The 54,880-nt window shown below is 64.6% G+C and carries 56 protein-coding genes, 1 tRNA gene and 1 pseudogene (2 of these 58 running past the window's edge); 30 read left to right on the top strand and 28 right to left on the bottom strand.

Features of this window, described 5'->3' with window-relative positions:
* Positions 1-929, top strand: partial view of a PAS domain S-box protein gene (locus RFN28_RS10940; protein WP_320287351.1) — the 3' portion only. 1,015 nt of this gene lie to the left of the window's left edge; only the last 929 of its 1,944 coding nucleotides appear in the window; the start codon falls outside the window, past its left edge; it ends in the stop codon at positions 927-929.
* Positions 930-1,007: 78 nt separating this feature from the next.
* Here the strand turns inward: RFN28_RS10940 and RFN28_RS10935 are convergent, their stop codons facing one another.
* The 7 genes from RFN28_RS10935 to RFN28_RS10905 all read right to left on the bottom strand — a co-directional run bounded on the left by RFN28_RS10935 (position 1,008) and on the right by RFN28_RS10905 (position 6,474).
* Positions 1,008-1,886: a 3-hydroxybutyryl-CoA dehydrogenase gene (locus RFN28_RS10935; RefSeq protein ID WP_320287350.1), complete on the bottom strand. Its 879-nt coding sequence runs from the start codon at positions 1,884-1,886 to the stop codon at positions 1,008-1,010.
* 206 nt (positions 1,887-2,092) lie between these two features.
* The gene (locus tag RFN28_RS10930; RefSeq protein ID WP_320287349.1) at positions 2,093-3,022 is read right to left on the bottom strand and encodes an electron transfer flavoprotein subunit alpha/FixB family protein; all 930 of its coding nucleotides are present in this window, start codon (positions 3,020-3,022) and stop codon (positions 2,093-2,095) included.
* A gap of 24 nt (positions 3,023-3,046) precedes the next feature.
* On the bottom strand, positions 3,047-3,796 hold the full coding sequence (locus RFN28_RS10925) for an electron transfer flavoprotein subunit beta/FixA family protein (protein WP_320287348.1): 750 nt from the start codon (positions 3,794-3,796) through the stop codon (positions 3,047-3,049).
* A 161-nt stretch (positions 3,797-3,957) separates the two neighbouring features.
* The gene (locus RFN28_RS10920) at positions 3,958-4,767 is read right to left on the bottom strand and encodes a rhomboid family intramembrane serine protease (protein WP_320287347.1); all 810 of its coding nucleotides are present in this window, start codon (positions 4,765-4,767) and stop codon (positions 3,958-3,960) included.
* A gap of 25 nt (positions 4,768-4,792) precedes the next feature.
* A complete protein-coding gene (locus RFN28_RS10915; protein ID WP_320287346.1) occupies positions 4,793-5,374 on the bottom strand; it encodes a cob(I)yrinic acid a,c-diamide adenosyltransferase in 582 nt (193 codons plus the stop codon).
* A gap of 17 nt (positions 5,375-5,391) precedes the next feature.
* Entirely contained in the window at positions 5,392-5,583 is a 192-nt protein-coding gene (locus RFN28_RS10910; RefSeq protein ID WP_320287345.1) for a twin transmembrane helix small protein, read from the bottom strand.
* Positions 5,584-5,607: 24 nt separating this feature from the next.
* Positions 5,608-6,474 (bottom strand): SDR family oxidoreductase, encoded by an 867-nt coding sequence (locus tag RFN28_RS10905; protein WP_320287344.1) that lies wholly within the window; start codon positions 6,472-6,474, stop codon positions 5,608-5,610.
* Between the two features lie 59 nt (positions 6,475-6,533).
* On the opposite strand from RFN28_RS10905, the gene RFN28_RS10900 reads away from it, so the two are divergent.
* Positions 6,534-7,385 carry a YihY/virulence factor BrkB family protein gene (locus RFN28_RS10900; protein ID WP_320287343.1) on the top strand — a complete coding sequence of 284 codons (852 nt, stop codon included), beginning with the start codon at positions 6,534-6,536 and terminating at the stop codon, positions 7,383-7,385.
* Here RFN28_RS10900 and RFN28_RS10895 read toward each other — a convergent pair.
* Complete coding sequence (locus RFN28_RS10895) at positions 7,355-8,257, bottom strand: DMT family transporter (protein ID WP_320287342.1); 903 nt, start codon at positions 8,255-8,257, stop codon at positions 7,355-7,357. The genes RFN28_RS10900 and RFN28_RS10895 overlap by 31 nt on opposite strands.
* A 160-nt stretch (positions 8,258-8,417) precedes the next feature.
* On the opposite strand from RFN28_RS10895, the gene RFN28_RS10890 reads away from it, so the two are divergent.
* Entirely contained in the window at positions 8,418-8,705 is a 288-nt protein-coding gene (locus RFN28_RS10890) for a hypothetical protein (protein ID WP_320287341.1), read from the top strand.
* On the opposite strand, the gene gluQRS is transcribed toward RFN28_RS10890, so the two are convergent.
* Complete coding sequence (gene gluQRS / locus RFN28_RS10885) at positions 8,706-9,581, bottom strand: tRNA glutamyl-Q(34) synthetase GluQRS (protein ID WP_320287340.1); 876 nt, start codon at positions 9,579-9,581, stop codon at positions 8,706-8,708. It abuts the gene before it with no gap.
* A gap of 112 nt (positions 9,582-9,693) precedes the next feature.
* Between gluQRS and RFN28_RS10880 the strand changes: the two genes are divergently transcribed.
* Positions 9,694-10,353 (top strand): DNA-3-methyladenine glycosylase family protein, encoded by a 660-nt coding sequence (locus RFN28_RS10880; RefSeq protein ID WP_320287339.1) that lies wholly within the window; start codon positions 9,694-9,696, stop codon positions 10,351-10,353.
* A 111-nt stretch (positions 10,354-10,464) separates the two neighbouring features.
* Positions 10,465-11,022, top strand: coding sequence for an HNH endonuclease (locus RFN28_RS10875; protein WP_320287338.1), 558 nt, complete (start codon positions 10,465-10,467; stop codon positions 11,020-11,022).
* Between the two features lie 165 nt (positions 11,023-11,187).
* Here RFN28_RS10875 and RFN28_RS10870 read toward each other — a convergent pair whose 3' ends face one another.
* On the bottom strand, positions 11,188-11,706 hold the full coding sequence (locus RFN28_RS10870; RefSeq protein ID WP_320287337.1) for a disulfide bond formation protein B: 519 nt from the start codon (positions 11,704-11,706) through the stop codon (positions 11,188-11,190).
* Between the two features lie 25 nt (positions 11,707-11,731).
* On the bottom strand, positions 11,732-12,322 hold the full coding sequence (locus RFN28_RS10865; RefSeq protein WP_320287336.1) for a YqaA family protein: 591 nt from the start codon (positions 12,320-12,322) through the stop codon (positions 11,732-11,734).
* 276 nt (positions 12,323-12,598) lie between these two features.
* On the opposite strand from RFN28_RS10865, the gene RFN28_RS10860 reads away from it, so the two are divergent.
* The 3 genes and pseudogenes from RFN28_RS10860 to RFN28_RS10850 all read left to right on the top strand — a co-directional run bounded on the left by RFN28_RS10860 (position 12,599) and on the right by RFN28_RS10850 (position 13,846).
* Positions 12,599-12,683: transfer RNA gene (locus RFN28_RS10860), tRNA-Leu, on the top strand.
* A gap of 133 nt (positions 12,684-12,816) precedes the next feature.
* Positions 12,817-13,287 (top strand): nucleoside deaminase, encoded by a 471-nt coding sequence (locus tag RFN28_RS10855; protein ID WP_320287439.1) that lies wholly within the window; start codon positions 12,817-12,819, stop codon positions 13,285-13,287.
* Between the two features lie 165 nt (positions 13,288-13,452).
* Positions 13,453-13,846 (top strand): annotated as a pseudogene (locus tag RFN28_RS10850) (GFA family protein).
* 67 nt (positions 13,847-13,913) lie between these two features.
* Here the strand turns inward: RFN28_RS10850 and RFN28_RS10845 are convergent.
* Entirely contained in the window at positions 13,914-15,431 is a 1,518-nt protein-coding gene (locus RFN28_RS10845) for a winged helix-turn-helix domain-containing tetratricopeptide repeat protein (protein WP_320287335.1), read from the bottom strand.
* A 108-nt stretch (positions 15,432-15,539) separates the two neighbouring features.
* On the opposite strand from RFN28_RS10845, the gene RFN28_RS10840 reads away from it, so the two are divergent.
* Complete coding sequence (locus RFN28_RS10840) at positions 15,540-15,800, top strand: DUF1127 domain-containing protein (protein WP_430677753.1); 261 nt, start codon at positions 15,540-15,542, stop codon at positions 15,798-15,800.
* Between the two features lie 60 nt (positions 15,801-15,860).
* On the opposite strand, the gene RFN28_RS10835 is transcribed toward RFN28_RS10840, so the two are convergent.
* The 5 genes from RFN28_RS10835 to RFN28_RS10815 all read right to left on the bottom strand — a co-directional run bounded on the left by RFN28_RS10835 (position 15,861) and on the right by RFN28_RS10815 (position 20,647).
* Positions 15,861-17,021, bottom strand: coding sequence for a YncE family protein (locus RFN28_RS10835; RefSeq protein ID WP_320287334.1), 1,161 nt, complete (start codon positions 17,019-17,021; stop codon positions 15,861-15,863).
* 71 nt (positions 17,022-17,092) lie between these two features.
* On the bottom strand, positions 17,093-18,373 hold the full coding sequence (locus RFN28_RS10830) for a GNAT family N-acetyltransferase (protein WP_320287333.1): 1,281 nt from the start codon (positions 18,371-18,373) through the stop codon (positions 17,093-17,095).
* The gene (locus RFN28_RS10825; RefSeq protein WP_320287332.1) at positions 18,373-19,776 is read right to left on the bottom strand and encodes a lipopolysaccharide biosynthesis protein; all 1,404 of its coding nucleotides are present in this window, start codon (positions 19,774-19,776) and stop codon (positions 18,373-18,375) included. The genes RFN28_RS10830 and RFN28_RS10825 overlap by 1 nt, the downstream gene beginning before the upstream one ends.
* A 324-nt stretch (positions 19,777-20,100) precedes the next feature.
* Entirely contained in the window at positions 20,101-20,358 is a 258-nt protein-coding gene (locus tag RFN28_RS10820; RefSeq protein ID WP_320287331.1) for a hypothetical protein, read from the bottom strand.
* A 16-nt stretch (positions 20,359-20,374) separates the two neighbouring features.
* Positions 20,375-20,647: a DUF4242 domain-containing protein gene (locus tag RFN28_RS10815; protein ID WP_320287330.1), complete on the bottom strand. Its 273-nt coding sequence runs from the start codon at positions 20,645-20,647 to the stop codon at positions 20,375-20,377.
* Positions 20,648-20,891: 244 nt separating this feature from the next.
* Between RFN28_RS10815 and RFN28_RS10810 the strand changes: the two genes are divergently transcribed.
* On the top strand, positions 20,892-23,477 hold the full coding sequence (locus RFN28_RS10810; RefSeq protein WP_320287437.1) for a helix-turn-helix transcriptional regulator: 2,586 nt from the start codon (positions 20,892-20,894) through the stop codon (positions 23,475-23,477).
* A gap of 101 nt (positions 23,478-23,578) precedes the next feature.
* On the opposite strand, the gene secA is transcribed toward RFN28_RS10810, so the two are convergent.
* On the bottom strand, positions 23,579-26,311 hold the full coding sequence (gene secA / locus RFN28_RS10805; RefSeq protein WP_320287329.1) for a preprotein translocase subunit SecA: 2,733 nt from the start codon (positions 26,309-26,311) through the stop codon (positions 23,579-23,581).
* Between the two features lie 262 nt (positions 26,312-26,573).
* On the opposite strand from secA, the gene RFN28_RS10800 reads away from it, so the two are divergent.
* A complete protein-coding gene (locus RFN28_RS10800; protein WP_320287328.1) occupies positions 26,574-27,488 on the top strand; it encodes a peptidylprolyl isomerase in 915 nt (304 codons plus the stop codon).
* Between the two features lie 152 nt (positions 27,489-27,640).
* On the opposite strand, the gene RFN28_RS10795 is transcribed toward RFN28_RS10800, so the two are convergent.
* The 3 genes from RFN28_RS10795 to RFN28_RS10785 all read right to left on the bottom strand — a co-directional run bounded on the left by RFN28_RS10795 (position 27,641) and on the right by RFN28_RS10785 (position 28,953).
* Positions 27,641-27,958, bottom strand: coding sequence for a helix-turn-helix domain-containing transcriptional regulator (locus RFN28_RS10795; protein WP_320287436.1), 318 nt, complete (start codon positions 27,956-27,958; stop codon positions 27,641-27,643).
* On the bottom strand, positions 27,912-28,256 hold the full coding sequence (locus RFN28_RS10790) for a type II toxin-antitoxin system RelE/ParE family toxin (protein WP_320287327.1): 345 nt from the start codon (positions 28,254-28,256) through the stop codon (positions 27,912-27,914). The genes RFN28_RS10795 and RFN28_RS10790 overlap by 47 nt, the downstream gene beginning before the upstream one ends.
* Positions 28,257-28,320: 64 nt before the next feature.
* A complete protein-coding gene (locus RFN28_RS10785) occupies positions 28,321-28,953 on the bottom strand; it encodes a TetR/AcrR family transcriptional regulator (protein WP_320287326.1) in 633 nt (210 codons plus the stop codon).
* 187 nt (positions 28,954-29,140) lie between these two features.
* On the opposite strand from RFN28_RS10785, the gene argJ reads away from it, so the two are divergent.
* From argJ to RFN28_RS10770, 3 genes are read left to right on the top strand one after another with little or no spacing between them, the layout of a single operon-like run.
* Entirely contained in the window at positions 29,141-30,382 is a 1,242-nt protein-coding gene (gene argJ / locus RFN28_RS10780; protein ID WP_320287325.1) for a bifunctional glutamate N-acetyltransferase/amino-acid acetyltransferase ArgJ, read from the top strand.
* Positions 30,382-31,161, top strand: coding sequence for a GNAT family N-acetyltransferase (locus tag RFN28_RS10775; RefSeq protein WP_320287324.1), 780 nt, complete (start codon positions 30,382-30,384; stop codon positions 31,159-31,161). The genes argJ and RFN28_RS10775 overlap by 1 nt, the downstream gene beginning before the upstream one ends.
* The gene (locus RFN28_RS10770) at positions 31,158-31,577 is read left to right on the top strand and encodes a (deoxy)nucleoside triphosphate pyrophosphohydrolase (protein WP_320287323.1); all 420 of its coding nucleotides are present in this window, start codon (positions 31,158-31,160) and stop codon (positions 31,575-31,577) included. Before RFN28_RS10775 ends, RFN28_RS10770 begins: the two co-directional genes overlap by 4 nt.
* A 161-nt stretch (positions 31,578-31,738) precedes the next feature.
* On the opposite strand, the gene RFN28_RS10765 is transcribed toward RFN28_RS10770, so the two are convergent.
* Positions 31,739-31,927, bottom strand: a complete 189-nt coding sequence (locus tag RFN28_RS10765; RefSeq protein WP_320287322.1) for a hypothetical protein — start codon at positions 31,925-31,927, stop codon at positions 31,739-31,741.
* 250 nt (positions 31,928-32,177) lie between these two features.
* Here RFN28_RS10765 and RFN28_RS10760 point away from each other — a divergent pair, with 250 nt between their 5' ends.
* Together RFN28_RS10760 and RFN28_RS10755 are read left to right on the top strand one after the other, a co-directional pair.
* The gene (locus RFN28_RS10760; protein WP_320287321.1) at positions 32,178-32,495 is read left to right on the top strand and encodes a hypothetical protein; all 318 of its coding nucleotides are present in this window, start codon (positions 32,178-32,180) and stop codon (positions 32,493-32,495) included.
* 111 nt (positions 32,496-32,606) lie between these two features.
* A complete protein-coding gene (locus tag RFN28_RS10755) occupies positions 32,607-32,783 on the top strand; it encodes a Flp family type IVb pilin (protein WP_320287320.1) in 177 nt (58 codons plus the stop codon).
* Between the two features lie 29 nt (positions 32,784-32,812).
* Here the strand turns inward: RFN28_RS10755 and RFN28_RS10750 are convergent, their stop codons facing one another.
* The gene (locus RFN28_RS10750) at positions 32,813-33,685 is read right to left on the bottom strand and encodes a methyltransferase domain-containing protein (RefSeq protein WP_320287319.1); all 873 of its coding nucleotides are present in this window, start codon (positions 33,683-33,685) and stop codon (positions 32,813-32,815) included.
* 64 nt (positions 33,686-33,749) lie between these two features.
* Here RFN28_RS10750 and RFN28_RS10745 point away from each other — a divergent pair, with 64 nt between their 5' ends.
* The 4 genes from RFN28_RS10745 (at position 33,750) to RFN28_RS10730 (ending at position 36,181) form a co-directional block, all read left to right on the top strand.
* Positions 33,750-34,550: a ComF family protein gene (locus tag RFN28_RS10745; protein ID WP_320287318.1), complete on the top strand. Its 801-nt coding sequence runs from the start codon at positions 33,750-33,752 to the stop codon at positions 34,548-34,550.
* Positions 34,551-34,626: 76 nt separating this feature from the next.
* Entirely contained in the window at positions 34,627-34,890 is a 264-nt protein-coding gene (grxC, locus tag RFN28_RS10740; protein WP_320287317.1) for a glutaredoxin 3, read from the top strand.
* Between the two features lie 2 nt (positions 34,891-34,892).
* Positions 34,893-35,759, top strand: coding sequence for a carbon-nitrogen hydrolase family protein (locus RFN28_RS10735; protein WP_320287316.1), 867 nt, complete (start codon positions 34,893-34,895; stop codon positions 35,757-35,759).
* Entirely contained in the window at positions 35,756-36,181 is a 426-nt protein-coding gene (locus RFN28_RS10730) for a DUF1178 family protein (RefSeq protein WP_320287315.1), read from the top strand. Before RFN28_RS10735 ends, RFN28_RS10730 begins: the two co-directional genes overlap by 4 nt.
* Before the next feature lie 131 nt (positions 36,182-36,312).
* On the opposite strand, the gene RFN28_RS10725 is transcribed toward RFN28_RS10730, so the two are convergent.
* Entirely contained in the window at positions 36,313-36,798 is a 486-nt protein-coding gene (locus RFN28_RS10725; RefSeq protein WP_320287314.1) for a MarR family winged helix-turn-helix transcriptional regulator, read from the bottom strand.
* Between the two features lie 96 nt (positions 36,799-36,894).
* Between RFN28_RS10725 and RFN28_RS10720 the strand changes: the two genes are divergently transcribed.
* Positions 36,895-37,809, top strand: coding sequence for a DMT family transporter (locus tag RFN28_RS10720; protein ID WP_320287313.1), 915 nt, complete (start codon positions 36,895-36,897; stop codon positions 37,807-37,809).
* Between the two features lie 24 nt (positions 37,810-37,833).
* On the opposite strand, the gene ubiG is transcribed toward RFN28_RS10720, so the two are convergent.
* Both ubiG and RFN28_RS10710 read right to left on the bottom strand, forming a co-directional pair.
* Positions 37,834-38,583, bottom strand: coding sequence for a bifunctional 2-polyprenyl-6-hydroxyphenol methylase/3-demethylubiquinol 3-O-methyltransferase UbiG (gene ubiG / locus RFN28_RS10715; protein WP_320287312.1), 750 nt, complete (start codon positions 38,581-38,583; stop codon positions 37,834-37,836).
* Positions 38,584-38,713: 130 nt separating this feature from the next.
* Complete coding sequence (locus RFN28_RS10710) at positions 38,714-38,953, bottom strand: hypothetical protein (RefSeq protein WP_320287311.1); 240 nt, start codon at positions 38,951-38,953, stop codon at positions 38,714-38,716.
* Between the two features lie 280 nt (positions 38,954-39,233).
* Here RFN28_RS10710 and RFN28_RS10705 point away from each other — a divergent pair, with 280 nt between their 5' ends.
* From RFN28_RS10705 to RFN28_RS10670, 8 genes are all read left to right on the top strand, one after another.
* Complete coding sequence (locus tag RFN28_RS10705; RefSeq protein ID WP_320287310.1) at positions 39,234-40,487, top strand: aspartate kinase; 1,254 nt, start codon at positions 39,234-39,236, stop codon at positions 40,485-40,487.
* Between the two features lie 83 nt (positions 40,488-40,570).
* On the top strand, positions 40,571-42,841 hold the full coding sequence (gene ptsP, locus RFN28_RS10700; protein WP_320287309.1) for a phosphoenolpyruvate--protein phosphotransferase: 2,271 nt from the start codon (positions 40,571-40,573) through the stop codon (positions 42,839-42,841).
* A 10-nt stretch (positions 42,842-42,851) separates the two neighbouring features.
* The gene (gene prfA, locus RFN28_RS10695; RefSeq protein ID WP_320287308.1) at positions 42,852-43,931 is read left to right on the top strand and encodes a peptide chain release factor 1; all 1,080 of its coding nucleotides are present in this window, start codon (positions 42,852-42,854) and stop codon (positions 43,929-43,931) included.
* Positions 43,924-44,793, top strand: a complete 870-nt coding sequence (gene prmC, locus RFN28_RS10690; protein ID WP_320287307.1) for a peptide chain release factor N(5)-glutamine methyltransferase — start codon at positions 43,924-43,926, stop codon at positions 44,791-44,793. The genes prfA and prmC overlap by 8 nt, the downstream gene beginning before the upstream one ends.
* A gap of 308 nt (positions 44,794-45,101) precedes the next feature.
* Positions 45,102-46,103, top strand: a complete 1,002-nt coding sequence (locus RFN28_RS10685; RefSeq protein WP_320287306.1) for a DUF4167 domain-containing protein — start codon at positions 45,102-45,104, stop codon at positions 46,101-46,103.
* A gap of 336 nt (positions 46,104-46,439) precedes the next feature.
* The gene (gene clpB / locus RFN28_RS10680) at positions 46,440-49,046 is read left to right on the top strand and encodes an ATP-dependent chaperone ClpB (protein WP_320287305.1); all 2,607 of its coding nucleotides are present in this window, start codon (positions 46,440-46,442) and stop codon (positions 49,044-49,046) included.
* A gap of 126 nt (positions 49,047-49,172) precedes the next feature.
* Complete coding sequence (locus RFN28_RS10675; RefSeq protein WP_320287304.1) at positions 49,173-49,535, top strand: MmcQ/YjbR family DNA-binding protein; 363 nt, start codon at positions 49,173-49,175, stop codon at positions 49,533-49,535.
* 172 nt (positions 49,536-49,707) lie between these two features.
* Entirely contained in the window at positions 49,708-51,225 is a 1,518-nt protein-coding gene (locus tag RFN28_RS10670; protein ID WP_320287303.1) for a L,D-transpeptidase family protein, read from the top strand.
* Here the strand turns inward: RFN28_RS10670 and RFN28_RS10665 are convergent.
* Positions 51,199-51,831, bottom strand: coding sequence for a TMEM175 family protein (locus RFN28_RS10665; protein WP_320287302.1), 633 nt, complete (start codon positions 51,829-51,831; stop codon positions 51,199-51,201). The two genes, RFN28_RS10670 and RFN28_RS10665, sit on opposite strands and share 27 nt — an antisense overlap.
* A gap of 166 nt (positions 51,832-51,997) precedes the next feature.
* On the opposite strand from RFN28_RS10665, the gene RFN28_RS10660 reads away from it, so the two are divergent.
* Positions 51,998-53,554: an MFS transporter gene (locus tag RFN28_RS10660; protein ID WP_320287301.1), complete on the top strand. Its 1,557-nt coding sequence runs from the start codon at positions 51,998-52,000 to the stop codon at positions 53,552-53,554.
* A 54-nt stretch (positions 53,555-53,608) separates the two neighbouring features.
* Here RFN28_RS10660 and RFN28_RS10655 read toward each other — a convergent pair whose 3' ends face one another.
* Positions 53,609-54,880, bottom strand: partial view of a M23 family metallopeptidase gene (locus RFN28_RS10655; RefSeq protein ID WP_320287435.1) — the 3' portion only. The gene runs 708 nt beyond the window's last position; 1,272 of the gene's 1,980 nt are visible here — the last part of the coding sequence; its start codon lies off the right edge, out of view; it ends in the stop codon at positions 53,609-53,611.

Genomic DNA, 54,880 nt, shown 5'->3' with positions numbered 1-54,880 from the left:
AGGAGCGTCTCAGGGTGACGCTGCAGTCGATCGGCGATGCCGTCATCTGCACTGACGCCGCCAACCGCATCACCTTCATGAACCCCATCGCCGAAAAGCTGACTGGCATCGCAGCCGCCGAGGCGCTGGGCAAGACGCTCGGTCATGTCTATTGGGCGGTCGACGAGGAAACCGGGCAGCGGATCGGCCTGACGCCTTCTTCCGCGGGCGAGCGCCTTTACAGCGACCAGAATACGCGCGCCGTTCTTGTGCGGGGCGACGACACGCGTTGCAGCATCCGCCAGGTGGTGTCGCCGATCATGAACGACCGCAATGAATTCTGCGGACTGGTCATTGTCTTCCAGGATTTCACCGATGCGCGCGCCCTGCAGCGCCAGCTCGCTTACGCAGCCGCACATGACGCTCTGACCGGGCTCGCCAACCGCTCGAGCTTCATCCGCACGATGGAAGAGCTGGTCGATCAGTGCCGTCTCAACGGCGGCGAGCACCAGTTCCTGTTCGTCGACCTCGATCATTTCAAGGCGGTCAACGACACCGGCGGCCACGCCGCGGGCGACGCGCTGCTGAAGCGTGTCGCCGATGCGATCCGCAATGTGCTCGAGCCTGACGACATCGTCGCCCGCCTCGGCGGCGACGAGTTCGCCGTCATCCTGAAGTCGGGTGCGCCGGCCAGCGGGTCGGTCGCGGCGCGTTCCGTCATCGATGCCATCCGCAACCTTGACTTCAGCTGGGATGGCCGCCCGCACTCGATCGGCGCCAGCATCGGACTCGCGCCGATCCGCGCCGGCTACGGCGAAGTGGACGAGATCATCGCCCGTGCCGACGCCGCCTGCTATGCCGCCAAGGCGGCAGGACGCGGATGTGTTTCGGCAGCACCGGACGAGGACATGATGGAAGAGACGGTGACGCCGCTTGCCGCGGCGTCCTGAGCATCAGCTGAGAAAGCTTAGGGCGGTTCAGGCGCAATTCCGGGCGGAAAACCGCTACGCACTTTTCCTGGAATTGCTCTAGCGCGTCGGTACCGGATGGTCGCCGCGATAGTCGTAGAAGCCGCGGCCGGTCTTGCGGCCGAGCCAGCCGGCCTCGACATATTTCACCAGCAGCGGGCAGGGGCGGTATTTCGAATCCGAGAGCCCCTCGTGCAGCACCTGCATGATCGAAAGGCAGGTGTCGAGGCCAATGAAATCGGCAAGCTGCAGCGGTCCCATTGGATGATTGGCGCCGAGCCGCATGGCGGTGTCGATGGCATCGACCGTGCCGACGCCTTCGTAGAGCGTATAGATCGCCTCGTTGATCATCGGCAGCAGGATGCGGTTGACAATGAAGGCCGGGAAATCCTCCGAGACGGTGATCGTCTTGTCGAGTCGATTGACGAAGGCCTTGGCCGCCTCGAAGGTCTTGTCCTCGGTGGCGATGCCGCGCACCAGCTCGACCAGCTTCATCACCGGCACCGGGTTCATGAAATGTATGCCGATGAAGCGCTCGGGCCGGTCGGTCTGCGCGGCGAGCCGGGTGATAGAGATCGACGAGGTGTTGGTCGCGAGAATCGCTTCCGGATTGAGCTGCGGGCAGAGCTGGGCGTAGATCTTGCGCTTGACCGTCTCGTCCTCGGTCGCCGCCTCGATCACGAGGTCGGCGGCGGCAAGATCGGCCATGACCGAGGCAGCGGAGATGCGCGCCATCGCTTCGTTGCGCGCCTTTTCCTCGAGCTTTCCCGAGCCGACCTGGCGGGCCATGTTGCCGCTGATGGTGGCGATGCCCTTCTCAATGCGGTCGGACGAGATGTCGTGGATCAGCACCTTGTAGCCGGCCAGCGCCGAGACATGGGCGATACCGCCCCCCATTTGACCCGCGCCGACAATGCCGATCGTCTCGATCTTGCTCATTACCCCAATCCCGTCTGGAGCATTTCCGCTTCTTCGAAGCGCGGAAGAGCTCCCATCTCTTGTTTCGCGCAATTCCGAACGCAAAACCGCTGCACACTTTTGCTGGAATTGCCTCAAGCCTGCTTTTTTGTGCAGCGCAAACTAAAAGGGCGGGGCGACTTCGTCTACCCCACCCTTTGGATTTTAATATGCCTGAGCAGAAGGCGTCAAAGCGCCTTTTGCAGCTCCGGCAGAATGACGAAGAGATCGCCGACCAGGCCGTAGTCGGCAACCTGGAAAATAGGCGCTTCCTCGTCCTTGTTGATGGCGACGATCACCTTGGAGTCTTTCATGCCGGCCAGGTGCTGGATGGCGCCGGAGATGCCGCAGGCGATGTAGAGGTCGGGAGCGACCACCTTGCCGGTCTGGCCGACCTGCCAGTCGTTGGGGGCATAGCCGGCGTCGACCGCAGCGCGCGAGGCACCGACAGCGGCTCCCAGCTTGTCTGCGACCGGCAGGATGACTTCCTGGAACTTCTCCGCCGAACCCAGCGCGCGGCCGCCGGAGATGATGATCTTGGCCGAGGTCAGCTCCGGACGGTCGGTCTCGGAGAGCTTGTTCTCGACGAAGCTGGAGAGGCCCGGATTGGCAGCGGCATTGACCGTCTCGACGGAAGCCGAGCCGCCCTCGGGCGCAGCCTGGAAGGAGGCGGTGCGCACCGTGATCACCTTCTTGGCGTCGGTCGCCTGCACGGTCTGGATGGCGTTGCCGGCATAGATCGGCCGCTTGAAGGTGTCGGGCGAGACCACCTCGATGATCTCGGACACCTGGGCAACGTCGAGGAGGGCCGCCACACGCGGCGCGACATTCTTGCCGACCGATGTGGCCGGCGCAACGATCGCATCGTAGGAGCCCGCGAGCGAAACCACGAGCGCGGCCAGCGGCTCGGCCAGACGCTCGGCAAGCTCATCGGCTTCGGCCAAAAGCACCTTGCGCACGCCCTTCAGCTTGGCGGCGGCGTCGGCGGCAGCCTTGGCGCCCTTGCCGGCCACCAGCACATCGACGTCCGAGCCGATCTGGAGGGCCGCCGACAGTGCCTTGGCGGTCTGGTCGGAAAGGGTTGCGTTGTCGTGTTCGGCGATGAGGAGAATTGCCATTTTCCTGTTCCTTTCCTGACCGCTTTAGAGCACGCCGGCTTCGTTCTTGAGCTTGTCGACCAGCTCGGCGACGCTCTTGAGCTTGACACCCGCCTTGCGGCCGCCGGGCTCCTCGGTCTTGATCACCTTGAGGCGCGGCTTGACGTCGGCGCCGTAGTCGGCCGGCGTCTTCTCGTCGAGCGGCTTCTTCTTGGCCTTCATAATGTTGGGCAGCGAGGCATAGCGCGGCTGGTTGAGGCGAAGGTCGGCGGTGACGATCGCCGGCATCTTCAGCTCCACCGTCTGCAGGCCGCCGTCGACCTCGCGCGTGACCTTAGCCTTGTCGCCGGCGAGCTCCACCTTGGAGGCGAAGGTGCCCTGCGCCCAGCCAAGAAGTGCGGCCAGCATCTGGCCGGTCTGGTTGGAGTCGTCATCGATCGCCTGCTTGCCGAGGATGACGAGGCCGGGCTTCTCGGCCTCGACCACGCCCTTCAGCACCTTGGCGACGCCGAGCGGCTCGGTCTGCTCGTCGGTCTTGACCAGGATGGCGCGGTCGGCGCCCATGGCGAGCGCGGTGCGGAGCGTCTCCTGCGCCTGCTGCGGACCGATCGACACGACGATGATCTCCTCGGCCTTGCCGGCTTCCTTGATCCGGATCGCTTCCTCGACGGCGATCTCATCGAACGGGTTCATCGCCATCTTGACGTTGGCGAGCTCGACGCCCAGTCCGTCGGCCTTGACCCGGACCTTGACGTTCGCATCCACAACCCGCTTCACGGGCACAAGGATCTTCATTTCCTGTCACCTCTCCTGAGATAGTCGGGCGCGCTATAGCAGTGTGCGCCTGGTCAGAGTTGTCGAAAGCCGACATTCCGGACGGAATATCCGTCCAGTGTGGGCGTTTCCGTAGTGGCGGCAATCCGGCGCGTCAATATGTGCGACGCACTCAAATCGGTTCAATCCTGACCGGGAGCAGCGCCTCGGCCCCATTGCGGCGTCGGCTGCGCCGAGCCGGGCGCGTTGCCGGTGGGCTCGACGGGGACGGGCATCGGCTGGACCGTCGGCGCGGGGTCCGGCTCGCCGTCGGCGCCGGCAAGCAGCGGCACGCCGCGGCTGCGCAGCACCAGCACCAGGGCAGCCCCGGCGATGATGCCGCCGATATGGCAGGCCCAGGAAATCTGATCCTCGCCGCCCGCGGCAAACATCACGATCTGGAACAGGATCCAGAGGATGAGCGGGATGAAGGCGGGGATGCGCAGGGGGATGCGGGCGAAGGCCAGCACCCAGACCTTAACCCTCGGATAGAGGATCAGGTAGGCGGTGACGACGCCGGCGATGGCGCCGGAGGCGCCGATCAGCGGCACCTGCGAATCCGAGGCCACAAGGCCCTGGAAGAGGGCGCCGGCGGCCGCGCAAGCGAGGTAGAAGATCAGGTAGCGGATGTGACCGAGCGCATCCTCGACATTGTCGCCGAACACCCACAGGAACAGCATGTTGCCGCCGAGATGGAAGATGTCGGCATGCAGGAAGGAATAGGTCAGATAGCTGAGGCTCTCGGGGATGACGACGAATTCGGGCGATAGCTCGACCTTGTCGTGGACCACCGACGGGATGAAGCCGAGACCGAGCACTGCGGCATTGGTGACGTTTTCGCCGCCGATCGTGGTCGCGAAATAAACCAGCGCGTTCACTGCGATCAGGCCGATCGTCACATATTGCAGGCGGATGTGGCGCAGCCTGTTGGTGTCATAGAGCGGGATAAACATTGGATCCTGCTGCGATCCCCGATTGTCAGCGGTTCTTGCCGGGAACCCATAGCACGTCGGCCTTTCCGTTGTCATTTACCGCTCGAGCGGCGACGAACAGGAAGTCCGAAACGCGGTTGATGTATTTCAGCGCCTCGCGGTTGACGTGCTCGGCAGGATGCTGCGCCAGCGCCACCATGATGCGCTCGGCGCGACGCGCCACCGTGCGGGCAAGATGGAGGGCGGCGGCCGCCGGCGTGCCGCCGTTCAGCACGAAGGACTTCAGCGGCTGCAGGTCCTTGTTGAGGAGATCGATATCCTTTTCGACCCGCTCGGTCTGCGCGGCGACGATGCGCAGCGGCTCGTAGTCGAGCGTCCTGCCGGCGTCAGGCACGGCGAGATCGGCGCCGAGATCGAAAAGGTCGTTCTGGATGCGCGAAAGCATGGCATCGATCACCGGGTGCTCCTTTCCGGTGTGGATGCGGGCCATGCCGATGCAGGCATTGGCTTCGTCCACTGTGCCATAGGCTTCGACGCGCAGATCGGACTTCAGTCGCCGCTCGCCGCTGCCGAGGCCGGTGGTGCCGTCGTCGCCGGTGCGGGTATAGATCTTGTTGAGCTTGACCACGCCTTACCCCCGTCCCTTTACTTGCGGGTGAGATAGACTGTCAGCAAAATCAGCACCAAAGCTATGAACTGCAGCAGCACACGCGCCTGCATCAGCTTGTTGGAGGTGATGGCGGAACCGCCGCGCATCATGTTGACGAGGCCGCGGAGCAGCACGACCACGACGGCAGCCAAGGCGACGATGGCAAGGATGTTGAAGACGGTTCCCATGGGCAGGCTCCAGTTCGGTTTCGGTCAGGCGCGCCTGGCGAGCACGCGGTAGAGCGCTGATGCCGGCAGGATGCGCTTGAGCACCACGCCGATCTTGGCCGGCACCGTTACCACATAGTGCGGGCGCGGGCGCTGTGACAGAAGCGCGTGGCGCAAGGCGGTGTGAACCACCTCCGGCCCGGGCTTCAGCCGCGACACGCTGCCGCCCGCCTGCAGCCGGGCGAGCTGCGCCTGGTAGTCGGCGCGGTGGACGGAGTTCTCGACGTCGATGTTTTTCAGGAACCAGGCCAGGCCGTTGCTGGCGATCTTCGAGGTCACCGGTCCGGGCTCGATCAGAGAGAGGTGGATACCACTGCCTTCGAGCTCCTGGCGCAGGCACAGCATCAAGCCTTCGATGGCGTGTTTGGAGGCTGAGTAAGCGCCGCGAAAGCGGACCGGGGCGAGCCCCAGGATCGAGGAGCAATGGACGAGGCGGCCGTGACCCTGGCGCCGCATGACCGGCACGATGCGCCGCGTCAGATCGTGCCAGCCGAAGAAGTTTGCTTCGAACTGCTCGCGCAGCGCCTCGACCGACAGATCCTCGACCGCGCCGGGCTGCGCGTAGGCGCCGTTGTTGAACAGCGCGCCGAGCGTGCCGCCCGTGCGCTCCAGCACCGCGTCGGCCAGCGCCGAGATGGACTCCGGTTCACGATAGTCGAGATAGAAGGCCTCGATGCTGTCGGCCTCCAGCGCGGCGATGTCGGCCGGCTTGCGCGCCGTGGCGAACACGCGCCAGCCTTCCGCCTTCAATGCCCGCGCGCAATGGGCGCCTATGCCGGAGGAAGCCCCGGTGACGATAATGGTGCGCAACTCTTTGGCTATTGGAATCGCGGTTTGACCTGGGGTTGCCATTTGCCGCAATCACTTCCCATATTCGCGGCGTCGACACAATCGATCGGAGCGCGGGGTCCTTGCTCAGGAATATCGTCGCCGTCAAGCGCGTGCTCTACGATGCGATCGGCCATTTCACTACCGACGACGGTTGGGCGATGGCCAGCCATCTGGCGATCACCTCGCTGATGGCGCTGTTTCCGTTCCTGATCTTCGCCACGACGCTGGCGAGCTTTCTCGGCGCCCGCGCCTTCGCCGACACGGCCGTGCATCTGGTCTTCGACACCTGGCCGGAGCAGATCGCCAAGCCGATCGCGCGCGAGGTGCAGAACGTGCTCACCGTGCGGCGCACCGACCTTCTGACCTATGGCGTGCTGCTGGCCGCCTACTTCGCCTCGAACGGCATCGAGGCTTTGCGCACATCGCTCAACCGCGCCTACCGGGTGACCGAGACGCGCGGCATCATTTATAGGCGGGTGCAGAGCATCATTTTCGTGCTGATCGCGACGGCCTGCTTTCTTGCCGTCAGCGTGCTCCTGGTGTTTGCGCCTCTGCTCGCGCGGCTGGCCGAGGCGCATCTGGAATGGATAAAGCCCTATATGGGCACGATCACCATATGGCGCTATGTGATCGCATCGACGGTCATCGTCATCGGCCTGTTTTCGGTGCATATCTGGCTGCCGGCCGGTAAGCGCCGCTTCGTCTCGATCCTTCCGGGCATCGTCTTCACGTTGATCGCCTGGCTCGCCGGCTCGACCATCTTCGCCGCCTATCTCGACCACTTCTCGTCCTATGTGACGACCTATGCGGGACTCGCCTCGATCATGATCGCGGTGGTGTTCCTCTACATCATCTCGGCTATCTTCATCCTCGGCGGCGAGCTCAACGCCGCGATCAGCCGCTATCTCGAGGCGCGTGCGAGAGTCGGCTGACCTCTGCCCTGACGGGCGGTCGCCAGGCCGACGCCCAACGTCGCGATCGCCATGCCGGAGATCTGCAGCAAGTTGAGCTGTTCGCCGAACAAGGCCCAGGCGATGAGGGCGGTGACCGCCGGCACCAGGTAGAACAGCGAGGCGACCTTCGACATTTCGCCATCCCTGATCATCACCATCAACAGGAAGATGGCGCCCACCGACAGCACCAGGACCAGCCAGGCCAAAGCGAAGACGAGCTCGCCATTGACGGTGATCGTGCGCGTCTCGAAGGCGAGCGATCCCAGGATCGTCACGGCGGAGCCGCCGACATATTGCCACATCGTCGCCGAGACGAGGTCGCCGCCGGAGGCGAAGCGCTTCTGCCAGATGGTTCCGGCGCTCATGCCGAGCACGGAAACCAGCGAAGCCGCCAGCGTTGCCACAGTGACGCCGCCGCCGATCGCCCCCAGCTTCGGCCAAAGCACGATGACGACGCCCAGGAGCCCGACCGCCAAACCCGCCCAATGGCGCGGCAGGATCGCCTCGCCGAGGAACTTGCCGGCAAGCACGGCCGTGATCAGCGGCTGCAGGCCGACAATCAGCGCCGAAAGCCCGGCCGGCATGCCCCGGTGGATTGCCCAGAACACCGCGCCGAGATAGACGCCGTGCATGAGGACGCCGGCCACCGCCGCGTGAAGCGCCTCTTCGCGGCTCGCCCGGCGCGAGCCCAGCAGCACGGTCAGGCCGGCGAACAGGACCGCCGCCAGCACGAAGCGGATGGCGAGGAAGGTGAATGGCTCCGCCCACGGCATGGCATAGCGCGCGCCGATGAAGCCGGTCGCCCAAAGGACGACGAAAGAGGCGGGGATGAACCGCTTGATGCTGTGCATTGTGTGGGAGGCTCTGGCTGCAGGTGAAAAGTTAATGATCGCAATTGCTCTAATGCCGTTTAATTCGGCAAGCAAAACGAAACGGTTGATCCATAAGCTCATTCGAATTCAACAAACGGTGCCAGAGGGGGCATGGCGTTAAAGCACGCCATGGACAGGCATGCTTTTGCATCTCGGTACGACCTGGCTGCTGTTCGCGGTCGTGACCATCGCAGTCTTCGGTTTCTTCTTCGGCACCGCGCTCGATGCCATCATGAAGGAAGACGGCTTCGGCTCGACCGGCAACACGCTGCTTTTCACGCTGGGTTTCTTCGTCGCGGTGATGGTCGCCAATGCGCATGGCATCACCTTCCGCGACCTCAGACTTGCAGTGGCCTGGGGTTTGAGCGGCGCCTTCGTCTTCATCAGCGTGATGGCGCTGATCAAGGCCGGACTGGCACGTTTGTAATCAAAGCCCAATCAGCTGCCTGACCTCTTGCGGCGACATGCCCGCCTGCCTGAGCGCGGCAAGACCGGTGTCCCTGAGACTCTTCGACAGCTTCCTGCCGTCCGGTCCGGGGATCAGACGGTGGTGGAAATAGCGCGGCGGCGACAGGCCGAGCAGGTCCTGCAGCAGGCGCTGCACGCCAGTTGCCGAGTAGAGGTCCTGGCCGCGCACCACATGGCTGACGCCCTGCAGTGCGTCGTCGACGACTACGGCGAGGTGGTAGCTGGTCGGGATATCGCGCCGCGCCACGATGACGTCGCCCCAGGCCTGCGGCCTCGCTTCGACCGTGCGCGTCGCCGCCATGGTCTCGTCGGTGAACTCGACCCATGACAAGCCACTTGGCGCGCGCGCCATGGCGGCGTCGACATCGAGCCGCCAGGCGAAGGGCCGGCCCTCGGCAATGCGCCACTTGCGCTCCTTCATCGGCAATGCCCGGTCCAGCGGCGGATAGAGCGGCACGCCGTCCGGGTCGAGCGGCCAGTCGCGGCCGCGTTTGCCGGTCTCGGCAATGAAGGCGCGGATCTCGCCACGGCTCATGAAGGCCGGGTAGACAAGCTCCTCGGCGATCAACCGGTCGAGCATCGCCCTGTATTCGGAAAAATGCTCGGACTGACGCCGCACCGGTTCTTCCCAGCCGAGCCCCAGCCATTTCAGGTCGCGGAAGATGCCGGCCTCGAATTCCGGCGTGCAGCGCGCGATGTCGATGTCCTCGATGCGCAGCAAGAGCCGGCCGCCGGCCCGCGCCGCCATCTCCTGGTTGAGCAGGGCCGAATAGGCATGGCCAAGATGCAGCTCGCCATTGGGGCTCGGCGCGAAACGGAATGTCAGGAGCGTCATGTCTGAGGCGGCATTCGGGTTGAAAGGCGCTTCCGCCGGTTGATAGTTTTCGAAAACTGTCTCTTAGCCATCGATCATTTGCCACTTCGCGGGCGCCCTGGGAACAAGCAACGTGCAACGCATCGCCTCGCTCGACGACATTGCGGCCGGTCTCGACGCGCTCTGCGTCATCGATCCGCGGCTGGAGAAGGTGCGCGGCATGGCGGGCGAAGTGCCGCTCAGACTCTCGGAGCCGGGTTTCGGGAGCCTCGCTTCGATTATCGTCTCGCAGCAGGTCTCGCGCGCCAGTGCCGATGCCATTTTCGCCCGGCTGACCAGGCTGGTCGATCCGCTGACGCCGAAAGGGATACTTTGCGCCGGCGAGGACATTTTTCGCGAGGCCGGCCTGTCGCGGCCGAAGCAGCGCGGGCTGATGGCGGTCGCGCAGGCCGTGGCCGACGGGCTCGATCTCGATCACCTCTGCTCGCTCGACGCCAAGGAGGCGATCGCGGCGATGACGGCGGTGCCGGGCATCGGTCCCTGGACGGCGGAGTGCTATCTGCTCTTCGCCGCAGGCCATCCGGACGTCTTCCCCGCACGCGACGTTGCGCTGCAGAGCGCGGTCGGCCACGCGCTCGGCATCGACCCGCGTCCGCCGGAAAAAACGCTGATGCGGCTGGCCGAATCATGGAGCCCGTGGCGAGGCGTCGCGTCGCGGCTTTTCTGGGCTTATTACCGCAAGTTGAAGGGCAGGGACGCGGCGCCGCCTGTCGAAATCGCCAAAAAAGCATGAAAATCATGCATTTTCGACCAAATCGAGGAATGATAATCCGCTTCACATCCCTGTCATGTCGGGCTTACAGTATCCGCGCCGTTCGGTTCTAGAACGAAGGAGGCAAACAACGTGACGGTTGCCGTATCTCCGGATGGGCTTCCCGCGCTGGTGCTGAATGCGGACTATCGCCCGCTCAGCTATTACCCCTTGTCGCTCTGGTCGTGGCAGGACGCCATCAAGGCGGTCTTCCTCGACCGGGTCAATATCGTTGCGGAATACGAGCACGCCGTCTCCTCGCCGACCTTCTCGATGAAGCTGCCGAGCGTGGTGAGCCTCAAGGCCTATGTGAAGCCGTCGCGGCATCCCGCCTTCACCCGCTTCAACGTCTTCCTGCGCGACCGCTTCCAGTGCCAGTATTGCGGCACCGCCGACGACCTCACCTTCGACCATGTCATCCCGCGCCATCGCGGCGGGGCGACGACCTGGGAGAATGTCGTGGCCGCCTGCTCGCCCTGCAATCTCAGGAAGGGCGGCATGATGCCGGCGCAGGCCAAGATGTGGCCGCTGCAGAAGCCCTATCAGCCGACTGTGCACGACCTGCATAACAATGGCCGCCTGTTCCCGCCCAACCATCTGCATGAAAGCTGGATGGACTATCTCTACTGGGATGTCGAACTGGAGCCGTAGAGTTCGACACAAATCCGCCATGCTGGCCGCCTGACGCGGCTTTCTGCGCTTCCGGTGCTCACGTACTTAAGTACGCTCCGCTCCGGTTCTCGAAAGCCGCGCCATCCGACTCAGCCTGCCGAATTTTTGCTCGAACTCTGCGCCGCGTCGCTCGATCGAATTGGCTCAGTCGCGCGAGAGCGCGCTGCGGAGGGCGACGGCCGCGAGGATGAGGCTGGCGATGGCGTTCCAGCCGGCGAGCGACAGGCCGAGGATGCGAAGCGCCGCCTTGTCGCAGGAGGGCGGCACGAACTTGTCGAGCGCGTCGAGCACGCCCTTGCCGCCGGTATCGACCGGGCCGGCGCCGGCCGTGCAGTCCGCCGGTCCCGGCCACCAGGCCCATTCGACGCCGGAGTGGTAGACGCCGAGATAGAGGCCGTAAAGCATCAAGAGGCCGCCGATCGCCAGCAGTCCGCGCGTGGCCCAGGCCGGCGCGCGCAGCATCGAGGCGATCGCCGCGACCAGCATCAGCGGCGCGCCGATGTAATAGGGGGTGCGCTGCTCCAGGCAGAGATGGCAGGGGATGTAGCCGCCGATATACTGGAAGGCGAGCGCGGAGCCGACCGTGGCCGCCATGGCGACGGCGAGGAACAGCGCTGCGCGCGTCCGCTGGCGTCCGGTATCGGGGTTCATGGTCGCTGTCATCGGTCCTGGTCCGTTCGCTTGGGCGTTATCCGTGGGCGTATCTGACGAGCATATAGAGCAAAATCAGGGCAGCGGCGCCGGCCCCGACGATCGTTCCCAGGCGCTTTTCGATGAACTCCTTGATCGACTCGCCGTAGCGGCGCAGCAGCCAGGCGAGCAGCAGGAAGCGGGCGCCGCGCGCGACGATCGCGAGCCCGATGAACAGCAGCAGGTTGACGCCGATGACGCCGGACAGGATCGTCACCACCTTGATCGGCGGCAGATGGGCGGCGCCCGAGGTGATCAGCATCAGGATGATGAAGCCGACGCCGGACGAGGTGCGCAGCGCTTCGAATTCGTCATACTTGCCGTAGAATTCGAGGATCGGCTTTGCCACCGCCTCATAGGCATAGTGGCCGATGAACCAGCCGGCGACGCCGCCAAGCACCGACGCAACAGTGGCGATCAGCGCGTAGCGATAGGCGCGGTCGGGCCTGGACAGCGCCATCGGCAGGTAAAGCACGTCGGCCGGCACCAGGAAGACGGAGCTTTCGACGAAAGCGATGAAGGCCAGCCACCATTCGGCCGATTTCCTTGCCGCCAGCGACAGAGTCCATTCGTAAAGTCCGCGAAGCATCGGCTCTCCTAATGTCGCCACAAGCGGCGCAGCGGTTTTCGGCCACCGGCTTGCACGAAACAAGGACCCAAAGCGCCGCATCTGTCGCTTTCGCCCCCGGGGCGCTTCAAAACGTTTGACTGTCTAGAAAGATTTTCCGCGCCGCACAATGCCGGTGCCTTCACGAAACCGAAAGGCGCGGTTCGGCTGTGGTTCGCGCCGGCAATCCACAACAGGCCAGTTGACGAAAACCCGTCCGCCCGTATAGTCCGCGCCCATCCAGGCCGTCCGGCCTGAGCCCCTATGGCGGAATTGGTAGACGCGCTCGACTCAAAATCGAGTTCCGCAAGGAGTGCTGGTTCGATCCCGGCTAGGGGCACCACTTCCCGCTCGATGCCAACTTCCACTGGCGCTGTGCGCTATGGACGCATGCGCCCGGCAACGCGACTTCCCCCTAGAATTAGTAATCGCTAATTTGGTATACTCAAAAAGAGGAGTGTTCGATGGGTATTGATATGACGCGCGACCGGATGATCTCTCACCTGCTCGCGGCCGATGCAGTTGCCCGCGATGCGGTAGCGCATGGCCATCATCCGTTCGGGGCGGTGCTGGTCGGCCCAGACGACGCGATCCTCATGCGCCAAGGCAATATCGACACCGTGCATCACGCCGAAACCGAACTTGCGCGGCGCGCGGCGGCAGCCTATTCGCCGGAGTTTCTCTGGACCTGCACGCTGGTCTCAACCGGTGAGCCCTGCGCGATGTGCACCGGAACGCTCTACTGGGCCAATATCGGCCGGCTGGTCTACGGCTTCGAGGAGACCAAGCTTCTCGCGCTGACTGGCGATCATCCCGAAAACCCGACGATGAGCCTGTCCTCTCGCGTTGTGCTCGGCTCCGGGCAGAAGAGGATCGAGGTTCACGGCCCCCTCCCCGAAATCGAGGACGAGCTTCTCTCCGCGCACCGTGACTTCTGGCGGCGGTAGCCCGGCGACTAAGCGCGGCGAGGTAAACGAGGATTGCTGACGGATTTCAGCGCCGCTGAGGGGCAGCAATCCTAAGATCGCCGTTTCGATTTTCGCGTCTTCATGGACGCCCGATTGGGATCGTCGTTAACATCCCGTCCGCTTGATTTGTAAAGGAGGCGCAGCATGGAGCGATTCACCGGCGGTTGCCCGTGCGGCGATGTCCGGATTGTGGCGTCGGGTCGCCCGTATCGGGTCGGCATCTGTCACTGTCTCGACTGCCGCAAGCATCATGGGGCGCTTTTTTAGCGCGTCGGCGATCTTTCCTCAGGATGCGGTGACGATCGATGGCGAAACGCGCGACTATGCCGGGCGGTTTTTCTGCCCGCGTTGTGGCTCGTCCGTTTTCGCACGCAGCGCCGACGAAATCGAAGTGCACCTGGGGTCGCTCGATGCCCCCGACCAGTTGAGGCCAACCTACGAACTCTGGACCGTCCGCCGCGAATCCTGGTTGCCGCCGTTCCCGCTTGCGCGGCGGTACGAGCGCGACCGTGATGCCACTGGCCGCTTCGAGGAGTAGGCCGCACAGCCGGACGGGCGACCGGCGGCTTTCGGACCGAGCGGCCGTCCAAGAAATGGTGGCGCCCTTACTCTGGAAGGCCGGCCTTGCGGAAGCCGTCGACGAAATGCTCGAGCATCGCCACGTCGCGAAACGGCTCCGTCGCGGCCCAAAAGGCGGTTGAGAAATGCGGGTTGCCGACGAGGAACAGCTCGACCTCCGCGCGCGCCTCGTCCAGCCGGCCGAGCTGGGCAAGGCTTGCCGCGAGGAAACGGCGCGAGCTTGTGCGGTAGGTCTCGTCCCTGCGCAGCGTCTCGACGGCGGCCTCGTAGTCGCCGGCCGCATATTGCGCCTGGCCGAGCGTCAGATAGTACCAGCTCGGCGGGAACGGATTCAGCCGGAACGCCTTGCGGATGTGCTCGAGGCCCTTGTCGACCCACCCCGCCAGGATCTCGATATCCGATAATGTCGCCCAGGTGTCGGCTTCGTTCGGGTCGAGCTCGATCGCCCTGGCGAATTCCGCATCCGCCTCATCGAAGCGGCGCTCATAGGCAAGCAGGTTGGCGAGCACCCAGCGGCAGCCGGCGTCATTGGGATCGATTGCCACGGCCTTGCGCGCCAGCTCCAAGGCGGTGCTGCGGGCAGGTTCGATCGGTTGGCCCCAATGCACCCAGCCCATCCAGTGGTTCATGGCAAGCCAGCGATAGGCCTCGGCATAGTCCGGATCGAGCGAAACCGCGCGCGTCAGCATCAGATGCGCCTCGCGCGCCATCTGCGGCGACTCGTCGAACAGCTTGCGCGCCCGCACGCAGAGATCGTAGGCCTCGAGGTTCCGGGGCCGCCTGCGCGGCGGCAGCGCGCGCAGGCGGCCGAGCAGCGCTTCCACGATCCTGGCCGTCACCTCGTCCTGGACGGCAAAGATATCTTCCAGGCTGCGGTCGAAGCGTTCCGCCCACAGATGCTCGCCACTCACCGCGTCGACCAGCTGGGCGTTGATGCGCACACGCCCCGCAGCGCGCCTTGCGCTGCCTTCTAGCAGGTAGCGCACGCCAAGCTCCCCGGCGATCGCGCGCACGTCCATCGCCTTGCCTTTGTAGGCAAAGACCGAATTGCGCGCGATGACGAACAGGCCGGAGTTCCTGGACAGATCGGTGATCAGGTCCTCGGTCAAGCCATCCGCGAAGGATTCCTGCTCGGGATCGCTGCTGAAAGCAGCGAAGGGCAGCACGGCTATCGAGGGCTTGTCGGGCAGCGGCAGAGGTTTTCGCGCCGCGCCGGCGAGCTGTTCGACGGCGCCCGTGAAGCGGTAGCCGACGCGCGGGACCGTGGCGATCCATTCGCCGCCGTCATCGGCCTGACCAATAAGCTTCCTGAGCTGGGCAATCTGGACGGTGAGGTTGCCTTCTTCGACGGCCGTGCCCGGCCAAGCCGCGTCCATCAGCTCGGCCTTGCCCAGGATTTCGCCCGGACGCCCGACGAGCGCTGCAAGCAGCTTCAGCCCACGGTAACCGACGGCAACAGGAACATCGTCGCGAAGGAGCGTACCCGCACCCGGATCAAGCACGAACGAACCAAAGACAAAGCGCGATCCCTGCATGCGGCGCATCTATAGCCAGTTTGGATGTTTTTGGAACTATTTGGGCGCGCTTAATTACGCCGCCGTTCGCATCCTGCAGAATTCAACCTCTTTCAGGTCGAGGGATCCTCAACCGCCATGGAGGTTGCCATGAACGATACCTGCACTCTTGCGTCAGCGCCGCATCCGGCAGCGCGGCCGGGAACGCCCGTGGAGCGGGCATCGCGTCGGCGTCTGGCGGCCCTGCGAAGCATCATCGCCGCCTGGCGCGAGCAAGCCCACTTCCGCTGGGAACTCAAGCGGATGTTGCGGGACAATCCGCATCTGATCGACGATATCGGCCTGACGAAACGGCAGGCCGAGGATGAGATCGCCAAGCTGCCCTTCTGGCAACGATAGGTGGATGCTGCAGAGACGCCGGATGACGGGCCAGTCACTCCGTTGCCGCACCCTGGAAGCCTACCGCATATTCCCCGTATGCCCCTGCGAATACCGCCCCGGTTGCGGCCATACCGTCAGGCCGTGCGGCTCGACGCCGACGCGGATTTTGGTCACGGCGCCGCTCGTCGTGTCGATCATATAGACCTCGCAGTCGAAGCGGCCGGACAGCCATAGCTGCTTGCCGTCGGCGCTGACATTGCCCATGTCGGGGCTGCCGCCGTCCGGGATCGGCCATTGGGCGACGACCGAGCGGGTCGCGAAATCGATCACCGTCACGCTGCCCGGACCGTCGGCGCGGCCCTGCTCCATCTTGTGCGAGCCGCGGTTCGAGACGTAGAGCCGCTTGGCGTCGCGGCTGACGACGAAGCCGTGCGCCCCAATTCCGGTCGGGATGAAGCCGATCTCCTTGAAGCTGTCGCCATCGATCAGGAAGACGCCGTCATTCATCATGTCGGCGACGTAGAAGACCTTGCCGTCGGGCGAGAGCCTTATGTCCTGCGGCATGCCCATCTTCGACAGGTCGAGATGGCCGAGCACTTTCTGGTTCTTCAGGTCAATCTTGGCCAGCCCGCCGTCGCCATATTCGCAGGTGAAGATCGCGTAGGAACTGTCGGCCGAGAAATCGGCATGGTTGATGCCGAGGCAATCTGGCGTCGGGATGATCGATTTCAGGGCGAGCGTCTGCGGATCGCGCAGGTCGAGCTGCTTCAGCGCCTCATCGACGATGATGGCGGCGCTGCCGTCCGGCATGAAATACACATTGTAGGGGTCGTCGACCGGCACCTGCTTGCCGGGCTTTCCGGTCGTCGGGTCGATCGGCGTCAGGCTGCCGTTACTGCCGGTGCCGTTGTTGGCCACCCAAAGCGTCTTCAGGTCCCAGGACGGAACGACGTGCTGCGGCTTGCTGCCGACCGGAAACCTGTCGACTTCCTTCAGCGTCGTTGTGTCGATCACCGAGACGCTGTTCGAGGACCGGTTGGGCACATAGACGCGGGACAACGCGCCTGCCGTCGCCGGGCTCATATGGCCGGCGGTGGTGCGGCTGTAGATGTTGACGGCCGGCGGCGCAGGGTCGGAGCAATCCTCGGGGCAAGTATCGGCCAAGGCTCGGGCCGGAAGCATAGCGAGCAGGAGAAGCGGCGCACAGAAGCGGGCGAAGCGGAGAACGGTTTCGATCATCGGAAATACTTTGTGGGGAAGGCCGGCCGGACCCGGCCGCCGGATGCCTTAGCCGGTGTGCAGCTCTTCATCTAGCGTCTTTTTAGCAGGCTCCGCATGCGGTTGCGCAGGATGCGCGCCATGTTGCGCGTCTCGCGGTAGAGGTGCAGCTGCGAGGCCGCCTGGCGGGCCAGCCGGTCGGCGTCCGGCGTCAGGCCGACGACCAGCGTGCCCATCGGCTTGCGCTCCATCCACAGCCGGCTCATGACCGGATGGTCGGGCACCGCGCAGGAATCGGTCATGACGATGTTGGGATCGTCGAGATGCTGCCTGGTGACCTCGATCATCAGCAGCGTGCCCGGCGAAAAGGCGGAAAGCGTCTCGTCATAGGCCGTCTTCCAGGTGTAGGCGACGCCCGCCTCGACTAAGACGACCAGGCTGGCGACGGTGCGGGCGTCGAGCCTTAGCGAGTGGATGCGGCACATGTCGTGCTCGGCCAGCCGGTGCACAGCTTCGCGGGCGAAGGCGGCGCGGTAGCGGTCGATCGCCATGGCTGTCCGTTCGCGGCCCTTCCAGCCGGCGGCCTCCAGAGTCAGGAAGCTTTCGATGGCATAGCGGATCTCGTCCGGCCCGCGCGCCACGATGTGCTCGAGCTTGGCGAGGTCGGCTAGGCGCCGCTTCAAGCGGCGGAATTCGCGATAATGGTGCGAGCGCAGCGACGCCTTGAGGTAGTCGTCGCCGTCGGCATCGCTTTCCAGCACAGGCCGCTCGGCCTTGCCGGTGGTGACCAGCGTCAGGCCGCGGCTGTCGGCAAAGGAGGTGAGCAGGCTCGCCACGGGACCGTCGAGCCTCATGTCGGGGAGCACGAACACCTTCGGCAGCTTGAGATGCGGCCTGGACAGCATCGAGAAGAAATCCTCGATGACGCCGACCGGGTCGTCGCGGTCGACCAGCGGCGTGCCGAGCGGGCCGAACGGGCTCGACCATGTGCGCATGACCGGGACGCCGAGCGGGATGGCCGGTCGCTCGACCGAGAACGGCACCAGAAGCCGTAACCGGTTGCGGAACTCGTCGCCGTCGCGGATCACGGCGAGCCGCACCTCGCGGTCCTCGAGCCGCGGCATGGCGGGCGCCAGGAAGCGCGGGTTGAAGAAGACATTGGGCTCGACGGTGCGGGCGCTGAGATAGTCGAGCTCCTCGACGAGGTCGAAGCCGGCCGAAGCCGGATAGATGGCGAGCTTGCGCTCCGGCCGGTTGTTGGCGAAAAGCTCGATATGGGCTGGGTCGGCCTCTCGAGCGAGGCCGGCAAGGCCCGACACCATAGCGCCGGCCGGGCCGCCGCTGGTCTCCTCGAGCAACGGAACGGCGGCCATCAGGCGACTTCCTTGTGTGCAGGCACGAAGATCGCCATGACGATGCCGAGCTTGCACCAGACGGTGAAGGACAGTGCGCTGGCCTCGAAGACCATGGCAAGGCTGGTGGCGATCGCCGCGCCCCAAAGGCCGAAAAGCGGGATCAGGATCACGTTGAGACCGATGTTCAAGGCTAGCGTCATGGCATAGACGGCGGCGCAGATATTCTGGTTGCCGCTCATGGTGAGCAGGCTTTCGCAGGGGCCGACGGCGCCGCGCGCGACGACGCCGAAGACAAGCAGGAAGAGCAGCGGATAGCCGGCGGTGAATTCCGGGCCGAACAACACCAGCATTGGCTCGCCGAGCGCCAGCACCAGCAGCGCCATCGCCAGCGAAGGCCAGAAGGTCCAGGAAACCGTCTCGCGGGCGAAGGCGGCGAGCCTGTCCGGCTCGCCATGGGTGAACTGCGCATAGCGCTGGGCAACGCCCGCCTTGACCGCGAAATAGACGAAATGCACCAGCGCCAGCGTCTTCACGGTGGCGAAATAGACGGCGACGTCATTGGGGTCGAGATAGGCGCCGACCATCAGCACGTCGGCATTGGTGAGCAGGAAGAAAAAACTCTCGACCAGGAAGATCGGCAGCGAGACGAGAAACCACCGGCCGAAATGCACGGTCATCGGCCCGGCCGGGATCTTTTCGTCCATGCGCGAGGTAACGGCCATCAGCTGGCCGAGCGTCGTCACATAGGTGGCGGCGATCGAGGCGAAGATGGCGGTCTTGGCGTCCGGGGCGTAATTGAAGGCGAGCATCAGCGCCATGAACATTAGGATCAGCACCGGCCGCACCAGATAGGTGGGCGAGAGCGCGAGCAGCGCCCAGGAGTTCGCGCGGGCAAGCCCTTGCAGCAGGTCGCCCAGCGCGATCATCGGCAGGCAGATGACGCCGAGGATGAAAGGGACGACGTAATAATTCTCGATCCAGCCCGAAGACAGCCAGACACCAAGCGCGCCGAGGCCGGCAATCACCGTCGAGGCGACGAGCACGAACAGCCGGCTCGCCAATACGATGCCACGCAGTTCGGCGAGCATGCCGCGCTCGCGATATTCGGGGATGAAACGGATGACCGACGTGTGGAAGCCGAGACAGGCGAGGTTGCCGACGATCACCATCGTCACCCAGACCAGCACCGAGATGCCGTATTCGAACGAGCCCATCCAGCGCGCCATCAGCACCTGGCTGACGAAGGCGATGACGGCACTGACGATGCGGATGGAAAAGGCGATCAGCGACATGCGGCCGGCTTCGCCGCGTTCGTCGGCGGTGAACAGCACGGCATCGATGCGGCCAAGCAGCGGCCGCATGCGCAGCGCCCAGCGCTGCGGCAGGAACCGCCCGGCAGTCGTTGCCGCGGAAAAGCGCACCCCGAATACTCTCCGTTTCCCGCCTCTTTCCAGCGGTCGGGTGTATTCGAAACACATTAAGAAACGGTTGGGTGAGGTGCTTCCTTCTCCCCGTCACTATACGGAGGAGAAGGAGCCGGCAGGCGGATGAGGGCGGCGTAGGCTTTGGAAAATTTTGCGCTGGAGCGCGCATATCGAACCTGCGTGAGCCAAGAGCCCTCAGCAAAAGGAGCTACCTCCTTCGGGTGCGTGGAAGACTCGATAATCTCAACCGTTGGCGCGGCCCCTCATCCGGCCCTTCGGGCCACCATCTCCCCGTATAGTGACGGGGAGAAGGGAAGGCGATCAGCGGCGATGCCACCAATATTCCCAGTATTCGCGCGGCATCTCGCGCTCATCTAGGCCGATGTCGCGTTTCAGATAGTCGTCCTGCGGAGGCAGTTGCCGTCGCCGGTTTCGCAGAGGCGAAAGCAGCACCGGCAAGACCCGCCGCACGATGCCGCGCGGTGGCAAGAGAACATCCGCCGGGGCGGATACACCTTCGCTGTCCGGCATGACATCAAGTCCGCCACCGGCAGGGACGATCTGAAGCGCATCGTTCAATCGCTCGGCGGGCCGATCAGCGATAAAAGTAGGGGTCGAGGACCCGCACCTCCGTGATCTTGTCGACCGGCAGCGAATTCTTCTGCGCGGTGCTGCGGATCGCCTCGGGCGAGGGTGCGTCGTAGATGCAGAAGCTCTTGCTCCTGTCGGGCGAGACGAAGGACTGCACCCACGTCACGCCCTTTTCGGCATTGCGTGCGATGACGCCGCCCATTGCGGTCGCACCGGCATCGTTCATCGGCACGTTGAGCCCTTCGGGAAATGTACGTTCAACCAGGTAGCGAGGCATGATTGGTTTTCCTTAGGTGACTGAATCACACTCGGTTCGAGCGCGGCCGGACTAAGACCACGCTCGCAAAATCCGCGCATCGGAGCCTTTCCCCATATTGGGCGGGACGATTCCCCATGTTGGCGGCGTTCATTGTGGAGTGGGGCACCTCAATGTGTGGAGGGTCACATTATTGCGCTCTCGCCCCGACTATCGTGGCGGCAACCCGCCACGGTGAAAAATCCGCCCTCGCGAGAGAATGACGATGCTTCTGGAACGGCAGACGCAGCTGCGGCAACTGGAGGCCCTTCTGGTGGACGCAGCACAGGGCCGCGGCCGTGTCGCGGCGCTGTCCGGCGAGGCCGGAGCCGGCAAGACCGCGCTGGTCGAGGCTTTTGTCAATCGTGCAGGGCAAGGGGTGACCCTGCTGCGAAGCGCCTGCGAGGACCTGTCGATCCCCGACCCGCTGGGGCCGCTTTATGATCTTGCCCGCGAGGCGCAATGGGAGCTGCCGCGCGCGATCGATCACTGGCAGGGGCAGAAGTTGCCGCTGTTTTCCGATGCGCTCGACGTCTTCGAGGCGAAGGGTCCAAGCCTGCTCGTCATCGAGGATCTGCATTGGGCGGACGACGCGACGCTCGATTTCGTCCGTTTTCTCGGCCGGCGCATTGCGAACTCCCACATCCTGCTTCTGATCACAGCGCGCACCGATCGCAGCGAGGGGCAAATGCGCGTGCGCCGTGCCCTCGGCGAGATCCCGGCCGGCAATATCCAACGCATCGAGGTGCCGCTGCTCAGCGAGGCGGCGGTGCTGTCGCTTGCCGAGGCAGCCGGCCGCGACGGCGACGCCATCTACCGGGCCACCGCCGGCAATGCCTTCTTCGTCACCGAACTGCTCGCCGCCGAAAGCGATACGGGGCTGCCGGCCAGCGTGCGCGACGCAGTGCTGGCGCGAGCCGAGCGGCTTTCGCCGGGTGCCCGCTCGATGCTCGACGCGGTATCCGTGTTTCCGCGTCGCGCCGATGCCTGGGCGCTCAGCGGCCTATGCGGGATTGCCGCCGCCGGCCAGCTCGCCGAATGCGTCAGCCAAGGCCTGCTCGAGGATTTCGGCGACGGCTATGCCTTCCGGCACGAGATCGCCCGTCGGGCCATCGAGATGGCGCTGACGCCGCGCCTCCGGCGCGAATACAACCAGCGTGCATTGGCCGCCTTGCAGGAAAACCCGGACGTCGCCACCGCAAGGCTAGTGCATCATGCGGTGGAGGCGCAGAACCTGGAGGCCGTGCGCGAGCTCGCCCCGCTCGCTGCGCGCGAGGCCTCGCGGGTCGGCGCGCATCACGATGCGGCGGGCCACTACGAGGTCGCCTTGCGCTATTCCGACGGCTTGCCGATGGAAAGCCAGGCGGCGCTCTATGAAGGCCATGCCTTCGAATGCCATCTCATCGGCCGTGTCGACGCAGCCATAGAATCGCAGATTGAGGCGCGCCGGCTGCGGCAGGCGCTGGGCGATAGGCTGAAGGAAGGCGACAGCCTTAGATGCCTGTCGCGCTTCGCCTATCTGATCGGCGAGCGCGAGACGGCGGACCGGTTCGGGGCACAGGCCGTCGAGCTTCTGGAAACGGCGCCCGACGGCCCCGAGCTTGCCATGGCCTATTCCAACCTGTCGCAACTGGCGATGCTGGCCGAGAGGCTTGACGACACGCTTTCGCTTGGAGCCAAGGCCATCGAGCTGGCGGAGCGGTTGAACCGGCCGGACATCCTCTGTCACGCGCTTAACAACGTCGGCGCCGCCGGGCAATGGCTCGACTTCGCCAAAGGGCGACGCGATCTCGCCCGAAGCCTCGGCATCGCCCTCGCGGAGAATTTCCAGGAACATGCGGCGCGCGCCTTCACCAACTGCGCCTGTGTCGAGATGAACAGGCTTAACCTCGACGAGGCGGACGCTTTCCTCGAACGCGGCATCGCCTATTGCGTCGAGAACGATCTGGCGACCTGGCGCGACTACATGCGCGGCGTGCAGGCGCAGCTTTTGCTGCGGCGCGGCCGGTGGAACGACGCGGCGGCGGTAGCGCATGACGTCATAGACAATGAGGTAACGACCGCGCTGGTGCGCTTCCCCTCGCTGGTAGCGCTGGCAAGGCTGCGCATCCGGCGGGGCGACCCGTCGGCCGAGCCGGTGCTGGACGAGATGAAGCGCTTCCTGGACAACAGCATGGAACTGCAGCGGCTGGCGCCTTACGCGGCGATAATGGCGGAGCGCGCGCGGCTCGGACCAGGCGACCGGGACGAGGCGCTGCGCCTGATCGATCTTGCCGAAAGCCTGTCGCCGACACGCGCGGTGTTCGGCGAGCTGGCGACCTGGCGCCAGCTTTTGTCGCCCGATAGCGATCCCGGTGAGACCAGCGGCATGGCGGAGCCGCATCGCCTCCTGCTTGCCGGCGACTGGCGGGGTGCCGCGGAATGCTGGGCTGGGATGGAGGCTCCCTTCGAGCGCGCGCTTGCGCTGCTGCAGGGCGACGAGCCTGCGCTGCGCGTGGCGCTCGACATATTCGAAGGGCTCGGCGCAAGGCCGGTGGCGCAGCATGTGCGCGGCCTGATGCGCCAGAGCGGCGTTAGCTATATCGCGAGGGGCCCAAGGCAGGCGACGCGCGCCAACCTCGCCGGCCTGACGCAGAGGCAGATGGAAGTGCTGCAACTGATCGAGCGCGGCTTCTCCAACAAGAAGATCGCCGCGCATCTCACCATCTCGCCGAAGACGGTCGATCACCATGTCTCGGCGGTGCTGGAGAAACTGGAGGCCGTCTCGCGCGGCGAGGCGACGGCGGCCGCGCGGGCGTCGGGGCTGCTGTAAGATTCTTGGCTGGGCTAGGCTATTAGCGAACGTCGGCGCCGCGCCTTATCCGGCCCTGCGGTCCACCTTCTCCCCGTTGAACGGGAAGAAGGAAAAGGGCGTCAGGCGAAGGCGCCGTGGCAGTGCTTGTATTTCTTGCCGGAGCCGCAGGGGCAGGCTTCGTTGCGGCCGACCTTGCCCCAGGTCGCTGGGTTCTTCGGGTCGCGGTTTTCCGGCGCGACGATTGCGCTCTGATCCTGGCGAACCAGGAGCGCCGTCTCGCCGCCCTGGAAGTCGTCCTCGCCGGTGGTGCCGTCGATATGGCTGCCGAACATGTTCGGGGTTTCCGGCGGCGGCGCTTCCGCCGCCTGGCGGACCAGTTCGACGCGCATCAGCTGCGCGGTGACGGCCTGGCGCAGACTGCCGAGCATGCCCTGGAACAGCTCGAAGGCCTCGCCCTTGTACTCCTGCAGCGGATCGCGCTGGGCGTAGCCGCGGAAGCCGACGACCGAGCGCAGATGGTCGAGGTTGACGATGTGCTCGCGCCACAGATGGTCGAGCGTCTGCAGCACCACGGAGCGCTCGACATAGCTCATCACGTCGGGGCCGAAGCGCTCGGCGCGCTCCTTGGCGGCGGCCTCGGCAGCGGCCGAAATGCGCTCGCGGATATCGTCCTCGGCAATGCCCTCTTCCTTCACCCACTCCTCGACCGGCAGGTCGAGATTGAGGTACTGCGCCACTTCCTCCTTCAGGCCGGCAACGTTCCACTGCTCGGCATAGGCGTTTTCGGGGATGTTCTTGGCGACGATCTCCTCGATGACCCCCTCGCGCATCTCGGTGACCGTCTCGGACAGACCTTCGCCGTCCATCAGCTCGAGGCGCTGCTCGAACACTACCTTGCGCTGGTCGTTCGAGACGTCGTCATATTTCAAAAGGTTCTTGCGGATGTCGAAGTTGCGCGCCTCGACCTTCTTCTGCGCCTTTTCCAGCGCCTTGTTGATCCAGGGATGGATGATCGCCTCGCCTTCCTTGAGGCCAAGCTTCTGCAGCATGCCGTCCATGCGCTCGGAGCCGAAGATGCGCATCAAATCGTCCTGCAGCGACAGGAAGAATTTCGAACGGCCGGGGTCGCCCTGACGGCCGGAGCGGCCGCGGAGCTGGTTGTCGATGCGGCGCGATTCATGGCGCTCGGTAGCCAAAACATAGAGGCCGCCGGCGGCCAGCGCCTTCTCCTTCAACTGCGCGACGTCGTCGCGGATCTGCTTTTCGCGCGCCTCGCGCTCCGGTCCGGCCGGAACCTCGGCAAGCTCCTCGGCGATGCGCATGTCGGCGTTGCCGCCGAGCTGAATGTCGGTGCCGCGGCCGGCCATGTTGGTGGCGATGGTGATGGCGCCCGGCTTGCCGGCCTGGGCGACGATGGCTGCCTCGCGCTCGTGGTGGCGTGCGTTGAGCACCTCGAAATTCTTCAGGCCTTCCTTGCGCAGGCGCTCGGCCAGATGCTCGGATTTCTCGATCGAGGTGGTGCCGACCAGGATCGGCTGGCCGCGCTCGCGGGCGTCGCGAATCTCCATGACGATCGCCTTGTACTTCTCGTCCACCGTCCGGTAAACCTCGTCGTCCTCGTCCTTGCGGGCGACCGGCAGGTTGGTCGGAATCTCGGTGACTTCGAGATTGTAGATGTTGGCGAATTCCTCGGCCTCGGTCAGCGCCGTGCCGGTCATGCCGGCGAGCTTCTTGTAGAGGCGGAAATAGTTCTGGAAGGTGACGGAGGCGAGGGTCTGGTTCTCGGGCTGGATCTGCACGTGCTCCTTGGCCTCGAGCGCCTGGTGCAGGCCTTCCGAATAGCGGCGGCCCGGCATCATGCGGCCGGTGAACTCGTCGATGATGACGATCTCGCCGTTGCGCACGATGTAGTCCCGGTCCTTCTGGAAAAGGAGGTGCGCCTTCAGCGCGTTGTTGACGTGGTGGACGATGGCGACGTTCTCGACGTCGTAGAGCGATTCGCCTTTCAGCAGGCCGGCGTCGCGCAGCATGTTTTCCAGCTTCTCGGTGCCGTCCTCGGTGAAGATTGTGGTCTTCTGCTTCTCGTCGACCTCATAGTCGGCCGGGCCGAGCTTCAGCATGAAGGCGTCGATGGTGTTGTACATTTCCGAACGGTCCTCGAGCGGACCTGAAATGATGAGCGGCGTGCGCGCCTCGTCGACCAAGATGGAGTCGACCTCGTCGACGATGGCGTAGGAATGGCCGCGCTGCACCATCTGCGAGCGCTCATACTTCATGTTGTCGCGCAAATAGTCGAAGCCGAGCTCGTTGTTGGTGCCGTAGGTCACGTCGGCGGCATAGGCTTCGCGGCGTTCGTCGTCGGAAAGACCGTGAACGATGATGCCGACGCTGAGGCCGAGGTACTTGTAGACGCGGCCCATCCATTCGGCGTCGCGCTTGGCGAGATAGTCGTTGACGGTGACGACGTGGACGCCCTTGCCGGCGAGAGCGTTGAGATAGACCGGCAAGGTGGCAACCAGCGTCTTGCCCTCGCCGGTACGCATTTCGGCGATGCCGCCATTGTGCAGCACCATGCCGCCGATCAATTGCACGTCGAAGGGACGCAGGCCGAGCACGCGGCGGGCCGCCTCGCGTACGGTGGCGAAGGCCGGGATCAGCAGGTCGTCGAGCGAGGCGCCGTTGGCAAGATCCTGGCGGAATTTTTCGGTGCGGCCGGCAAGCTCGGCATCCGAGAGCGCCCGCATCTCATTTTCCATGGCATTGATGGCCTCGACCCGGGGCCTGGTCGCCTTGACTCGGCGGTCGTTGGAAGAGCCGAAAACCTTACGCGCGAGAGCGCCGAGACTGACCATCCAATGGTCCTTTCGATAGCAATTTTAGCCGTTTGCGACGGGCGCCTGGCGGGCCTATCAAATCCGCGTGAATGCGGACAAACGCAAAAAGCGCCCGGAAAACGGTTCTGGACGCCAAGTCGTTGGACAGATAAGAGGGGGCTCAACTGATGTCAACGCCGCGTTAGCCCTATGGGCAGCGCCAAATTCCGCCACAATCCGACTGATCTGGAACCTTTCCGCGCAAGCGATCCTTATTGGCAATCCCATTGGAGTTATCTTGATGTCCCTGTTGTTCCGCCGCGCGTCGCTCGCCAGCCTCGGCCTGGCCTTCGGCCTCTCGGCTCTTTCGCTGTCGCCGCTGATGGCGCAGGAAACCAAGCCCGCCCAGCCGGAGGCCGCGGCGCCCGCCGCTCCGGTCGACCCGAATGCCGTGGTCGCAACCGTCAACGGCGAGAAGCTGACCGAGGCCGACCTCGCGCTCGCCGAGGGCGAGCTGTCGCAGCAGTTCCAGCAGCTGCCGCCGGAACAGCGCCGCGCCGCTGCGCTTTCGGCGGCCATCGAAATCCGCGTCATGGCCAAGAAGGCGGTCGACAGCGGCCTCGACAAGGATCCCGATTTCCAGCGCCGCATGGCCTTCCTGCAGCAGCGCGCCCTGCACGGTGAGGTGGTCGAGAAGGAGGTCGTCAACAAGGTGACGGATGCCGATGTCCGCGCCCGTTACGACCAGGAAATCGCCAACACGCCGCCGGTCAATGAGATCCACGCCCGTCACATCCTCGTGAAGACGAAGGAAGAGGCCGCAGCGATCATCAAGCAGCTCGACGGCGGCGCCGATTTCCAGAAGCTCGCCAACGAGCACACCAGCGATCCGAGCGGCAAGTCGAATGGCGGCGATCTCGGCTGGTTCGGTCCAGGACAGATGGTGCCTGAGTTCGACAAGGCGGCGTTCGCGCTGGATGTCGGCAAGTATTCGAAGGAGCCGGTGCAGTCGCAGTTCGGCTGGCACGTCATCAAGGTCGAGGATAAGCGCGCCAAGCAGCCGCCGGCCTTCGACGACGTCAAGGATCAGGCCAGGCAGGCGGTGATCCGCGACAAGTATTTCGCCATGGTCAAGGAGCTGCGCGGCGCCGCCAAGGTCGAGATCCCGGACGCGAAGCTGAAGAAGGACGTCGACACGCTGGAAGGCGGCAAGTAATCTGGTTCGGTTGGGAAAACGAACTTTGCAAAGGGCGCCTTCGGGCGCCCTTTCGCATTTGGAGGTTAAAGCGCGTTGCGCTGAATACGGATTGTGCGACGCGCCTCAGGTTGTTTTTGCGCGTGTCTTTGCCCCAAAACGCGGCGCCGTTTTTATTGCCTTGTGTGCACGGCCAGATGAACTCCGGTGGCCTTCTGCAAGTGGCTGATGACGGAAAACAGGTTGCCTGCCGTGGGGTTGCCAGCAGCGCTGAACATCCGCATGAGGCTCTTTGACGGCTTGCCAACGTCCTCGGCGAGTTCCTCGAAGCCAATGGTCGCGTTGATATAGTCGCGCAACACGAGTTTGCCCGTGTCGACGTCGCCATTGAGGAGCAGTTCAACGGCTTCGCCGAGAAGGGCAGCGCGAAATGCCACATCGGTGTCAGCACGCGCCTTGACAGTCTCCTTGAAGTCGCGGGTCAGAGGCATCATTATCGCCCGCCGGTACTCTTGCTGTGATATCCGCCTGTTGCCTGCGCTTTGTGCCGCCAGCAAGAAGAATGACCAATTCTTCGCCGTCGCGCCCGAGATAGATCCGGTAGCCCGGCCCCCAATCGATGCGGTGTTCCAAGACGCCAGACCCGACCGATTTGAGGCTTGCAAGGTTGCCCTGCTCGATGCGGGCAAGAGCGACTGTGATTTTCGCCGCCGCCCGTGAATCCAAAGACCCGAACCACGTTCTAAACGGGCTGTGTCCGTCAACCGCAAGAAATTCCAGAATTTTCATTCTGTTGCACGGTAACATATATGTTACCGTTAAGAAAAGCAAGTTGTAGCTTCCGGCCTGCCGTTCAAGACGTTCCGCGAGGATCCAAAACACCTTTTCGCTCCGTTGGCTTAAGGATGCCGCACGTCAGGTAGCGGATGGCGGCACGAATCGTCGCCTCCTCTCCGTCCAGGCGGTTGGTCAAAAGATGCGTCCAGGCGAAGGAAGCGACGAGGTCCGCCACCAGCTCGGCATCGACATCGGCCGCCACCTCGCCGCGCGCCTTGGCGCGCTCGACCATCCGGCCGGTATGGGCGCGGCGCCCCTTGGCATAGTCGGCAAGCGCGGCAGCGGCGGCCGCGTCGGATTGCGCCTCGGCGACAAGCGACCTGAAGACATTGCCGGACGACGTGTCGCGCCAATGCGCGAACAGGTTCATGAGGAAGCCGGCAAGGTCCGCCTCGATGTTTCCCGTGTCAGGTGTCTCGACCCGTTTTTGACGCTGATAAACTTCGATCAGCAGCGCCGCCTTGCTCGGCCACCAGCGATAGATGGTCGGTTTGCCGGCCCGCGCCCGCCGGGCGACGGCCTCGATCGAGAAGCCGGAATAGCCGGCCTCGCTGAGCACCGCTTCGGCGGCTTCGAGGATGGCGTCGGCGCTTTCCGGGTTGCGCCTGGCGCCGATCGATTTGCGTGCCTTGGCGGCGATTTCGCCCATTTCGTCGTCCTTAGCCGGTGAATCTCCGGCCGATCATATTGCGTCTTGAGGCGAAACGAAACGGACCGTTCCAGGTTGCAGGGCCGTCGGCACGGCCCATGAAGCGCGGCCAGAACGCCTCTTGCGCCGGCGCGCGCTATCGGGCAAACCGGCCTTCCTTCTGCGTTCCTGCCGCTCCGGGGTCACAATGTCCGCAACGATTTCGCCGCTCGCACCGAAGAAATATCCCAAGATGCCGGTCATCGAGGGCGTGCGCATCGCCACCGCCGAGGCCGGGATCAAATACAAGAACCGCACCGACCTGCTCGCCATGGTCTTCGATCCGGGCACGGCCGTCGCCGGCGTCTTCACGCGGTCGAAATGCCCCTCGGCGCCGGTTGACTACTGCCGCCAGAACCTGCCCGCCGGCAAGGCGCGCGTGCTGGTGGTCAATTCCGGCAACGCCAACGCCTTCACCGGCAAGAAGGGCAAGGCCTCGACCGCGCTGACCGGCGAGGCGGCGGCGAAGGCCGCAGGATGCAACGAGAGCGAGGTGTTCCTGGCCTCGACCGGGGTCATCGGCGAGCCGCTCGACACCAACAAATTCAGCCATCTGCTTGCCGGGCTGGTAAAGGACGGCAAGCCGGAGCTGTGGACCGAGGCGGCGAAGGCGATCATGACCACCGACACCTATCCGAAGGTGGCGACGCAGACGGTCAAGCTCGGCGATGCCGACGTCACCATCAACGGCATCGCCAAGGGCGCCGGCATGATCGCGCCGGACATGGCGACGATGCTCTCCTTCGTCGCCACCGACGCGCCGATCGCAGCGCCCGTGCTGCAGGATCTGTTGTCGCGCGGCACGGTCAAGACCTTCAATGCGGTTACCGTCGACAGCGACACTTCGACCAGCGATACGCTGCTCTTCTTCGCCACCGGAAAAGCGGCCGCGCGCGGCGCGCCCGCGATCAGCGATCCGAAGGATGCGCGGCTCGGCGCCTTCCGCCGCGCGTTGGGCAAGGTGCTCAAATCCCTGGCGCTTCAAGTGGTGCGCGACGGCGAGGGCGCGCGCAAGCAGGTCGAGGTCACGGTCACAGGAGCCAAATCGGCACGCTCGGCCAAGCGCATCGCGCTCGCGATCGCCAATTCGCCGCTGGTCAAGACGGCGGTCGCCGGCGAGGACGCCAATTGGGGCCGCGTCGTCATGGCCGTCGGCAAGGCAGGCGAACCCGCCGACCGCGATCGGCTGTCGATCTGGTTCGGCGACAACCGGCTGGCGCATGAGGGCGAGCGCGATCCGGCTTACTCCGAGGAAGCGACGTCGGCCTATATGAAGCGCGACGACATCCGCATCCGCGCCGACCTCGGCATCGGCCGCGGCAAGGCGACGGTGTGGACCTGCGACCTCACCAAGGAATATGTCGCCATCAACGGCGACTACCGGAGCTGATGGCACCGGTGTCCGGACATCCGGCAAGCGTGCTCGCGATCGTGCGCCGCTACGAGGCGGCGGGCTTTCGCGCCTGGCCGGCAGCGGCCGTCCATTACGACGGGACGTGGGTGGTGCGGCTGACGGCCGGCCATCCGGCAAAGCGCCTGAATTCGGTCAATCCGCTCGATCCGGGCGACACCCAGCACATTGCCGAGCGCATCGTGCGCGCCAGCCGCCGCTTCGACGCCTACGGCCGGCCGCTGACCTTTCGCATGTCGCCGCTTTCGGGGCGCGTGCTGTCGAAGCATCTCGACGAGGCGGGCTGGAGCCGGTTCGACGAATCGCTGGTGATGCGGCTGCCGCTCAGGGAGGCTGAGCTCGATGCCGCGATGGACCAGATTCCGCTGAAGGACATCAGCCGCTTCATCGGTGCGGCGATCAGGACCAACGGGTCGGACGTCTCGCTGCGCCCCGGGCTGTCGGAGGTCATCGGCGCCATACAGCCGGAAGCGGGGTTGTTCGCCCTCGAAGACGGCAACGAGGCGCTGGCGACGCTGATCTGCGTCCATGACGGCGATCTCGCCGGACTGTTCGAGGTCGCCACCGAGAAGTCGGCGCGCAACAAGGGCCATGGCCGCAACCTCATCCTGTCGGCGCTGAAATGGGCCAGGCTGCGCGGCGCGCGCGAAGCCTGGCTGCAGGTCGAGGCCGGCAATGTCCCGGCGCTGTCCCTCTACCGGTCGCTGGGCTTCGAGGAAGTCTACCGCTACCACTATCGCCGGCCGCCAGACGTATGAGCGAGATCAAGCCCGGAAAGCGCCTGCTTCTCGTCGCGGCCTGCGCGCTGGTCGACGCCGACCGGCGCGTGCTTCTGGCGCAACGCCCCGAGGGCAAGCAGCTCGCGGGCCTTTGGGAGTTTCCGGGCGGCAAGGTCGAGCCCGGAGAGACGCCCGAGGAGTGCCTGGTCCGCGAGCTGCATGAAGAGCTCGGCATCGAGACCGAGATCCCATGCCTGGCGCCGCTCACCTTCGCCAGCCACAGCTATGACGATTTCCACCTGCTGATGCCGCTTTACATCTGCCGGCGGTTCCGCGGCATCGCGCAGCCGAAAGAAGGGCAGGGACTAAAATGGGTCAGGCCGCGGCAGATGCGCGACTATCCGATGCCGCCGGCCGATGCGCCGCTCATCCAGTTCCTCATCGATCTCCTGTGATCGCCAGACCAGTTCCATTTTGATTCACCGTCCAAGCGACTGACAAAAGCCCGACGCAGCAAAGGGACTGACATCGGGCTTGTTGCACGAGACGGTTCTTGCAGGAACCGACCGACACAACGACAACTCACGTCCCCGGGGTCCGTTCCCTAAAACGGGGCTCATTCGTCCGAGGGTTTGTTGTTCGGTTTAAGGACCGCATTGAGTAGGACATCTAGCGCGCCTGACGCAGCTTCGCGATCGAGGCCCAACAACGGCAAATTGCCTAGCTTGACGATCTCACCGGTCGCGGCTTCGATGACCTCCCACAAACCATCTGCTCCCTGCCGCATTTCGTATTTGTCAGCCATGGCAGCACCATCTGGTTGCCTTGGTCGTAAACGGGATCGTGTGGGGATAGTTGCACCGGCCGGAGATCAGAGCCAGCGGCGAGAACGCGCGGGAGCGCTCGCCAGCTTGATCGCTACACGAGGCCGCTTAAGCCGCTCTTTGCGCGGAACATAACGGCAAACCAAGTTCAGCGTTAATGGAAGATTTATCTCGACATGGAATGTTGAAGCGAAGCCGCCTGCGCGGCAGTCGCTTGTTTGGAGCCATTCCATGAGCCTCGAGAGAGATTGGGACTCGATCCGGCCCGATCGCAGTTTCCGCGCCGCCGATGCCGGCATGGGCATTTTGCGGATCACGCTGCTGTTTGGGTCGGCCGCGGTGGCGCTGGCGCTGATCGCGACGCCTTTCCTCGACAGCCAGACGCGGCCGCAGAGCGCGCGGGACGGCTTGGCCGGCGGCCTCGATATGACCAGCACCGGCTCGATCGGCCGCCGTGACACCTACACGCTGCGGCGAAGCGTGCTGCAGCCACTACCGAGCTCCATTTGTGTGATCCGCAACGATGGCAGTCGCCATGGCGACTGCTAATTGGTTAATAAATTCATCAGGCAACCGCTGTTTTATCGCCTGTTAAGCTTTTGCCGTTAACCTTTCTTAACGGGTAGGCGCTATGGTTCCCGCCAAGAGGGATCGACGACTATGACAAATTTGCTGCAGCAATTCGCGAAGGACGAATCCGGCGCCACGGCCATCGAATATGGCCTGATCGCCGCGGTGCTGTCGCTTGCTATCGTCGCCGGTGTCGGAAAGGCCGCCGATGCGCTCAAATGGCTGTTCAGCGACAATAGCAGCAGGCTGGTCCAAGCCTTCCAGTGACGCCAGTCAAGTAATCAGAGGCGGGATAGTCAACGCTCCCGTGGGTTCTCCAGGATCGTCTTCAGAGAGACCTTGGCCGAGCCGGGCTTGAGCGGCTTCTGCTGGGAGGCGTCGGGCGCCCAGCCGGACATCCACACGATCGAAAAGCTCGCCCGGACGCGGCCGTCCGGGTCCGAAAACCGTTCGGCGTAGATTTCGGCGGCCCGGGCGAACAGCCGCCTGGTGGCCGGCCGCCGGCTGCGGTCGACTAGCGGGCTGGTCTCGCCCATGGCGCGCAGATCGGCGACAAGGCCGAACAGCGAATCGTAGCGCACCGTGACCGTCTCGACATCGGCGACCGGCAGCGCCAGGCCGGCACGCTGCAGCAATGCGCCGGCGTCGCGCACATCGGTGAAGGGAAGGACGCGGGGGCTTGCGCCGCCATGAAGCTCGGTCTCGGCGGCAAGCAGGCTCTCGCGCAGTTCTGAAAGCGTGCCCGCGCCGGCAAGGGCGCCGAGGAACAGCCCGTCGGGCTTCAGCGCGCGGCGGATCTGCGCCAGCACGCCCGGAACGTCGTTCATCGTCTGCAGCGACAGCAGCGAAACGGCGAGATCGAGGCTCTCGGCTTCGAAGGGCACGGTTTCCGGGGGCACTACGAGGCCCGCTTCGCCGGCAAGGAACGCGCTGTCCGTCTCCACGCGAACGATATCGGCGACCTTGCCGCTTTTGGCGAGCACCTCGGCCGCGGCCGATGTCTGGCAAAACAGCGCCGCTGCCTTGCCGAACCTGCGCTCGACGGCGCCCAGCCGGTCGGCAAGGTCCTCCGCTGCCCGCCGCATCAGGAAATCGGCGCCTTCGACAGGGTGCGCGAGCGCCCGTCGCTTGCGCGCAAGCCAAAGCTCGGTGTCGATCAAGGGCTGCAATGGGCTGTTCCTGTTGTCCGCTTCTGCCAGACTGGTGCTATGGTGGCATGGGGTTTCATTTCACGTGGCCGATCCGGTGCACAAGATCAAGACCATCGCGGTCAAGGACATGGCGCGGCAGGCGCTCGGCTGGCCGGCACGCCTGCTGTTCCCGCCGGTCTGCGCCGGCTGCCGCCGCCACGTCTCGCAGCCCGGTGTGCTGTGCGGCGCCTGCTGGCCGAAGCTCCGGCTGCTGGAGAAGCCCTGGTGTCCGGTCATGGGCACGCCTTTCACCCACGATATGGGCGAGGGCTTCCTTTCCGCCGAGGCGATCGCCGACCCGCCGCCTTTCGAGCGGGCGCGGGCCGCGGTCGTCTATTCAGGGGTCGCCCGCCAGATGGTGCAGGGGCTGAAATACCAGGACCGCACCGACCTCGCGCCATGGATGGCGCGCTGGATGATGCGCGCCGGCGCCGAACTGATCGCCGAAGCCGATTTGGTGGTGCCGGTGCCGCTGCACTGGCGCCGCTTCTTGCGGCGACAGTTCAACCAGTCGGCGGAGCTGGCCCGGGCGGTATCGAAGCTCGGCGGCCTGCCGTTTTCGCCGGCCGCGGTGAGGCGCGGGAAGCTCACCCGCCAGCAGGTCGGGCTGGAGCGGCACGAGCGCGAGGAGAATGTGCGCGCCGCCTTCCGCGTTCCGCCCGAAGCCGAGATCGAGATCGCCGGCCGCAGGGTGCTCCTCATCGACGATGTCTACACCACAGGCGCCACGGTGCGGGCAGTTGCCAAGGCGCTGAAGAGGGGCGGCGCCGGAGCGGTCGACGTGCTGACCTTCGCCCGCGTCCTGCCGGGGGACTTTCGGGCCGATGAGTCCGCGACTATATAGATTTGATTGAGTTGTATTTGTGCATGTCGTTTTCGCGCAACCATCGGGCGACGTGCATCGGCAGGATCTTTGATTGATGGTCGATGTGACGATTTACACCCGGATGATGTGCGGCTATTGCACCGCTGCCAAGCGGCTGCTCGAGCGCAAGGGTGTGGCCTATACCGAGCACGACGCTTCGTTCTCGCCGGAGCTGCGCCAGGAAATGATTTCCAAGGCGCGAGGGCGAACCACCTTTCCGCAGATTTTCATCGGCGAAACGCATGTCGGCGGGTGCGACGACCTCCATGAACTGGAGGCGCAGGGCCGGCTGGACATGCTGCTTGCCAACGGGAGATGACGATGGGTTCCTTCAAGGCGGCGGCAGTGCAGATGCGTTCAGGCACGAGCCCGGAGCGCAACGCGGCCGATATGGAACGGCTGGTGCGCGAGGCCGCAAGCCGCGGCGCGACCTATGTGCAGACGCCGGAAATGACCGGCGCGCTCGTCCGCGACAAGCAGGCGGGCGCGGCTGCCTTCACCACCGAGGACAAGGACATCGTCGTTTCGACGGCGCGGAAGCTCGCCAAGGAACTCGGCATCTTCCTGCATGTCGGCTCGACGGCCATCCTGCGCGCCGACGGCAAGCTTGCCAATCGCGCGTTCCTGTTCGCTCCCGACGGCGCCACGGTCGCCAATTACGACAAGATCCATATGTTCGATGTCGATCTCGACAATGGCGAAAGCTGGCGCGAGTCCGCCTCCTATGAACCGGGCAAGGAAGCCGTCGTCACCGCGATCGATGGCGCGAGGCTGGGCTTCGCCGTCTGCTACGACCTGCGCTTCCCGCAGCTGTTCCGCTCCGAGGCGATGGCCGGCGCTGACGTGCTCTCGGTGCCCGCCGCCTTCACGCGCCAGACCGGGGAGGCGCACTGGCACGTGCTGCTCAGGGCGCGCGCCATCGAGAACGGAGCCTATGTCGTCGCAGCCGCGCAAGGCGGTCTGCATGAGGACGGCCGCGAGACCTATGGCCATTCGCTCATCGTCGACCCGTGGGGGCGCGTCCTCGCCGAGGCCGCGCATGACGAGCCCGGCGTGATCGTCGCCGAGATCGATCCAGCGCAATCGGTCGCCGCGCGCCGTAAGATTCCCAATCTCAAGAACGCGCGTGATTTCACCGTCAATGCCGGCGAGGCGGAGGCGCCGCGCCTGAGGGGTGCAGCCTCTTGATCCGCTTTTCGCTTATCTGTGAACACGATCACGAGTTCGAAGCCTGGTTCCGCAGCAATGACGACTTCGACACCCAGAAGAAGCGCGGCTTCGTCGACTGCCCGACCTGCGGCTCGCACAAGATAGAAAAGGCGCTGATGGCACCGGCCGTTTCCACCTCGCGGAGCCAGGAAAAGATGGCGCTCGCCATGGGCGAGGCGCAGAAGCAGGCGCTGGCGCAGCTGAAGGCGCTGGCTCAAAAGGTGCGCGAGAACGCCGACTATGTCGGCGACAAGTTCGCCGAGGAAGCGCGCAAGATCCATTTCGGCGAGACAGATCCGCGCGGCATCTATGGCGAGGCGACGCCGGAGGAGGCGCAAAGCCTCGCGGAGGACGGGGTCGAATTCATGCCGATCCCGAGCTTTCCGGAGGATCGGCACTGAGTCGCGGCTAGAGCGTTCACCGTTTCACGGAAACGCCGAACCGCTCTATCTCTTTCTCTTTGTTTTCACGCAATTCCGGACGGAGGGCTACGGCGAAGTCACCCAGCCTACACACTTTTCCTGGAATTACTCTACCCCAGGCTTCCGATCAGCTTTTCCAACAAATTCGCCAATGTCTCCCGGTCTTCACGCGTCAGGCCGGCGAGGATCTGGTGCTCGTTGGCGACATGGGCGGCAAGCGCCTCGTCGATCAACTCGCGGCCTTTCGCGGTGAGGTGGACAACCACACCGCGGCGGTCGCTCGGATGCGGCGCGCGCTGGATCAGGCCGGCCTTCTCCAGCCGATCGAGGCGGGCGGTCATGGCGCCGGAGGTCACCATCGTCGCCTCATAGAGCTCGGTCGGCGTCAGGGCGTAAGGCGCGCCGGAGCGGCGCAGCGTCGCCAGCACATCGAATTCGCCATGCTGCAGGCCGAAGCTGGCGAAGACCGGCGCCAGGCGGTCGCGCGCGATCAGCGAGGATGCTTCGTTCAGCCGCCCGATCACCCCCATCGGCGACACGTCGAGGTCCGGCCGTTCCCTCCGCCACTGCTCGATGGCTTTCCCAGCGCGATCCATATGCCTCACCGCAAAGTATCTTGATGAAGAATCTTTTCACTATCTTATCTCAAGACAAGCTAACGGCCAAGCGCCGAAAGAAGCAGGAACCATCCGATGAAATTTCTCTGGGATTCGGCATTGGGCCTTCTGGTCGTCACCGGCGGATTGCTCGGCATGACGCTGCCTTTCGGCAAGCTTGCGACGGCGGCCGGCGTGCCGGCCATGGTCTGGGCCTTCGTCATTTCGTTCGGCGCCGGCGGCATGCTTTTATGCCCGTTGCTGCTTGGCGGCCAGCGCATCCGGCTTACAGCGCGGAAGCTGCGCTATTTCTTCGTCACCGCCGCGGTGTCCTACGCCTTTCCCAATCTGTTGATGTTCTCGGCCATTCCGCATCTCGGCGCAGGCTATACGGGCATCATGTTCACGCTCTCGCCGGTGATCACGCTGGTGTTCTCGATCCTGCTCGGCGTCAGGAGCCCCAACCTGCTCGGCGTTACCGGCATTGCCGTCGGCTTCATCGGCGCGGTGATGGTTGCGCTCACGCGCGGTGAGGCCGGACAGCCGGCCGACTATTTCTGGGTGGCGATCGGCCTGCTCATCCCGGTCAGCCTCGCCGCCGGCAACATCTACCGCACCGTCGACTGGCCGGAATCAACCGGTCCGATCGAGCTCGCCGTCGGCAGCCACCTCGCGGCGGCGACCTTGCTTCTCGTCGGCATCCTGGCGCTTTTCGGCTGGCAGCCGTTCGCTTCGCTCGGCAGCGTGCCGCTGGTGGCCGCCGGGCAGGTGGCGTCGGCGTCGGCGATGTTTGCCTTCTTCTTCCGGCTGCAGGCGGTCGGCGGCCCCGTCTATCTCAGCCAGATCGGCTATGTGGCGGCTGCGGTCGGCCTCTTTGCCGGCACGATCTTTCTCGGCGAGCACTATCAGCTGCTGACCTGGCTGGGCGCGGCCATCATCACCGCCGGCGTCTTCATCACGACCAAGGCGCAAAGCCAGCCCCGTGCCAGGGTGCGGACCCAGCCGGCGTGAGCGCGAAAGCGGCGGCGCGGCCGATCAGACCGAGGCTTTTTCGGCGAGCACCATGTAGTTGACGTCCATGTCCCTGGACTTCTGCCAGCGGTCGGCGAGCGGGTGGTAGATCACACCGGTGCGGTCGATGACCGTCAGCCCCGCCGCGACAAGCGCCTTTCCCAATTCCTCGGGCCGCACCAGCTTGCCGAACTGGTGCGTGCCGCGCGGCAGCCAGCGCAGCACATATTCGGCGCCGATGATGGCAAGGCCGAGCGCCTTCAGCGTGCGGTTGATGGTAGCGACAAACATAATGCCGCCGGGCCGGACCATCTGGCCGCATTTGGCGACGAACAGGTCGACATCGGCAACATGCTCCACCACTTCCATGTTGAGGATGACATCGAAGGTCTCGCCGGCATCCGCCAGCGCTTCCGCCGTGGTGGCGCGGTAATCAACGTCGACGCCGGCCTCCGCCGCATGCAGCTTTGCGACCTCGATGTTGGTGGTCGATGCGTCGGCCCCAACCACCTCGGCGCCAAGCCGCGCCATCGGCTCGCACAAAAGCCCGCCGCCGCAGCCGATGTCGAGGAAGCGCAGGCCTTCGAAAGGCTTCGCCGCGCGCGGGTCGCGGCCGAAACGCGCCGCTACCTGGTCGCGGATATAGGCAAGCCGCACCGGGTTGAACTTGTGCAGCGGCCGGAACTTGCCGTTCGGGTTCCACCATTCAGCGGCAAGGGCGGAAAAGCGCTCGACTTCTGCGGCATCGATGGTCGATCGTCGGGGCTGTGGCATAAGCGGGTCTCCTCGAACGGTAGGAAGCCGGGGAACGCTAGGAAGTCGGGTCCCCAGCGGAGAAAGTCAAGGCAGGTTTTTCCACTGCTGCCAGCAAGCCGCCCGGAGACCTACCAGGAGACGGTCGCCTTCAACCAGACAACGCGATCGCGGCATGGCTCATGCTGACGCTGGCCGGCTCGATCGCCTGCATGGCTTCGCAGTCGCCGATCTCGGCCATGATGCGCTGCGCCGCCGCCTGAGCCTGCTCGAGGCTCTGCCAGCGCACGACATCGACCCAGCTTCCGTCCTCGCGCGCGCCGAGATGGCGGCTGAGAAAGCCGGGCTGGCGCGCGAGCCAGTCGGTGACGGTGCCGTTTTTGGGCGACAAAATCGGCCGCGGCATCCGGCTTGAGGCGGAAGCTGACGATTTCCAGCGTCTCGGTCATGAATTCCTCCATGCGTTGCGTTTCTTCCTCCGGACTATCGCATGGCCTCGCAGGGATCCGTCAGGAGACCTCAAGCGAACCTCAGGCCCTTCTTGTCCGCATCGCTTGCGAAGCTTAGCTGTTTTGGCTAAGGAGGCCGCGCATTTCCGCGGCTCGGCCTTGCCGGGCGCAACTTTCGCATTTCCGGCTCTGAGCCGGCTTAGTCAAAGGCATTTCGCTTCCATGGCGCGTATCGTGATGAAATTCGGCGGAACCTCGGTCGCCGACATCGCCCGCATCCGCAATGTGGCGCGTCATGTCAAACGCGAGGTCGATGCGGGCCACCAGGTTGCCGTGGTGGTTTCGGCCATGGCCGGCAAGACCAATGAGCTGGTCGCCTGGACGCGCGAGGCCTCGCCGATGCACGATGCGCGCGAATACGACGCCGTCGTCGCCTCCGGCGAGCAGGTCACCGCCGGCCTGTTGGCGATCACGCTGCAGAACATGGGCGTCCATGCGCGTTCCTGGCAGGGCTGGCAGATCCCGATCAAGACCGACAATGCCCATGGCGCGGCGCGCATCCTCGATATCGACGGCGCGTTCCTGATCAAGCGCTTCGGCGAGGGCCAGGTGGCGGTCATCGCCGGCTTCCAGGGCATCGGCCCGGACAACCGCATCTCGACACTCGGCCGCGGCGGCTCCGACACAAGTGCTGTGGCGATCGCGGCCGCCGTCAAAGCCGACCGCTGCGACATCTACACCGATGTCGACGGCGTCTACACCACCGACCCGCGCATCGAGCCGAAGGCGCGGCGGCTGGCCAAGATTTCGTTCGAGGAAATGCTCGAAATGGCCTCGCTCGGCGCCAAGGTGCTGCAGGTGCGGTCGGTCGAGCTTGCTATGGTGCACAGGGTGCGTACTTTCGTGCGGTCGTCCTTCGACGATCCTGATGCGCCCGGAATGGGGGATTTGCTTAATCCGCCCGGAACGCTTATTTGCGACGAGGAAGAGATCGTGGAACAGCAGGTCGTCACAGGAATTGCCTACGCCAAGGACGAGGCGCAGATCTCGCTGCGCCGCGTCGGCGACCGCCCGGGCGTTGCCGCCGGCATTTTCGGCCCGCTGGCCGAGGCCAACATCAATGTCGACATGATCGTCCAGAACATTTCCGAGGACGGCAAGTTCACCGACATGACCTTCACCGTGCCTTCCGGAGACGTCGACAAGGCGCTCGCCGTGCTGGAAAGGCTGAAGGCCGATGTCGGCTATGATGTGGTACAGTCGGAAGCCGGCATGTCGAAGGTCTCGGTCATCGGCATCGGCATGCGCAGCCATGCCGGCGTCGCCGCCACCGCCTTCAAGGCGCTGGCCGACAAGGCGATCAACATCCGGGCGATCACCACCTCGGAGATCAAAATTTCGATACTGATCGACGGTGCCTATACGGAACTTGCTGTTCGTACTTTGCATTCCGTCTACGGTCTCGATAAGCAATAGCAAGAACTGAGTCAGTTGTTGCGTAAGGGCCGGCCGCGGCGGAAACTGCGGCGGGCGACGTGCCCATTGGAGAACAAGCCGCGATGCGTGACATGGCCGGTGGCCCGCGCGTTCTGCTGAGACGGCTCCGCGAGCTCATGCAGGAGCCGCTGGAGCCGCAGGAGCGGCTCGACCGTATCGTGCGCGACATCGCCTCCAACATGGTGGCCGAAGTGTGCTCGCTCTATGTGCTGCGCGCCGATTCGGTGCTGGAGCTCTACGCCACCGAAGGTCTGAACCCCAATGCCGTCCACCTGGCGCAGCTGAGGCTCGGCCAAGGCCTGGTTGGCACGATCGCTGCCAGCGCGCGGCCGCTCAATCTCTCCAACGCGCAGGAGCATCCGGCCTTCGCCTATCTGCCGGAGACGGGCGAAGAGATCTACCATTCCTTCCTCGGCGTGCCGGTGCTGAGGGCAGGGCGCACGCTGGGCGTTCTGGTGGTGCAGAACAAGACGATGCGCCAATACCGCGAAGACGAGATAGAGGCGCTGGAAACCACGGCGATGGTGATCGCCGAGATGATCGCCACCGGCGATCTCGCCCGCCTCACCCGCCCCGGGCTGGAACTCGATCTCAGCCGTCCGGCAAGCTTCACCGGCCTTTCCTTCAACGAAGGCGTCGGGCTCGGCCATGTCGTGTTGCACGAGCCGCGCATCGTCGTGACCAACCTGTTCAACGAGGACAGCGAGGAGGAGGTGCGCCGCCTCGACCGCTCGCTCGGCTCGCTGAGGCTCTCGATCGACGACATGCTGGAACGCCGCGATGTCGCCTTCGAGGGCGAGCATCGCGAGGTGCTCGAGGCCTATCGCATGTTCGCCAACGACCGCGGCTGGGTGCGCCGGCTGGAGGAGGCGATCCGCAACGGCCTGACGGCGGAAGCGGCCGTCGAGAAGGTGCAGAGCGATATGCGCGCGCGCATGCTGCACATGACCGACCCTTACCTGCGCGAGCGGATGAGTGATTTCGACGATCTCGCCAACCGGCTGCTGCGCCAGCTGATGGGACGCGGACCGGAGGATGTCGCGGCCTCGCTGCCCAAGGACGCCATCATTGTCGCCCGCTCGATGGGCGCGGCCGAACTGCTCGACTATCCCAGGGACAAGCTGCGCGGCCTGGTGCTGGAGGACGGTGCCGCGACCAGTCATGTCGTCATCGTCGCGCGCGCCATGGGCATCCCGGTCGCAGGCCAGGTCAAGGGCGCCGTTTCCATGGCGGAAAACGGCGACGCCATCATCATCGACGGCGACGAAGGCTCCATCCACCTCCGGCCACAGTCCGACCTCGAGGCCGCCTATGCCGAAAAGGTCCGTTTCCGGGCGCGGCGGCAGGAGGTCTACCGCGAACTGCGCAAGAAGCCGTCGGTGACCAAGGACGGCGTCCAGGTCGATCTCTTGATGAATGCGGGGCTGGCCGTCGACCTGCCGCAGCTTTCGGAATCGGGTGCGGCCGGCATCGGCCTGTTCCGCACCGAATTGCAGTTCATGGTCGCCTCGACCTTCCCGCGCGCCGAGGCGCAGGAGCGGCTCTACCGCGACGTGCTCGACGCCGCGCGCGGCAAGCCGGTGACCTTCCGCACCATCGACATCGGCGGCGACAAGGTGCTGCCCTATTTCAAGGGCGCGGTGCAGGAGGAGAACCCGGCGCTCGGCTGGCGGGCGATACGCCTCACCCTCGACCGTCCCGGCCTGCTCAGAACCCAAATCCGCGCGTTGCTCAAGGCCTGCGGCGGGCGCGAGCTGAAGCTGATGCTGCCGATGGTGACCGAGTTGTCGGAAATCGCGCAGGCGCGCGAGATCATCGACCGCGAGGTCAGGCATCTGTCGCGTTTTGCGCATCATCTTCCGACCAGCCTCAAGCTCGGCGCGATGCTAGAGGTGCCGTCGCTGCTGTTCCAGCTCGACGAGCTGATGAAGGCGGTCGACTTCGTTTCGGTCGGCTCCAACGACCTCTTCCAGTTCATCATGGCGGTCGACCGCGGCAACACGCAGCTCGCCGACCGCTTCGACACGCTGTCGGCGCCGTTCCTGCGCGTGCTGAAGACGATCGCCGATGCCGGCGCGCGCAACCATACGCCGGTCACGCTTTGCGGCGAGCTGGCCGGCAAGCCGATCTCGGCTATGGCGCTGATCGGCCTCGGTTTCCGCTCGATCTCGATGTCGCCGGCCTCGATCGGCCCGGTCAAGGCCATGCTGACCGAGCTGCCGCTGAAGGAGCTGGAAGCCTTCTTCAAGGACAATCTGATGGCGCCCGCCCAGGGGACGCCGATGCGGGCGCTGCTGCAGGCCTTTGCCGACGACCGCTCCATTCCGCTATAGCATTTCTGCCATGATCAACCTGCCCCGCGACCGCATGGATCAAGTCGTCAAGCGTTTCGACATGCTCGAAGCGCAGATGTCGGCCGGGCCGTCGGCCGACGCCTATGTCAAAATGGCTTCGGAATATGCCGACATCGAGGAGATGGTGGGCAAGATCCGGGCGTTGCGCGCCGCCGAGCAGGAACAGGCCGACCTGGCAGCGATGCTCGCCGACAAAGGCACGGACGCCGAGATGCGGGCGCTGGCCGAGGCGGAGCTCCCGCAGGTCGAGGAGCGCATCGAGGCGCTGCAGAAGGACATCCAGATCCTGCTGCTGCCCAAGGATGCCGCCGACGACAGGAACGCCATCCTCGAAATCCGCGCCGGCACCGGCGGCGACGAGGCGGCGCTGTTCGCCGGCGATCTGTTTCGCATGTATGAGCGCTATGCCGCCTCGCGCGGCTGGCGGTTCGAGGTCGTGTCGGCGAGCGAAGGCGAGGTCGGCGGCTACAAGGAAATCATCGCCTCTGTGTCGGGCAAGGGCGTGTTCGCGCATCTCAAATTCGAATCCGGCGTGCACCGCGTGCAGCGCGTGCCGGAAACCGAGGCCGGCGGGCGCATCCATACCTCGGCGGCGACGGTCGCCGTGCTGCCCGAGGCCGAGGAGGTCGATATCGACATCCGGCCCGAAGATATCCGCATCGACACGATGCGCGCTTCCGGTTCCGGCGGCCAGCACGTCAACACCACCGACTCGGCGGTGCGCATCACCCATCTGCCGACCGGCATCATGGTGGTGCAGGCCGAAAAGTCGCAGCACCAGAACCGGGCGCGCGCCATGCAGATCCTCAGGGCCAGGCTTTATGACCTGGAACGCAGCCGCGCGGATGAGGAGCGCTCGGAATCGCGCAAATCGCAGGTCGGCTCGGGCGACCGGTCGGAGCGCATCCGCACCTATAATTTCCCGCAGGGCCGCGTCACCGACCACCGCATCAACCTCACGCTCTACAAGCTGGACCGTGTGATGATGGGCGAGCTCGACGAGGTGATCGACGCGTTGATCGCCGATCACCAGTCGAAGCTGCTCGCGGATATGGGCATTGATGGCTGACGCTTTGCCCGCCGCGCTCGGGCCGCTGCTGCGCGCGGCGAGGGCGCGGCTCGCCGCTGCCGGCATTGCCGATCCGGCGCTGGATTCCAGGCTGATCGTCGAACATTTTTCCGGTACGGCCCGCGCCCAGGCCATCGCCGAGCCCGGTCGTTCGGTCGAGGCAGCGGCGCTGGCCTCGATCGACGAAGCTCTGAGACGTCGCGTCGCAGGCGAGCCGGTGCACCGCATCCTCGGCTATCGCGAATTCTACGGGCTGCGGCTGTCGCTGTCGCCGGACACGCTGGAGCCGCGTCCGGACACCGAGACGCTGGTCGACGCGGTCCTGCCCTTCGCCAAGGCAACGGCCGAAAGGCTTGGCGAATGCCGCATCCTCGATCTCGGCACCGGAACCGGCGCCATCGCGCTGGCACTGCTCAGCGCCGTTCCGGCCGCGACCGCGACCGGCGTCGATATCTCCCCTGGCGCGCTCGCCACGGCCATGCGAAACGCCAAGGATCTGGGGCTCGGCGGCCGCTTCAAGGCCCTGCATTCCAATTGGTTTGAAAAAGTTTCGGGCCGCTACCATTTAATTGCCGCGAACCCTCCCTATATAGCGTCTCGAGACATCGAAAATCTGCAGGATGAGGTCCGCGATTTCGATCCACACCGGGCCCTTGACGGCGGGGTGGACGGGTTAGTTCCCTATGGGATCATCGCCGGCGGGGCGGAAGGGTTTCTGGAAGCACAAGGCAAGGTAGCGGTCGAGATCGGCCATACGCAGCAAAGCGAGGTCACTGCGATCTTCGCTCGAGCCGGCTACAGGCTGGCAGAGGCGCGACGCGACCTCGGCGGAAACGATAGAGTTTTGGTGTTTGAGCGTTGAAACCCCTGATGCAGTGCGAAAAAACGCTTGGCAATATTAGGGAATGCAGCTAGGTTCCGGCTTGACCGGATGAGACGAAGCAGGCAGTGCTCTTAGCGATTCGGTTTTCCTTGGAAATAGCTGCCTCCTTGCGCAAACGACGCCCAAGCTTCGTGCGGGAATCGTCCGGCAAGTGATGTAACCGGAACAGGATGGCACGTGGCGCCAACGCAATCGATGCGGGCGAACGCCGGTGAAAAAACGAAACGGTCGGCCGCATGAGCGCCACCGTTCGCGAAGAGTTTTGAATTTCACATGAAGAGAGTCGAATGAGGCCACAACAGCAGAACAGGCGCATGCGCGGTCGCAACAACAATGGCGGCGGTGGCAACCAAAACCGCAAGGGACCTAATCCCCTGACGCGCAATTACGAGAGCAACGGTCCAGACGTGAAGATCCGCGGATCGGCTCAGCAGATCGCCGAAAAATACGCCGCACTCGCTCGTGATGCGCAAAGCTCCGGTGACCGGGTGATGGCGGAGAACTATCTCCAGCACGCCGAACACTATAATCGCATCATTGCCGCCGCGCAGGCGCAGTTGCCGATCCAGAACGCTCAGCAGAACCGCGACGATTTCGACGACGACCTCGATGAGGATCGCGACGAGTTCGAAACTGTCGGCAACGCCAATGCCGGTGAGGCGCAGGCCGCGACAAACGGCTCCGGGCCCCAACCGGTGATCGAAGGCACGCCGGCCGAGCTCGGCTTCAACCAGGAAAATGGCCGCGACAACAACCGGCGCGACAACAGGCACCGCGACCGCCGCAATGGCGGCTATGGCCAGTACGGCCAGAATGGTCAGCGCGGCGACAATGGGCAGCGCGATGGGGGCCAGCGCGATGGGGGCCAGCGCGAAGGCCAGCGTGGCGAACATGGCGGCCAGCAGCTCGACCAGAACCGCCGCAACGAGGCGCAGGCACAGCCGGAGGCTTCCGCGGAAGCTGGCGTCGCCGCCGAGCAGGCTCCGCTGTTCGACAGTTTCTCACCGGCGGGCCTTGCGGCCCAGTCGGAGCGCAACGAGGCCGGCGCGGACAATGGCGGCGGGCGTCGGCAGAGACGCCCACGCCGCGGACGTGGCCAGAGCTACAACGCCGAGCAGGGCAATGCCGACCAGGCGGACAGCCCCGCTGACGATCGCAACACGGCGGACAACGGCAACGACGCTGTCGTCGCTGCCGCCGGAGAGGCAAAAGCAGGACCGGGCGAGGCGGTTGCCGGCGAGCCGGCAGGCGGTGCCAGCGAACCGGCGGTCGCCGACGCGAACAATTGATCCTGGGTTGCTGATCCTTCCATTTTCAGGCATTCGAGCGGCGGAGAGAAATCTCCGCCGTTTTCGTTGGTGCATGCCGAAAGCGCGCCGCGTCGAAACGGATTCAGGCGCCGCGCCTTAGGCCTTTGTTTTGATGCATGTCGTTCTCCCAAAATCGCTGCGCAGTTTTGGGCACCACGCATTAGAATATTCTGCGTTGACCGATATCAAGGCGTCTTGAGAGACCTTGGCCCATACACCATATCTCGGCTGAACTGGGCTCGGCTCCATGAGCGGGTCCGTCACCGCAATCTGATCCGGTGCCGCAAAGCGGGCCGGTGATGGAAGGAGACAGATATGAATCTTGAAAAATACTCGGAGCGCGTGCGCGGTTTCGTCCAGTCCGCGCAGACCATGGCGCTCTCGCGCAACCATCAGCAATTCACTCCCGAACATATTCTGAAGGTGCTCGTCGATGACGATGAAGGCCTTGCCGCGTCCCTGATCGAGCGTGCCGGCGGCCGTATCCGCGACGTCAAGCTCGGCGTCGAGGCGGCGCTCGAAGCTATGCCCAAGGTCGAAGGCGGCAACGGCCAGCTCTACCTCGCCCAGCCGCTTGCCAAAGTATTCTCGACCGCCGAGGAACTGGCAAAGAAGGCCGGCGACAGTTTCGTCACCGTCGAGCGGCTGCTGCAGGCGCTCGCCATGGAGAAGTCGGCCAAGACCTCCGACATCCTGGCCAAGGCCGGCGTCACCGCGCAGGCGCTGAACCAGGTCATCAACGATGTCCGCAAGGGCCGTACCGCCGATTCGGCCAATGCCGAGCAGGGCTATGATGCGCTGAAGAAATACGCTCGCGACCTGACCGCCGATGCCCGCACGGGCAAGCTCGATCCGGTCATCGGCCGCGACGACGAGATCCGCCGCACGATCCAGGTGCTGTCGCGCCGCACCAAGAACAATCCCGTGCTGATCGGCGAACCCGGCGTCGGCAAGACGGCGATCGCCGAAGGCCTGGCGCTGCGCATCGTCAATGGCGACGTGCCGGAATCGCTGAAGGACAAGCAGCTGATGGCGCTCGACATGGGCGCGCTGATCGCCGGCGCCAAATATCGCGGCGAGTTCGAGGAGCGGCTGAAGGCCGTGCTCAACGAAGTCACCGCCGCCGACGGCAACATCATCCTGTTCATCGACGAGATGCACACGCTGGTCGGCGCCGGCAAGGCAGACGGCGCGATGGACGCCTCGAACCTCTTGAAGCCGGCGCTAGCGCGCGGCGAGCTGCACTGCGTCGGCGCGACCACGCTCGACGAATACCGCAAGCATGTCGAGAAGGACGCCGCACTTGCCCGCCGCTTCCAGCCCGTCTTCATCGACGAGCCGACGGTCGAGGACACCATCTCGATCCTGCGCGGCCTGAAGGAGAAGTACGAGCAGCACCATAAGGTGCGCATTTCCGACTCGGCGCTTGTCTCGGCCGCGACGCTGTCCAACCGCTACATTGCCGACCGCTTCCTGCCGGACAAGGCGATCGACCTGGTCGACGAGGCTGCATCCAGGCTCAGGATGCAGGTCGATTCCAAGCCCGAGGCGCTGGACGAGATCGACCGCCGCGTCATGCAGTTGAAGATCGAGCGCGAGGCGCTGAAGGTCGAGAAGGACGAGGCTTCGAAGGACCGGCTCGCCCGGCTGGAGAAGGAGCTTGCCGACCTCGAAGAGCAGTCGACCGAGATGACCGCGAAGTGGCAGGCCGAAAAGCAGAAGCTCGGCCTTGCCGCCGATCTCAAGAAGCAGATCGACGAGATGCGCAATGAGCTCGCCATCGCCCAGCGCAAGGGCGAGTTCCAGCGCGCCGGCGAGCTTGCCTATGGCAAGATCCCGGAGTTGGAGAAGAAGCTGCAGGAAGCCGAAGCCCGGGACGACAAGGCCGGCATGGTGGAAGAGGTGGTCAGCCCCGACCACGTCGCCCATGTCGTGTCGCGCTGGACCGGCATTCCGGTCGACAAGATGCTGGAGGGCGAACGCGAGAAGCTCTTGCGCATGGAAGACGAGATCGGCAAGCGGGTCGTCGGCCAGGGCGAAGCCGTGCAGGCAGTCTCGAAAGCCGTGCGCCGCGCCCGCGCGGGCTTGCAGGATCCGAACCGGCCGATCGGCTCGTTCATGTTCCTTGGGCCTACCGGCGTCGGCAAGACCGAGCTCACAAAGGCGCTGGCCAACTTCCTGTTCGACGACGAGAGCGCGATGGTGCGCATCGACATGTCGGAGTTCATGGAGAAGCACTCGGTCGCCAGGCTGATCGGCGCGCCTCCCGGCTATGTCGGCTATGAGGAAGGCGGCGCGCTCACCGAAGCGGTGCGGCGCCGGCCCTACCAGGTCGTGCTGTTCGACGAGATCGAAAAGGCGCATCCGGATGTGTTCAACGTGCTCCTGCAGGTGCTCGACGACGGCCGGCTGACCGACGGTCAGGGCCGCACGGTCGATTTCCGCAACACGCTGATCATCATGACCTCTAACCTCGGCGCCACCTATTTAGTCGATCTTAGTGAGGACCAAGACGTCGACGTAGTGCGCGACGAAGTGATGAATGTCGTCAAGGCGTCGTTCCGTCCGGAGTTCCTCAACCGCGTCGACGAGGTGATCCTGTTCCACCGGTTGCGTCGTCACGACATGGACCGCATCGTCGAGATCCAGCTCAAGCGGCTGGAGAATCTGCTTGTCGATCGCAAGATCACGCTGTCGCTCGATCACGACGCGATCGAGTGGCTGGCGTCCAAGGGCTACGACCCGGCCTATGGCGCCAGACCGCTGAAGCGGGTGATGCAGAAGGAACTGCAGGACCCGCTGGCGGAGAAGATCCTGCTCGGCGAGATCCTCGACGGCTCGACCGTCAAGATCACCGCCGGCTCCGACCGCCTGAACTTCCGCTCGAAGCCGACCGTGGTGACGACCGAAGCCGCCGCCTGATTTCGAGCTATAGCGAATCAACGAGAGTGCGTCGCCCCGGACCGGTGCGGCGCGCTCTTGCTTTTTGACTCGGCCTTACCGCAAAACCGAACAGGTCCAGATTTCTCTTGGAAGGGGCGAAGCCCGATGAAGCTTGAGGACTATAACGGCTTCTGCGCCTCGCTGCCCGCCGCGACGCATGTCGTCCAGTGGGGCGGCGCCCATGTCTGGAAGGTCGGCAGCAAAGTGTTCGCGATCGGCGGTCACGACCGGGACGGGCAGATCTTCGTCACCTTCAAATGCTCCGACATGGCCTATGACGTGCTGAAGGATCAGCCGGGTTGCCGGCCCGCGCCCTATCTCGCCTCGCGCGGCATGAAATGGATCCAGCGCCAGACAAGCCAGAGCGTGGATGATGCGGCGCTGAAGGACTATCTGCGCGAAAGCCATCGCCTGGTCGTCCTCAAGCTGACAAGACAGGCACGCAGGGAACTTAAGCTGGGTCTTTAGCGAGACCAATGATCTTTCCGAAAACCGGGTCCCACTTTTGGGGATCATGGTCGAAGCACCGGAAATCCGCCATCTTCATGCCCGGTTCATATAGGAACCTTAATTTTGGTAACTGGTTTGCTGGCGAAGCGTTCGCCTGCCAAGACCGCGCCGACCGGAGAGCCTGACCCACATGCTGCGCACGATCCTTTCCCTTTCGGCACTCGCGGCCGGGCTGGTCACTTCTGGCGCGCTCGCGGCGCCAAGCGGAGATGGCGCGCAGAAAGCGGTTCGGCCCGCTCAATACGGCGCGCTCGTGCTCGCCCAGGAAGGCAATATCGACATCTATTACGATGCCAGGGGCAACCGGGTGCTTGTCGACGCCGACACCGGCAAGGTGATCGCCATCCAGCCGCCGCAGACCAGGCTCGACCGCCGGGCGCTGCGACGCCAGCTGCGGATGCAAGAGCTCGGGCGTGCGCCCGTCGAGGACGACGACCGCTACTATCTCGACAATCCCGACGACATGGCCCGCTTCCGCCGCAAGCAGCTGGAAGAGAACGGCCGGTATATTCCGCCGCCGGTCGACGACTACGATTCCAACAGCGGCAATTCCGTCGATGCCTATCCGCCGGCGCCGAACGATGACGGTTTTGCTGCCACCTATCCGGAGGCGCCAAGGTCGGACACCATCAAGCGCCAGCCGCTGAATGAGGCGTCGGTCGAACCGCAGCCGGGCCAGGGGGACGTGCTGCAGACCAATCCGGACACCCAGGCCGCGCTGCCGCCGGACACGGGCGGCAAGTCCACCGTCGATTCGTCGCTGTCGCTCGGCGTGCGCCAGGACGTGGCGGCACTTCAGGTGCTTCTCGACCGCGGCGGTGCTTCGCCGGGCGTCATCGACGGGCGATTCGGCTCGAATGTCGACAAGGCCTTGGCTGCCTACAACCAGATCACCGGCAGCAATCTGAAATCGACCGACGCGGTCGGCATCCAGGCGGCGCTTGCGCAATCGGGTGGCGACGCCTTCGCTTCCTACACGATCACGCCCGAAGACGCGGCCGGCCCCTATGTCGCTTCAATCCCGGAAGACTACAGCCAGAAGGCCAGGCTCGACCGCATGGGCTACACCTCCGTCACCGAGGCGCTCGCCGAACGTTTCCACATGGACGAAGCCTATCTGAAGTCGATCAACAAGGGGCTCGACTTCAACCGTCCCGGCACGATCATCAAGGTCGCCAATTTCGGCCAGTTGGTGTCGACGCCGGTCGCCCGCATCGTTGCCGACAAAGACAAGAAAGAGGTGTTCGCCTATGATGCCGGCGGCAAGCTGGTCGCAGCCTATCCGGCCACCATCGGCTCGGCCGACACGCCGTCCCCATCCGGCATCCACGCCGTGTCGCGCGTCGCGCTCGATCCCAACTACACCTACAACCCGAACATCAATTTCAAGCAAGGCCAGAACGACAAGATCCTGACCATCCCGCCGGGGCCGAACGGTCCGGTGGGCTCGGTCTGGATCGCGCTCGACAAGCCGACCTACGGCATCCACGGAACGCCCGACCCCTCCAAGATCGGCAAGACCGAAAGCCATGGCTGCGTGCGCCTGACCAACTGGGACGCGCGCGAGCTTGCCAAGCTGGTCTCGCCGGGCGTCACCGTCGAGTTTGTCGGCGGCGGATATTCAGCCGATGAACTTGCGCAGCAGTGAGCCGCGCAGCGCGGCGGCATAGACAAACTGCACCAGCAGGATGAAGGCAATGCTCGCCAGCGGGGTGATGAGGCAGAGTGCCGCCCCGATCGCCCAAAGGATCTGCGCCTTGACGATGCGCTGATAGACGTTGCGTCTCGTTTCCGCATCGACGTCGTCCGCCAGCATGCCGTTCTTGTCGGCATACCGCCAACTGGCGAAGAGCGTGACGCCGAGCATCAGAAGGTTCAGCCAGTAGACGAGCACCGCGACGCGGAATTCGAGGAAATCGGCGAGAAGGTCGGTTGAGAACGGCAGGAGCGCGATGAAGGCGAGAAAGCAGAGGTTGAGCGTCGCCAGCCGCCGGTCCGATTTTGCGATCAGGCCATGCTGCGCCTGCTGGCCGAACCAGAAGATGGTCAGCGTCAGGAAGCTCAGCGCATAGGTCAGGAAACGCGGCGCGAGGGCCAGGATCGCCGCAAGCAGCTCGCTTTCCGAATGCACAGTTTCATGCGACGGCACCCTGATCTCCAGCACGATCAAGGTCAGCGCGATGGCGAAGACGCCGTCGGTTATGCCGACGATTCGCCCGCGCCCTTCGGCTGACGGTTCGAGCGGTCGCTTCATGGCTTTCCCCCCCTTGGCGCAAGTTCGGACGACGGGCCGGAACCTAGCATGCGACGGTTCGTTTGCATCAGGATTGCCGCCGTCCTGGCCATGCTGCCAGTGCCATCAAGAACAGCGATCCTCTGGCCGGTTGTTGCGCAAGCGCCGGAGAGCTAAGCAGACATTCATGGCGTCCTCGAACCAGACCACCGCCGATTCGTTTTCGACCGCGCAGCGTGCGAACGGCACCTTCTGCCCGCAGACCCGGCGCAAATTCGTGCTGGTCGCGGCGATTCTGGCCTCGGCGCTCGGCTTCATCGACGGTTCGGTCCTGGCTATCGCCATGCCAGCCTTGCGCGTCGACCTTGGCGCCAGCCTGGCTGAAGCACAATGGATTTCCAATGCCTATGCGCTGACGCTGTCGGCGCTGATTCTGGCGGGTGGTGCGGCCGGCGACCGTTTCGGTCTCAGGCGCGCCTTCGTGACCGGCATTGCGCTCTTCATCGCCGCTTCGCTCGCCTGCGCGCTGGCTCCGAATCCGGCGGTACTGATCGCCTTCCGCGCCATTCAGGGCATCGGCGCCGCCATCATGGTGCCGGGCAGCCTCGCCATCATCGCCAAGGCCTATCCGAAAAAGGAGCGCGGCCGGGCGATCGGTATCTGGGCGGCCGCCTCGGCGCTGACGACGGCGCTCGGTCCGGTGCTGGGCGGCTTCGTCCTATCCACTTTTGGCAACGGCGTCTGGCGCGCGATCTTTGCCGTCAACCTGCCACTCGGGCTGGTTTCGATCTATCTGCTGCTCGTCAAGATTCCGGCCGACCAGCCGACCGAAAAGCGCAGCCTCGATCTCGGGGGCGCCGGGCTCGCCACGCTCGCCTTCGGATCGCTGGCCTATGGGTTGACGGCGATGAACGCCGAGGGCGGCGGGATGATGGCCGGGCCGGCGATCGTCGCCGGCGTGATCCTGCTCTTTATCTTCATTTTTTACGAGCGCTGGCAGCGCGAGCCGATGATCGATCTCGGCCTGTTCCGTATCGGCGCCTTCGCCGGCGCCAATCTGGCGACCTTCTTCCTCTATTTCTCGCTCTCGGCGAACCTGTTCTACCTGCCGATGCTGCTGATCGCCGGCTGGGGGCTGAGCTCGGCCGAAGTCGGCTTCATCTTCCTGCCGCTATCAGCATTGATCGCGCTGCTGTCGGGGCCGGTCGGCCAGTGGTCGGACCGGATCGGTCCGCGCCTGCCAATCGCCGCCGGCAGCTTCATCGTCGCTATCGCCTTTGCCGGCATGGCCGTGCTTGCCCATGCCGGCGTCCATAATTTCTGGACCGGCATCTTTCCGCTGATGGCCCTGATGGGGTTTGGCATGGCGCTCGTCGTGTCGCCGCTGTCGACGGCAATCATGACTTCGGTCGAGGACAAGGAAACGGGCGCGGCGTCCGGTATCAACAACGCCGTCTCGCGCATCGGCGGATTGATCGCGGTGGCCGCGATGGGTTCACTCGCGGCTTTCGTCTATGCGCGTTTGACCGGCAGTCCCGCCGGCATGCCCGGTTACGGCGAGCCGCCCACGCACGCCCTCGCAGCCGATCTCGATGCATTGAGGATTGCGGCAAGCGATTCGGCCTTTGCCGCGGTTGCCGGCCTGACCGCGCTGCTTTGCCTGCTGTCGTCGATCATCGCATGGGTCACGGTTCCCGGGCAGGCGGTGGCCTGGCCGCAGCGGACGGACGATTCTCGGGATTGAAGCAGTTTGCGCAATTCCGGACGGAAAACCGCTACGCACTTTTCCTGGGATTGCTCAGTTCGGAAGCTGCGAATCGGTCTTGGCGCTGGCGACCTTCAGCGAATTTCCGTCTTCCTGCTTGAGCAGGTCGTCGATGCGCTCGCGCTCTTTCTTGAAGGCGACGAGATCGTCGCCCTTCAGCACCTTGCCGACCGGCAGGCGCACGCGCATCGAATCGACCTTGGTGCCGTTGACGATCAGCTCGTAGTGGAGGTGCGGGCCGGTGGAGAGGCCGGTCTGGCCGAGATAGCCGATGACCTGGCCCTGGCGGACATGAACGCCCGGCTCCATGCCTTTGGCGAAGGCGCTCTGGTGATTGTAGGAGGTCTCGTAGCCATTGGCGTGGCGGATGATGATCTGCTTGCCGTAGCCGCCCGCCCAGCCGGCCTTCTCGATGACGCCGTTGCCGGCGGCGATGATCGGCGATCCGATCGGAGCGGCCCAGTCGGTGCCGGTGTGCATGCGGACATAGCCGAGGATCGGGTGCCGCCGCGCGCCGAAGCCTGAGGTGAAGCGGCCATTGGGCAGCGGGTTGCGCAGCAGGAACTGCTTGGCGCTGCTGCCGTTCTCATCGAAATAGTCGACGCTGCCGTCCTGCATCTGGAAGCGATAGAAGTTGCGCGTCTGTCCGCCGAAGGTCGCCGAGACGTAGAGAAGCTCGGAATTGTCCGAGGTCTGGTCGTCGCCGTCAGGCTGCGAGAACAGCACTTCGAGCCGATCGGCAGGTGAAAGGCGCGACTGGAAATCTACGTCCGAGGCAAGAAGCTTAATCAGCTTCTGGGTCATCGATTTCGACATGCCGTAGGAATAGGCGGTGCGATAGATGCCGTCATAGACATTGGGCAGGTTGCCGCGGACCACCACTGGCTGCGAATCATCGAAGGCCGTCAGCAATTCGGGATTGGGCTCCGGCTCCTGCGCCGGGACGAACTGCCCGCGATCGTCGAGCGCGATGGTGACGATGTGGGTGGTGCGGTCGTAAACGCCGGTGCGGACCACCTTGGCGATGTCGCCGCGCACCTCTAGGCCGACGCGCAACACCGTCCCGGCCTTGAGCGCCGTAGCGTTCAAGAGCTTGCCGATCGCCGCCGCCATGCCTGTGGCGTCGTCGCCGGTGTAACCCGAATCGGCGAAGGCCTCGGCGATATCCGTATCCTTGGTGAAGGGGATGATTTCCTCGGCAAAGGCCGGCGCCTGGTCATCCAGTGTGGCGCGCGGCGCCACCGAGACATTCTCCGGCGTGATCTTGACGTCGTAGGAGCCGGCCATGCTCTCGGCGAAGGCATC

It is taken from the genome of Mesorhizobium album (assembly GCF_033977205.1).
GTDB classification, from domain to species: Bacteria; Pseudomonadota; Alphaproteobacteria; order Rhizobiales; family Rhizobiaceae; genus Mesorhizobium; species Mesorhizobium album.
This window is presented reverse-complemented; position numbering and strand designations above follow the sequence as displayed.

Coding starts and splice junctions, on each gene's coding strand:
- RFN28_RS10935 (WP_320287350.1), bottom strand. CDS start 1,886: ATGAGCAAGATCGAGACGATCGGCATTGTCGGCGCGGGTCAAATGGGG.
- RFN28_RS10930 (WP_320287349.1), bottom strand. CDS start 3,022: ATGGCAATTCTCCTCATCGCCGAACACGACAACGCAACCCTTTCCGAC.
- RFN28_RS10925 (WP_320287348.1), bottom strand. CDS start 3,796: ATGAAGATCCTTGTGCCCGTGAAGCGGGTTGTGGATGCGAACGTCAAG.
- RFN28_RS10920 (WP_320287347.1), bottom strand. CDS start 4,767: ATGTTTATCCCGCTCTATGACACCAACAGGCTGCGCCACATCCGCCTG.
- RFN28_RS10910 (WP_320287345.1), bottom strand. CDS start 5,583: ATGGGAACCGTCTTCAACATCCTTGCCATCGTCGCCTTGGCTGCCGTC.
- RFN28_RS10905 (WP_320287344.1), bottom strand. CDS start 6,474: ATGGCAACCCCAGGTCAAACCGCGATTCCAATAGCCAAAGAGTTGCGC.
- RFN28_RS10895 (WP_320287342.1), bottom strand. CDS start 8,257: ATGCACAGCATCAAGCGGTTCATCCCCGCCTCTTTCGTCGTCCTTTGG.
- RFN28_RS10890 (WP_320287341.1), top strand. CDS start 8,418: ATGCTTTTGCATCTCGGTACGACCTGGCTGCTGTTCGCGGTCGTGACC.
- gluQRS (WP_320287340.1), bottom strand. CDS start 9,581: ATGACGCTCCTGACATTCCGTTTCGCGCCGAGCCCCAATGGCGAGCTG.
- RFN28_RS10870 (WP_320287337.1), bottom strand. CDS start 11,706: ATGACAGCGACCATGAACCCCGATACCGGACGCCAGCGGACGCGCGCA.
- RFN28_RS10865 (WP_320287336.1), bottom strand. CDS start 12,322: ATGCTTCGCGGACTTTACGAATGGACTCTGTCGCTGGCGGCAAGGAAA.
- RFN28_RS10855 (WP_320287439.1), top strand. CDS start 12,817: ATGACGCGCGACCGGATGATCTCTCACCTGCTCGCGGCCGATGCAGTT.
- RFN28_RS10845 (WP_320287335.1), bottom strand. CDS start 15,431: ATGCGCCGCATGCAGGGATCGCGCTTTGTCTTTGGTTCGTTCGTGCTT.
- RFN28_RS10840 (WP_430677753.1), top strand. CDS start 15,540: ATGGAGGTTGCCATGAACGATACCTGCACTCTTGCGTCAGCGCCGCAT.
- RFN28_RS10835 (WP_320287334.1), bottom strand. CDS start 17,021: ATGATCGAAACCGTTCTCCGCTTCGCCCGCTTCTGTGCGCCGCTTCTC.
- RFN28_RS10830 (WP_320287333.1), bottom strand. CDS start 18,373: ATGGCCGCCGTTCCGTTGCTCGAGGAGACCAGCGGCGGCCCGGCCGGC.
- RFN28_RS10815 (WP_320287330.1), bottom strand. CDS start 20,647: ATGCCTCGCTACCTGGTTGAACGTACATTTCCCGAAGGGCTCAACGTG.
- RFN28_RS10810 (WP_320287437.1), top strand. CDS start 20,892: ATGCTTCTGGAACGGCAGACGCAGCTGCGGCAACTGGAGGCCCTTCTG.
- secA (WP_320287329.1), bottom strand. CDS start 26,311: ATGGTCAGTCTCGGCGCTCTCGCGCGTAAGGTTTTCGGCTCTTCCAAC.
- RFN28_RS10800 (WP_320287328.1), top strand. CDS start 26,574: ATGTCCCTGTTGTTCCGCCGCGCGTCGCTCGCCAGCCTCGGCCTGGCC.
- RFN28_RS10795 (WP_320287436.1), bottom strand. CDS start 27,958: ATGCCTCTGACCCGCGACTTCAAGGAGACTGTCAAGGCGCGTGCTGAC.
- RFN28_RS10790 (WP_320287327.1), bottom strand. CDS start 28,256: ATGAAAATTCTGGAATTTCTTGCGGTTGACGGACACAGCCCGTTTAGA.
- RFN28_RS10785 (WP_320287326.1), bottom strand. CDS start 28,953: ATGGGCGAAATCGCCGCCAAGGCACGCAAATCGATCGGCGCCAGGCGC.
- argJ (WP_320287325.1), top strand. CDS start 29,141: ATGTCCGCAACGATTTCGCCGCTCGCACCGAAGAAATATCCCAAGATG.
- RFN28_RS10775 (WP_320287324.1), top strand. CDS start 30,382: ATGGCACCGGTGTCCGGACATCCGGCAAGCGTGCTCGCGATCGTGCGC.
- RFN28_RS10770 (WP_320287323.1), top strand. CDS start 31,158: ATGAGCGAGATCAAGCCCGGAAAGCGCCTGCTTCTCGTCGCGGCCTGC.
- RFN28_RS10765 (WP_320287322.1), bottom strand. CDS start 31,927: ATGGCTGACAAATACGAAATGCGGCAGGGAGCAGATGGTTTGTGGGAG.
- RFN28_RS10760 (WP_320287321.1), top strand. CDS start 32,178: ATGAGCCTCGAGAGAGATTGGGACTCGATCCGGCCCGATCGCAGTTTC.
- RFN28_RS10755 (WP_320287320.1), top strand. CDS start 32,607: ATGACAAATTTGCTGCAGCAATTCGCGAAGGACGAATCCGGCGCCACG.
- grxC (WP_320287317.1), top strand. CDS start 34,627: ATGGTCGATGTGACGATTTACACCCGGATGATGTGCGGCTATTGCACC.
- RFN28_RS10735 (WP_320287316.1), top strand. CDS start 34,893: ATGGGTTCCTTCAAGGCGGCGGCAGTGCAGATGCGTTCAGGCACGAGC.
- RFN28_RS10725 (WP_320287314.1), bottom strand. CDS start 36,798: ATGGATCGCGCTGGGAAAGCCATCGAGCAGTGGCGGAGGGAACGGCCG.
- RFN28_RS10720 (WP_320287313.1), top strand. CDS start 36,895: ATGAAATTTCTCTGGGATTCGGCATTGGGCCTTCTGGTCGTCACCGGC.
- ubiG (WP_320287312.1), bottom strand. CDS start 38,583: ATGCCACAGCCCCGACGATCGACCATCGATGCCGCAGAAGTCGAGCGC.
- RFN28_RS10705 (WP_320287310.1), top strand. CDS start 39,234: ATGGCGCGTATCGTGATGAAATTCGGCGGAACCTCGGTCGCCGACATC.
- ptsP (WP_320287309.1), top strand. CDS start 40,571: ATGCGTGACATGGCCGGTGGCCCGCGCGTTCTGCTGAGACGGCTCCGC.
- prfA (WP_320287308.1), top strand. CDS start 42,852: ATGATCAACCTGCCCCGCGACCGCATGGATCAAGTCGTCAAGCGTTTC.
- prmC (WP_320287307.1), top strand. CDS start 43,924: ATGGCTGACGCTTTGCCCGCCGCGCTCGGGCCGCTGCTGCGCGCGGCG.
- RFN28_RS10685 (WP_320287306.1), top strand. CDS start 45,102: ATGAGGCCACAACAGCAGAACAGGCGCATGCGCGGTCGCAACAACAAT.
- clpB (WP_320287305.1), top strand. CDS start 46,440: ATGAATCTTGAAAAATACTCGGAGCGCGTGCGCGGTTTCGTCCAGTCC.
- RFN28_RS10675 (WP_320287304.1), top strand. CDS start 49,173: ATGAAGCTTGAGGACTATAACGGCTTCTGCGCCTCGCTGCCCGCCGCG.
- RFN28_RS10670 (WP_320287303.1), top strand. CDS start 49,708: ATGCTGCGCACGATCCTTTCCCTTTCGGCACTCGCGGCCGGGCTGGTC.
- RFN28_RS10665 (WP_320287302.1), bottom strand. CDS start 51,831: ATGAAGCGACCGCTCGAACCGTCAGCCGAAGGGCGCGGGCGAATCGTC.
- RFN28_RS10660 (WP_320287301.1), top strand. CDS start 51,998: ATGGCGTCCTCGAACCAGACCACCGCCGATTCGTTTTCGACCGCGCAG.